The 57,671-nt window shown below is 40.6% G+C and carries 59 protein-coding genes and 1 tRNA gene (1 of these 60 running past the window's edge); 18 read left to right on the forward strand and 42 right to left on the reverse strand.

Features of this window, described 5'->3' with window-relative positions:
• Nucleotides 1-216: 216 nt before the first annotated feature.
• The gene (locus tag RL70_RS03500; RefSeq protein WP_039042041.1) at nucleotides 217-1,077 is read right to left on the reverse strand and encodes an NAD(P)-dependent oxidoreductase; all 861 of its coding nucleotides are present in this window, start codon (nucleotides 1,075-1,077) and stop codon (nucleotides 217-219) included.
• Nucleotides 1,078-1,256: 179 nt separating this feature from the next.
• Nucleotides 1,257-1,466: an aspartyl-phosphate phosphatase Spo0E family protein gene (locus tag RL70_RS03505; protein WP_039042042.1), complete on the reverse strand. Its 210-nt coding sequence runs from the start codon at nucleotides 1,464-1,466 to the stop codon at nucleotides 1,257-1,259.
• Nucleotides 1,467-1,638: 172 nt separating this feature from the next.
• On the opposite strand from RL70_RS03505, the gene RL70_RS03510 reads away from it, so the two are divergent.
• Nucleotides 1,639-1,878, forward strand: coding sequence for a DUF2187 family protein (locus RL70_RS03510; RefSeq protein WP_156137883.1), 240 nt, complete (start codon nucleotides 1,639-1,641; stop codon nucleotides 1,876-1,878).
• A 49-nt stretch (nucleotides 1,879-1,927) separates the two neighbouring features.
• Nucleotides 1,928-2,659, forward strand: coding sequence for a hypothetical protein (locus RL70_RS03515; protein ID WP_039042043.1), 732 nt, complete (start codon nucleotides 1,928-1,930; stop codon nucleotides 2,657-2,659).
• 35 nt (nucleotides 2,660-2,694) lie between these two features.
• Here RL70_RS03515 and RL70_RS03520 read toward each other — a convergent pair whose 3' ends face one another.
• The 8 genes from RL70_RS03520 to RL70_RS03555 all read right to left on the reverse strand — a co-directional run bounded on the left by RL70_RS03520 (nucleotide 2,695) and on the right by RL70_RS03555 (nucleotide 15,556).
• Nucleotides 2,695-3,147, reverse strand: coding sequence for a MarR family winged helix-turn-helix transcriptional regulator (locus tag RL70_RS03520; protein ID WP_039042044.1), 453 nt, complete (start codon nucleotides 3,145-3,147; stop codon nucleotides 2,695-2,697).
• 91 nt (nucleotides 3,148-3,238) lie between these two features.
• Nucleotides 3,239-4,678, reverse strand: coding sequence for an ATP-binding protein (locus tag RL70_RS17195; RefSeq protein WP_052245744.1), 1,440 nt, complete (start codon nucleotides 4,676-4,678; stop codon nucleotides 3,239-3,241).
• Nucleotides 4,679-4,902: 224 nt separating this feature from the next.
• Nucleotides 4,903-6,252 carry a TrkH family potassium uptake protein gene (locus RL70_RS03530; RefSeq protein WP_039042045.1) on the reverse strand — a complete coding sequence of 450 codons (1,350 nt, stop codon included), beginning with the start codon at nucleotides 6,250-6,252 and terminating at the stop codon, nucleotides 4,903-4,905.
• Nucleotides 6,253-6,472: 220 nt separating this feature from the next.
• A complete protein-coding gene (locus tag RL70_RS03535) occupies nucleotides 6,473-7,231 on the reverse strand; it encodes a TerC family protein (RefSeq protein WP_039042046.1) in 759 nt (252 codons plus the stop codon).
• Between the two features lie 461 nt (nucleotides 7,232-7,692).
• Nucleotides 7,693-10,782 carry an efflux RND transporter permease subunit gene (locus RL70_RS03540; RefSeq protein WP_039042047.1) on the reverse strand — a complete coding sequence of 1,030 codons (3,090 nt, stop codon included), beginning with the start codon at nucleotides 10,780-10,782 and terminating at the stop codon, nucleotides 7,693-7,695.
• A 143-nt stretch (nucleotides 10,783-10,925) separates the two neighbouring features.
• Nucleotides 10,926-12,500 (reverse strand): peptide chain release factor 3, encoded by a 1,575-nt coding sequence (locus tag RL70_RS03545; RefSeq protein WP_039042048.1) that lies wholly within the window; start codon nucleotides 12,498-12,500, stop codon nucleotides 10,926-10,928.
• A gap of 33 nt (nucleotides 12,501-12,533) precedes the next feature.
• Complete coding sequence (locus RL70_RS03550) at nucleotides 12,534-14,024, reverse strand: UDP-N-acetylmuramoyl-L-alanyl-D-glutamate--2,6-diaminopimelate ligase (RefSeq protein ID WP_039042049.1); 1,491 nt, start codon at nucleotides 14,022-14,024, stop codon at nucleotides 12,534-12,536.
• 143 nt (nucleotides 14,025-14,167) lie between these two features.
• The gene (locus RL70_RS03555) at nucleotides 14,168-15,556 is read right to left on the reverse strand and encodes an aldehyde dehydrogenase (RefSeq protein WP_039042050.1); all 1,389 of its coding nucleotides are present in this window, start codon (nucleotides 15,554-15,556) and stop codon (nucleotides 14,168-14,170) included.
• Nucleotides 15,557-15,882: 326 nt separating this feature from the next.
• Between RL70_RS03555 and RL70_RS17735 the strand changes: the two genes are divergently transcribed.
• From RL70_RS17735 to qoxD, 5 genes are all read left to right on the forward strand, one after another.
• Entirely contained in the window at nucleotides 15,883-16,026 is a 144-nt protein-coding gene (locus RL70_RS17735; RefSeq protein WP_197054070.1) for a hypothetical protein, read from the forward strand.
• A 448-nt stretch (nucleotides 16,027-16,474) separates the two neighbouring features.
• Complete coding sequence (gene qoxA / locus RL70_RS03560) at nucleotides 16,475-17,410, forward strand: cytochrome aa3 quinol oxidase subunit II (RefSeq protein WP_039042051.1); 936 nt, start codon at nucleotides 16,475-16,477, stop codon at nucleotides 17,408-17,410.
• 63 nt (nucleotides 17,411-17,473) lie between these two features.
• Complete coding sequence (qoxB, locus tag RL70_RS03565) at nucleotides 17,474-19,423, forward strand: cytochrome aa3 quinol oxidase subunit I (protein ID WP_039042052.1); 1,950 nt, start codon at nucleotides 17,474-17,476, stop codon at nucleotides 19,421-19,423.
• Nucleotides 19,413-20,009, forward strand: coding sequence for a cytochrome aa3 quinol oxidase subunit III (gene qoxC / locus RL70_RS03570; protein WP_039042053.1), 597 nt, complete (start codon nucleotides 19,413-19,415; stop codon nucleotides 20,007-20,009). Before qoxB ends, qoxC begins: the two co-directional genes overlap by 11 nt.
• A gap of 1 nt (nucleotide 20,010) precedes the next feature.
• A complete protein-coding gene (gene qoxD / locus RL70_RS03575; RefSeq protein WP_039042054.1) occupies nucleotides 20,011-20,301 on the forward strand; it encodes a cytochrome aa3 quinol oxidase subunit IV in 291 nt (96 codons plus the stop codon).
• Nucleotides 20,302-20,584: 283 nt separating this feature from the next.
• On the opposite strand, the gene RL70_RS03580 is transcribed toward qoxD, so the two are convergent.
• From RL70_RS03580 to RL70_RS03600, 5 genes are all read right to left on the reverse strand, one after another.
• Nucleotides 20,585-21,700: an alpha-hydroxy-acid oxidizing protein gene (locus RL70_RS03580; protein ID WP_052245745.1), complete on the reverse strand. Its 1,116-nt coding sequence runs from the start codon at nucleotides 21,698-21,700 to the stop codon at nucleotides 20,585-20,587.
• Between the two features lie 84 nt (nucleotides 21,701-21,784).
• Nucleotides 21,785-23,155 carry a YjiH family protein gene (locus RL70_RS03585; protein WP_039042055.1) on the reverse strand — a complete coding sequence of 457 codons (1,371 nt, stop codon included), beginning with the start codon at nucleotides 23,153-23,155 and terminating at the stop codon, nucleotides 21,785-21,787.
• Between the two features lie 14 nt (nucleotides 23,156-23,169).
• A complete protein-coding gene (locus RL70_RS03590) occupies nucleotides 23,170-24,489 on the reverse strand; it encodes an aspartate aminotransferase family protein (RefSeq protein WP_052245746.1) in 1,320 nt (439 codons plus the stop codon).
• Between the two features lie 80 nt (nucleotides 24,490-24,569).
• The gene (locus tag RL70_RS03595; RefSeq protein WP_039042056.1) at nucleotides 24,570-25,946 is read right to left on the reverse strand and encodes a sigma 54-interacting transcriptional regulator; all 1,377 of its coding nucleotides are present in this window, start codon (nucleotides 25,944-25,946) and stop codon (nucleotides 24,570-24,572) included.
• Nucleotides 25,947-26,164: 218 nt separating this feature from the next.
• Nucleotides 26,165-27,022: a DNA-3-methyladenine glycosylase gene (locus RL70_RS03600; RefSeq protein ID WP_231567225.1), complete on the reverse strand. Its 858-nt coding sequence runs from the start codon at nucleotides 27,020-27,022 to the stop codon at nucleotides 26,165-26,167.
• A gap of 125 nt (nucleotides 27,023-27,147) precedes the next feature.
• Between RL70_RS03600 and RL70_RS03605 the strand changes: the two genes are divergently transcribed.
• Nucleotides 27,148-27,702 (forward strand): hypothetical protein, encoded by a 555-nt coding sequence (locus RL70_RS03605; protein ID WP_039042057.1) that lies wholly within the window; start codon nucleotides 27,148-27,150, stop codon nucleotides 27,700-27,702.
• Between the two features lie 164 nt (nucleotides 27,703-27,866).
• Here RL70_RS03605 and RL70_RS03610 read toward each other — a convergent pair whose 3' ends face one another.
• Nucleotides 27,867-28,712, reverse strand: a complete 846-nt coding sequence (locus RL70_RS03610) for a DegV family protein (protein ID WP_039042058.1) — start codon at nucleotides 28,710-28,712, stop codon at nucleotides 27,867-27,869.
• A 946-nt stretch (nucleotides 28,713-29,658) separates the two neighbouring features.
• Here RL70_RS03610 and RL70_RS03615 point away from each other — a divergent pair.
• Both RL70_RS03615 and RL70_RS17740 read left to right on the forward strand, forming a co-directional pair.
• Nucleotides 29,659-30,453, forward strand: coding sequence for a DUF2935 domain-containing protein (locus RL70_RS03615; RefSeq protein WP_052245747.1), 795 nt, complete (start codon nucleotides 29,659-29,661; stop codon nucleotides 30,451-30,453).
• Between the two features lie 187 nt (nucleotides 30,454-30,640).
• Nucleotides 30,641-31,156: a hypothetical protein gene (locus RL70_RS17740; RefSeq protein ID WP_156137885.1), complete on the forward strand. Its 516-nt coding sequence runs from the start codon at nucleotides 30,641-30,643 to the stop codon at nucleotides 31,154-31,156.
• Nucleotides 31,157-31,199: 43 nt separating this feature from the next.
• Here RL70_RS17740 and RL70_RS03625 read toward each other — a convergent pair whose 3' ends face one another.
• The 8 genes from RL70_RS03625 to RL70_RS03660 form a co-directional block, all read right to left on the reverse strand.
• Nucleotides 31,200-31,895, reverse strand: coding sequence for a hypothetical protein (locus tag RL70_RS03625; protein ID WP_039042061.1), 696 nt, complete (start codon nucleotides 31,893-31,895; stop codon nucleotides 31,200-31,202).
• Nucleotides 31,896-31,945: 50 nt separating this feature from the next.
• Entirely contained in the window at nucleotides 31,946-35,587 is a 3,642-nt protein-coding gene (locus tag RL70_RS03630; RefSeq protein ID WP_039042062.1) for a multicopper oxidase domain-containing protein, read from the reverse strand.
• A 17-nt stretch (nucleotides 35,588-35,604) separates the two neighbouring features.
• Nucleotides 35,605-35,892 carry a hypothetical protein gene (locus RL70_RS03635; RefSeq protein WP_039042063.1) on the reverse strand — a complete coding sequence of 96 codons (288 nt, stop codon included), beginning with the start codon at nucleotides 35,890-35,892 and terminating at the stop codon, nucleotides 35,605-35,607.
• A gap of 15 nt (nucleotides 35,893-35,907) precedes the next feature.
• Nucleotides 35,908-36,198, reverse strand: coding sequence for a hypothetical protein (locus tag RL70_RS03640; protein ID WP_039042064.1), 291 nt, complete (start codon nucleotides 36,196-36,198; stop codon nucleotides 35,908-35,910).
• Complete coding sequence (locus RL70_RS03645) at nucleotides 36,188-36,931, reverse strand: hypothetical protein (protein WP_156137886.1); 744 nt, start codon at nucleotides 36,929-36,931, stop codon at nucleotides 36,188-36,190. The genes RL70_RS03640 and RL70_RS03645 overlap by 11 nt, the downstream gene beginning before the upstream one ends.
• An 80-nt stretch (nucleotides 36,932-37,011) precedes the next feature.
• Nucleotides 37,012-37,590, reverse strand: coding sequence for an SCO family protein (locus tag RL70_RS03650; RefSeq protein ID WP_039042065.1), 579 nt, complete (start codon nucleotides 37,588-37,590; stop codon nucleotides 37,012-37,014).
• Between the two features lie 32 nt (nucleotides 37,591-37,622).
• Entirely contained in the window at nucleotides 37,623-37,970 is a 348-nt protein-coding gene (locus tag RL70_RS03655) for a hypothetical protein (RefSeq protein ID WP_231567226.1), read from the reverse strand.
• A gap of 121 nt (nucleotides 37,971-38,091) precedes the next feature.
• Nucleotides 38,092-38,511, reverse strand: coding sequence for a hypothetical protein (locus RL70_RS03660; protein ID WP_039042067.1), 420 nt, complete (start codon nucleotides 38,509-38,511; stop codon nucleotides 38,092-38,094).
• A 142-nt stretch (nucleotides 38,512-38,653) separates the two neighbouring features.
• Between RL70_RS03660 and RL70_RS03665 the strand changes: the two genes are divergently transcribed.
• Both RL70_RS03665 and RL70_RS03670 read left to right on the forward strand, forming a co-directional pair.
• On the forward strand, nucleotides 38,654-40,699 hold the full coding sequence (locus RL70_RS03665) for a hypothetical protein (protein ID WP_039042068.1): 2,046 nt from the start codon (nucleotides 38,654-38,656) through the stop codon (nucleotides 40,697-40,699).
• A 63-nt stretch (nucleotides 40,700-40,762) separates the two neighbouring features.
• Nucleotides 40,763-41,416 (forward strand): collagen-like protein, encoded by a 654-nt coding sequence (locus RL70_RS03670; protein WP_039042069.1) that lies wholly within the window; start codon nucleotides 40,763-40,765, stop codon nucleotides 41,414-41,416.
• A 220-nt stretch (nucleotides 41,417-41,636) separates the two neighbouring features.
• Here the strand turns inward: RL70_RS03670 and RL70_RS03675 are convergent.
• Nucleotides 41,637-41,709: transfer RNA gene (locus RL70_RS03675), tRNA-Val, on the reverse strand.
• 202 nt (nucleotides 41,710-41,911) lie between these two features.
• Here RL70_RS03675 and RL70_RS03680 point away from each other — a divergent pair.
• Nucleotides 41,912-42,184, forward strand: a complete 273-nt coding sequence (locus RL70_RS03680; RefSeq protein WP_039042070.1) for a hypothetical protein — start codon at nucleotides 41,912-41,914, stop codon at nucleotides 42,182-42,184.
• A 53-nt stretch (nucleotides 42,185-42,237) separates the two neighbouring features.
• Here RL70_RS03680 and RL70_RS03685 read toward each other — a convergent pair whose 3' ends face one another.
• The 5 genes from RL70_RS03685 to RL70_RS03705 form a co-directional block, all read right to left on the reverse strand.
• On the reverse strand, nucleotides 42,238-42,663 hold the full coding sequence (locus RL70_RS03685) for a hypothetical protein (RefSeq protein ID WP_052245748.1): 426 nt from the start codon (nucleotides 42,661-42,663) through the stop codon (nucleotides 42,238-42,240).
• Nucleotides 42,664-42,763: 100 nt separating this feature from the next.
• Entirely contained in the window at nucleotides 42,764-44,803 is a 2,040-nt protein-coding gene (locus RL70_RS03690; RefSeq protein ID WP_039042071.1) for a TRAP transporter permease, read from the reverse strand.
• A complete protein-coding gene (locus RL70_RS03695) occupies nucleotides 44,751-45,317 on the reverse strand; it encodes a DUF1850 domain-containing protein (protein WP_052245749.1) in 567 nt (188 codons plus the stop codon). Before RL70_RS03695 ends, RL70_RS03690 begins: the two co-directional genes overlap by 53 nt.
• Nucleotides 45,318-45,404: 87 nt before the next feature.
• Nucleotides 45,405-46,400: a TAXI family TRAP transporter solute-binding subunit gene (locus tag RL70_RS03700; RefSeq protein WP_039042072.1), complete on the reverse strand. Its 996-nt coding sequence runs from the start codon at nucleotides 46,398-46,400 to the stop codon at nucleotides 45,405-45,407.
• 174 nt (nucleotides 46,401-46,574) lie between these two features.
• Complete coding sequence (locus RL70_RS03705) at nucleotides 46,575-47,126, reverse strand: phosphatidylglycerophosphatase A (RefSeq protein ID WP_039042073.1); 552 nt, start codon at nucleotides 47,124-47,126, stop codon at nucleotides 46,575-46,577.
• A gap of 116 nt (nucleotides 47,127-47,242) precedes the next feature.
• Here RL70_RS03705 and RL70_RS03710 point away from each other — a divergent pair, with 116 nt between their 5' ends.
• From RL70_RS03710 to RL70_RS03720, 3 genes are all read left to right on the forward strand, one after another.
• Nucleotides 47,243-47,965: an esterase family protein gene (locus RL70_RS03710; RefSeq protein ID WP_039042074.1), complete on the forward strand. Its 723-nt coding sequence runs from the start codon at nucleotides 47,243-47,245 to the stop codon at nucleotides 47,963-47,965.
• A gap of 76 nt (nucleotides 47,966-48,041) precedes the next feature.
• Complete coding sequence (locus RL70_RS03715; protein WP_039042075.1) at nucleotides 48,042-48,560, forward strand: YjcG family protein; 519 nt, start codon at nucleotides 48,042-48,044, stop codon at nucleotides 48,558-48,560.
• Nucleotide 48,561: 1 nt separating this feature from the next.
• Nucleotides 48,562-49,002 carry a GNAT family N-acetyltransferase gene (locus RL70_RS03720; RefSeq protein ID WP_039042076.1) on the forward strand — a complete coding sequence of 147 codons (441 nt, stop codon included), beginning with the start codon at nucleotides 48,562-48,564 and terminating at the stop codon, nucleotides 49,000-49,002.
• Nucleotides 49,003-49,070: 68 nt separating this feature from the next.
• On the opposite strand, the gene RL70_RS03725 is transcribed toward RL70_RS03720, so the two are convergent.
• From RL70_RS03725 to RL70_RS03750, 7 genes are all read right to left on the reverse strand, one after another.
• A complete protein-coding gene (locus tag RL70_RS03725; RefSeq protein WP_039042077.1) occupies nucleotides 49,071-49,382 on the reverse strand; it encodes a hypothetical protein in 312 nt (103 codons plus the stop codon).
• A gap of 73 nt (nucleotides 49,383-49,455) precedes the next feature.
• Nucleotides 49,456-49,707 carry a stage VI sporulation protein F gene (locus RL70_RS03730; protein WP_039042078.1) on the reverse strand — a complete coding sequence of 84 codons (252 nt, stop codon included), beginning with the start codon at nucleotides 49,705-49,707 and terminating at the stop codon, nucleotides 49,456-49,458.
• Between the two features lie 22 nt (nucleotides 49,708-49,729).
• Nucleotides 49,730-49,870, reverse strand: coding sequence for a YjcZ family sporulation protein (locus RL70_RS17455; RefSeq protein WP_082003292.1), 141 nt, complete (start codon nucleotides 49,868-49,870; stop codon nucleotides 49,730-49,732).
• A gap of 88 nt (nucleotides 49,871-49,958) precedes the next feature.
• Nucleotides 49,959-50,321 (reverse strand): stage V sporulation protein AE, encoded by a 363-nt coding sequence (spoVAE, locus tag RL70_RS03735; RefSeq protein ID WP_039042079.1) that lies wholly within the window; start codon nucleotides 50,319-50,321, stop codon nucleotides 49,959-49,961.
• Between the two features lie 10 nt (nucleotides 50,322-50,331).
• A complete protein-coding gene (locus RL70_RS03740; protein WP_052245750.1) occupies nucleotides 50,332-51,339 on the reverse strand; it encodes a SpoVAD in 1,008 nt (335 codons plus the stop codon).
• Entirely contained in the window at nucleotides 51,333-51,788 is a 456-nt protein-coding gene (gene spoVAC / locus RL70_RS03745) for a stage V sporulation protein AC (protein ID WP_039042081.1), read from the reverse strand. The genes RL70_RS03740 and spoVAC overlap by 7 nt, the downstream gene beginning before the upstream one ends.
• Nucleotides 51,788-52,189, reverse strand: coding sequence for a hypothetical protein (locus tag RL70_RS03750; RefSeq protein WP_039042082.1), 402 nt, complete (start codon nucleotides 52,187-52,189; stop codon nucleotides 51,788-51,790). Before RL70_RS03750 ends, spoVAC begins: the two co-directional genes overlap by 1 nt.
• Before the next feature lie 124 nt (nucleotides 52,190-52,313).
• On the opposite strand from RL70_RS03750, the gene RL70_RS03755 reads away from it, so the two are divergent.
• The gene (locus RL70_RS03755; RefSeq protein ID WP_039042083.1) at nucleotides 52,314-52,853 is read left to right on the forward strand and encodes a CotY/CotZ family spore coat protein; all 540 of its coding nucleotides are present in this window, start codon (nucleotides 52,314-52,316) and stop codon (nucleotides 52,851-52,853) included.
• A 101-nt stretch (nucleotides 52,854-52,954) separates the two neighbouring features.
• On the opposite strand, the gene RL70_RS03760 is transcribed toward RL70_RS03755, so the two are convergent.
• Together RL70_RS03760 and mgtE are read right to left on the reverse strand one after the other, a co-directional pair.
• On the reverse strand, nucleotides 52,955-53,392 hold the full coding sequence (locus tag RL70_RS03760) for a hypothetical protein (RefSeq protein WP_039042084.1): 438 nt from the start codon (nucleotides 53,390-53,392) through the stop codon (nucleotides 52,955-52,957).
• Nucleotides 53,393-53,440: 48 nt separating this feature from the next.
• Entirely contained in the window at nucleotides 53,441-54,841 is a 1,401-nt protein-coding gene (mgtE, locus tag RL70_RS03765; RefSeq protein ID WP_369795185.1) for a magnesium transporter, read from the reverse strand.
• Between the two features lie 65 nt (nucleotides 54,842-54,906).
• On the opposite strand from mgtE, the gene prpE reads away from it, so the two are divergent.
• Nucleotides 54,907-55,647: a bis(5'-nucleosyl)-tetraphosphatase PrpE gene (gene prpE / locus RL70_RS03770; RefSeq protein ID WP_039042085.1), complete on the forward strand. Its 741-nt coding sequence runs from the start codon at nucleotides 54,907-54,909 to the stop codon at nucleotides 55,645-55,647.
• On the opposite strand, the gene RL70_RS03775 is transcribed toward prpE, so the two are convergent.
• The 3 genes in view from RL70_RS03775 to RL70_RS03785 are tightly spaced (each overlapping or abutting the next) and all read right to left on the reverse strand, a layout consistent with a single transcriptional unit that may run on beyond the window.
• Nucleotides 55,614-56,576, reverse strand: coding sequence for an RluA family pseudouridine synthase (locus RL70_RS03775; protein ID WP_369795186.1), 963 nt, complete (start codon nucleotides 56,574-56,576; stop codon nucleotides 55,614-55,616). The two genes, prpE and RL70_RS03775, sit on opposite strands and share 34 nt — an antisense overlap.
• Nucleotides 56,551-57,357: an NAD kinase gene (locus RL70_RS03780; RefSeq protein WP_039042252.1), complete on the reverse strand. Its 807-nt coding sequence runs from the start codon at nucleotides 57,355-57,357 to the stop codon at nucleotides 56,551-56,553. Before RL70_RS03780 ends, RL70_RS03775 begins: the two co-directional genes overlap by 26 nt.
• Nucleotides 57,357-57,671: the final stretch of a GTP pyrophosphokinase family protein gene (locus RL70_RS03785; protein WP_025786076.1), read on the reverse strand. Its footprint extends 360 nt past the window's final position; 315 of the gene's 675 nt are visible here — the last part of the coding sequence; the start codon falls outside the window, past its right edge; it ends in the stop codon at nucleotides 57,357-57,359. Before RL70_RS03785 ends, RL70_RS03780 begins: the two co-directional genes overlap by 1 nt.

The following is a 57,671-nucleotide window of genomic DNA, read 5'->3' on the forward strand; positions in this document are numbered from 1 at the left end:
GCCTTAATTTCAGCAAAGTACGCTAAAATACGGCAAATCGAACTCTTCGTTGTTCGATTGGCTGAGAGCAAGCCCCTCGGAAAGCGTCCGCTCGCAGCGAAAATCAACTTTTCATAGTTAATCCTATTGTAAAAGAAAAAGACTGTAGGCAAATCCATGATTTCTGGAGTTTGTCTACAGTCTGAGGGACATGCCTAAATCGGCGTGTCCCTTTTTTCATTGATAATGTTTGTAGAGAACTTGGGTACCTTTGTCACCGTATCCTTTAGCCATAAGGTCCTCATAAAGACGGATTGCTAGCTGTAATCCTGGAAGATCCAGATCCATGGCGCTCGCTTCATCGAGTGCAATACGCAAATCCTTAAGGAAATGCTTCGTGTAAAAACCAGGCTCGAAATTCCCGGCAAGCATACGAGGTCCAAGATTTGAAAGTGACCAAGAACCTGCAGCTCCTGGAGAGATGGACTCTAAAACGCGTTCTGGATTCAGTTCTGCTTTTTCGGCATATACAAGTGCTTCACAAACACCGATCATATTGGTCGCAATAGCAAGCTGATTGCTCATTTTTGTGTGTTGTCCAGCTCCTGCACTGCCTTGAAGTACAATTTGACTTCCAAATTTCATAAAGATCGGTTTGACTTGTTCAAATACGGACTCGTCTCCGCCACACATAATCGAGAGCGTTCCATTTTTAGCTCCTACGTCTCCGCCAGAAACAGGAGCATCGAGTGATGTCATTCCTTTTTCAATAGCTGCTTTTTCAATTTTTTTTGCAAGTGCCGGACTAGAGGTCGTCATATCCACAACAATTTGTCCACTTCTTCCGTTAGCGACGATACCATCAACATTTAGATAGATTTCTTCAACGTCAGTAGGCATGCCAACCATTGTAAAGATGAGATCCGCTTGTTGTACAGCCTCAGCGACAGTAGAAGCCCATTTAGCACCTGCAGCAATAAGTGGGTCTGCTTTTCCCTTCGTACGTGTATGTACAGTTACTGGATATCCAGCTTGAAGCAAATGATTGACGATACTAGCTCCCATTACTCCCGTTCCGATAAATGAAATATTTTTCATGTTCTAAATCCCCCTTAAAAAATAGTGACACTATACTAATAATACTCTAAAATGCACCGCATTTCTTGCTAAGAACAAAAAAGAGACGGCCCTGGGAAAGGACCGTCGTCAAAAGGGGGAAATGAGAATGTAGCTGTGTTCAATTGTAGTATCCCCCTTCGTCAGAGTTCTAAACACATTCAGCCAAATTTTTCACTTTTTATTTTTATTTTTCTGTCTAAACTACTATTTTTAGCAACAGAGCTCTTTTCATCGTATGAATAGTCATTCAATAAGTGATCCAATTCCACGCTCAGTTTGACCGTCTCATTGGAGGATAGCCCTTTTTCCTCTGCAGTCTTCAAGAGTTCCCTGCGAATAAATTCAATTTTGTATTCCAGATTATCCATAGACAGCCCTCCCGACGATTAATTACAAAGCTTAATATATATTATCATATAGCCAATTTTTTTGTGTCAAAACCTTTCGACAATTCGCGACAAATAAATGTCGAAACAATAATAATTTGTACATTCTCTCATTTCGTGATACTTTACCTGTATTGCTTTTGTTAAGTATACTATGATTAATCAGTTACAGAAGGAGTTGAATCAGATGGAAGAAATGGAAGAGTTGAACATCGCAGAAGTTGGGACCATTATTGAGTTTAAAGATGGTTTACAGGGGATTGTAGAAAAAGTGAATGATAACTCGGTTATTGTGAACTTAACGTATATGGAGAACTTCGAGGATCTTGGTCTTGAAGAAAAAACAGTTGTGAACCATAAACGCTACACCATCCTTCATAAAAAAGAAAATTGAAACTTTTATTGTGAATTCGCGTCACATTTAGTAAGGAGGAGTTAACCGTATGAAAAACAAAAAATTACTTTACACAGCATTGTCTGCCTCATTATTATTAGCCGCTTGTGGAACAGATACGAGTGAGGAGGACAACGATAAGCAGTCAATTGAAAATACTGAACAAGCTGCTGATACCGGCACAGAAGAAACTGAATCTACTGATGGTGAATCTGGTGGAGCAGAGGGAACAGATACGACTAATGACGAGAACGCTACAAGCGAAGATGAAGTGACGGAAGAAGATTCAACAAGTGATGATTCAGATTCCGAAGCGGACAGTAGTGAAACAGATGGCTCTGCGACGTTAGCAGATGCTGTAGAAACAGAGAGCGATGAACAACCTTTTAAAATGCAAGTGCTACCTACTTATGAATTGACGAGTGAAGAGCCTGGACGTGACATTCTTTATTTAAAAGAACAAGAAGATAAGTATATGGTTATCAAAACTATGCAAGCTTCTGAAACTGATTTAGACAAAGCTGTCGAAAATATGACAGAAACGCTCGCTGCTACAAGTGCAGATGCGTCTCCTGTTGCATTGACAGACGAAGCACAACTTCCAACTAGTAAAGAACTAGAAAAAGTACAAGCGTATCGTGTAGCTTCAGCTGAAGGTCCCATTACAGCAATGATCTTCCAAAAAGGAGAGCTAATCGTTCAAGTCATGATGTATGATAACAACGATGAAAGCTACTATGAAGAATATTTGAAAATGGCTGAAACGATTCAACCAAAATAAGACCTATAACAAAAAGCTGAACAGCAAATTGCTGTTCAGCTTTTTGTTGAGGACAAATCACGAATGGATACGCCTAACTTTTGAAGCAAACTTGTCGCTTGTTCTTGCTCCTCGTTAGTCAATGATGAGAGTAAATTAGTAATGTTCTCTGCATGCCCTGGAAACAATGCATCCATTAACTGTTCCCCTTGTGTAGTAATTTCTACATACGTTACGCGTTTGTCGATAGAATTGACTTCTCGTTGTAAGTAACCGTTGGACTCCAGTTTATTAATGACATAGGTCATTGAACCGCTACGCATTAAAATCTTTTCCCCAATTTTTTGGATAGGCTGTTTTCCTTTGTGGTATAACAACTCGAGAACCGCAAACTCAGTCGGATTCAACCCTTTAGATGAGATTAGTCGATTCGTCTCTTCATGCAGCACTTTATTTGCCCGTGATAGTACTACAAATAATTTTAGTGCGCGTTCGTTTGCTTTCCCCATAAAATATTCACCTGCTGTTTTCCAATTTAATCTACGAAATTAGTATAATTGGTTGAATACCAATTCGTCAAAACTGACCCAATATAAATTATTAATTAGCCGAGGATTGATCGATTATTACACAACTCTCCAAATAATGCTGTGGAAAAACCAAAGTGAATGTTGTCCCTTTTCCCGCCACACTTGAAACTGCTACTGCTCCACCTAAATCTTCCATTGTCTTTAGTACGAATGGTAGTCCTAGACCGGTCCCTTCTGGTTTAGAGGTGAAAAAAGGCATGAATATATTTTTAATTTGTAAAGGAGTCATCCCTTTTCCTGTATCTGTAACGGAAAGTGTAAATGAGGTCCCTTCTGCCTTTTCAAGTTTCAGGGTCAAAATTCCTCCTGGTTCCATAGCCTCGAAGGCATTTTTGAAAACATTCAAAAGAACTTGTTTGATTTTATCCGCATTTGAATAGATCATCGAGTTGCAAAAAGACGCATCTTGCCAGTCAATGTGAATCGATTCAAACATCGCTTTCGGCTTCATTATCTCCAGCACTTTTGTAATAAGTACTCCTAAAGATACCTCAGAAATTTTTTCTTCCGATGGTTTCGATAACATGAGCATTTCATTCAGAATGGCTTCCATACGTTTTAGCTCGTCGTCCACGACGGACAAATATTTCGCTGTATCTCCTGTTGCAGTCACTTCCATCAACTGCACAAATCCTTTTAACGTCGTCATCGGATTACGGATTTCATGTGCAATACTTGCTGCCATTTGTCCTACTGTTGACAAGGATCCGGAATGATCCAGCTTTCTGCGAAGCATTTCAATCTCGGTACAATCTTGTATTTCCACGATATACAAGTCGCTATCGCTATTATACACGGCATGAATCTCAAAAAATTGAATCGTATTCGGTTCATCTTCAAATCGTTCTTTGATGGTGACTTCTCCAATAGTATGAAGTGTTTTTATATATGCCTCATACTGGGCCTCTGCATTCCTCTTTTGCGTGTTGAACTTTCTATACAACGATTGAGCACGTTTTCCAATAACCGCATTCCTTGTTAGGTTAAATAATTCACTAACTCGATTATTGACATCAATAATGTGCCCTTCACGATTGACAATCATTGTTAACCTTGAGGCATGCGTAAAGCACCCTAAATAATCAGCTATTGGTAGTTCTGTACAAATTGATGGCAACACAAAAGTAACTAAAGCTTGCTGCGTTTGGTTTGAATAAAATATATTTGTTTTACATAAACACTCAACATTTCCTTCAGAAATCAAAGCGAGGTCATCTAATATAATTTCTTTTGTTTCAGTGCATTCTTGCTTGAAGTCATTCCAGCTGCGTAAACCATCTCTTTTAAGTAACGATAAAAAGTTATCGTTTTGTCCCAACGAAAACTTTTTACAAAATAAGAAATTTGCCTCAGCAATGACACCATCCATACTGACCAAAATACAAGGGTGACGATTGTCGGTAACGAAAAGTGATCCATAACTATTCACATTTTCTAATTGTTCAAGCATTCTATACCCTCCCGAGACTGTTTAGACAAGATATGAAATAGCACCAAATGTTATAACTTACATAAATAAACGGTTCAAAGTGTATAATTCAGATTATTCCATATTTCCATAATTCATTATATAGGCCTTAAGAATTATATTGTTCTAATTTTCTTCCATACAAGGTTATTCAAAGAAATGCAGAATCATTTAATTGAACCTTCTGCAAATTCTCTAATTTTCCTTCACCCTATAATTACTCGCTCTTTTGGATATCGGAAAGAAGTTTTATTTACTTTTCCACCTAGTGTGAATAGGAAAGAAATAAGTCCCACTCGCCCAATGAACATAAGTGCCATGATAATAACCTTGCCCGGTACAGATAAATCGGAAGTAATACCAAGAGACATGCCGCACGTTCCGAATGCAGAGGTTATTTCAAACAACAATGAGACCACTGGTACTCCGGGCTCCGTTACTAACATTATGAGAAGGGCAGTCATTACCATGAAGCCCGCTAGCAAAATGACGGCATACGATCTAAAAATGTCGACAAGCTTGATACGTCGTTTGAAAATGTGAATAACATCTTTCCCTTTTGCAAAGTTAATGAGAAATAGTACTGCGATAGCAAATGTCGTAGTTCGAATTCCCCCACCGACTGAACTTGGGGATGCACCGATAAACATCAATGAACTGATTACAATATCCGTCGCATCACTAAAGCTAGTAATATCATATGTTGTTAAACCCGCAGATCGTGCTGAAACAGAGTGAAATAAGGAAGAAAAGATCTTTTCATGCCAAGACATTCCTTTAAAAGAATGAAATGACTCTAAAATATAGATCATTACCGCACCTACTAACAACAGGATTCCGAATGTAGATGTCGTAATTTTGGTAAATAGCGAAAAACGAAAATGAGGAACCTTTTTTGAAAAGAAACTTTTTACTTCTACAAGAACTGGGAATCCGATAGCTCCTAAGATAATTAATACCATAATAACAGTTTGTACAAAATAGTCATTGAAATACGGCAACAAAGAAGCATCTGTAATGTCGAATCCAGCATTCGTTGTAGCAGAAACTGATAAAAACATTCCATTTAATAGTGCGTCAGAAAAACTATCGTAGAGAGGCATAATGTAAATGGTCAGGATAATTCCACCAATTAGCTCAATCAGAAAAATAATCCGTACAATTTGTTTAATCAATTGTACGACTCCAGCTAGTGAGTACTGATTATGATCCACCATAATGAGCTGTCGTTCCCGTAACCCTATACGTTTTTTTACGAGTAACCAGAAAAACGTACCGATTGACATAATCCCGATTCCGCCTATTTGCAGAACGAGCATTAGCATACATAGTCCGAAAACAGTATACGTACCTGCAATACTAATCGGCGTCAGTCCGGTGACGCTGACAGCACTTACAGATGTAAATAAACTATCGATAAAAGAAACCTTCACACCGGGTTTATAAACGCCTGGTAGATTCAACAATAGAAAAGAAAATGCGATTGCTAAAAAATAATAAAACACAATTATTTGAGCTGGTGTGAATCTGTGTAAAGTATCACGATTAAATTTCATTTTTGTATCCGATCCTTTCCTTCAGGAGGACATAATCATACCATATTCGAATTTATCCTGTCAGAAAAATTCGGTACTCTTTTAGCATCGGTTGCAAGTTTCATTTTCAGTCACCTTATTTATCCCCTAAAGTAGCATCTACATAGTTTTATGTACAAGCTAATCAAAAAAAACTGTCTAGCGCGAGAAATATCTCTCGCGTTGGACAGTTTTAGAATCGTTACTTCGAAGTTTTTCGATTACTTGCAACAGCAGTTAAGTATCCGCCTATTGCGATGGCTGCAAGGACAGACCAGAAAATAAGTTTCCACGTAAGAGAGTGTGGAAATTCTGTATCGAGAATCTGAACATTAGGATGCGCAAGTGTCATTACAGCAAGTTTAACACCTACCCAGCCAACAATAAGGAAGGCAGCTGTTTCAAGTGCTGGAAACTTCTCAAGCAATGTTACAAATTGACGAGCTGCAAATCGGATCATGATAAGACCGATAATTCCACCAATTAGCATGACGGTGAATTGTCCACCATTAATGCCACCGATGTGGAAGTTTCCTAGTTCTGGAAGTGTTACTGCAAGTGCTACCGCTGCAAGCATAGAGTCTAGTGCAAATGCGATATCCGCAAGTTCCACTTTCAATACAGTAAACCAGAAACCGGACTCTTTCCTTTTTTTCTTAGTTGGATCGGGATTTTTATGATGTTTTTGGTCGTAAATGTTTTTTGCTGAAATATACAATAGGTAAACTGCACCTAGTGCTTGAATTTCCCAATAATTCACCAGGTACGTGATGAAAAATAGAGCTGTAAATCTGAAAACAAATGCCCCTAATAGTCCGTAGAACAATGCTTTCTGCTGTTGTACTTTTGGAAGGTGTTTCACCATAACCGCCATAACAACAGCGTTATCTGCTGCGAGTAGGCCTTCCAAAACAATTAGTACAAGTAGTACCCACGCGTATTCAAAGAAAATCGTTTCCAACAAAAATTCCTCCTTTTTATTCAATCAAAAAAACCCTCACCTAATAAAAGGCAAAGGTCTCGCTAAGTCGGAATTTGTAAAAAATCCAGCTATCATAACCGATGGTGCACTATCACCATGTATTGACGACTATGAAATAGGTTTCCCTATAGCTACTCCCCTTTGACAAACGTCAAAGACATTCAGTTGTTGGGTACTTTTCTCCCTTTATTATACTAATCATCAGCTGTTCTGTAAACTAAACATCCGCTTTTTCAAATAAGTTTCTTCTCGATGTTTTAGTTTCGACACAATCAATACCAATCAGGAGAATCGAATTTTGTAGCTGCTTTTTTTCAATCAAAACATTCCTTTGCAGATACTCACATTATATGAAACATCGGTACATTCTATGAATGTCTGTCCTATTCATACCATACAAAAAAGCAGAGGGATCTTTTCCTCTGCTTTTAAGTCAACTTCTATAAATCATTTTGGTTATCCACAGATGTTGTAGGTCGTGCACGTCTTCTTGTTTCTTTATCGAAGAGACTATAAATAATCGGAACGATGAAGAGCGTCAAGAACGTGGAACTGATGAGTCCACCAATCACAGCAATTCCCATCGGTTGGTTTATTTCTGTACCTTCACCGATGCCAAGTGCAAGTGGTAACAAGCCAAGAATTGTCGTTAGAGCTGTCATAAGAATCGGACGCACACGGTTTTTAACCGAAATGACGATTGCATCATACGATCTCATACCAGCAGCCTTTTGCTGATTAATGTAGTCCACAAGGACAATCCCGTTGTTCACGACGATTCCTACTAATACAAGGATACCAATAATTGAAGTGACACTTATCGGGGTGTTCGTCACAAACAAACCAATTGCTACACCAATCACCATCAATGGAACAGAGAACATGATAACAAATGGGTATTTAAACGACTCAAATTGAGCTGCCATAACGATGTAGACGAGAACTACTGCAAGTATAAGTGCCAGTAGCATATCATTTGCTGCACTCTCAAAGAGTTCACGGTCTCCACTGTAGGACATCTTCACTTCATCCGGTAACTTGAGTTCATCTATTGCATCGTTCACAGATTTCGTCATATCACCAAGAGATTTATCATTTTCATACTTCACGTCATAAGAAACAGAGTGTGCTTGGTCAACACGTTGAATGGCGACTGGGCCTTCAGCAATATCAATTTTCGCAATCTGCCCTAACTTAACAAACTGCCCTGTTGGCGTACGGAGCTTTATCTTTCTTAAAGCATCGGTATCTTTATAATACTTTTTGTCATATTGGACTTTCACCGTCAACACTTGATCACTTTCATCGACGATTTGAGTCGCAAATGTACCACGAGTAACGTCTGTAATCGTTTGAGCTACTTGATAAGGTGCCAAGCCGAAATTTGCAGCTAACTTTGGATCGACGTTGACTTGGACTTCCTCAACGGTATCCATTAAGTTGTTAGAGACTTCTGTTACACCATCTAACTTTTTGAGAGCATCATCTATTTTTGCAGTTGCCTCATTTAACCGAGATTCGTTTGTATCTTCAATTGCAAATGTCAACGTATTCGGATTTGAACCTGCAGCAGCTTGTACGTTGAAGCTAATCTCAGCAGTATCCCCAATCGCTTTATTTACTTTCGGCTTCACATCATCCATGAATTCGAATACGGAGCGCTCCCGGTCTGCTAGCGGTTTCAGCTTCACATACATTTCAGCTGTATCCGCTTGAGAACCTCCTTGTGCCATGGACTGCTGTGTTCCTCCGACTAGACTGACATATACGTCGACATCTTTTTGTTCTTTCAACACATCTTCTACTTTTTTTACTGCTGCATTCGTTGTTTCAAGTGAAGATCCATTTGGAAGTTCAACATTAATGCTGAAGAAACCTTCATCGGTAGACGGTAAAAATTCCGTCCCTACTTTAAACAATCCAAATGCACTAGCGCCAAGTAAAACTACCGTCATCACCAAAATAAGGAAGCGATGACCTAAAGACCATTTTATAGACTTCTCGAATGTACTGAGTGTTTTCGAGCGACGTCTACGTGCTTCTACATTGCGACGTGGTTTGCGTAACATGCGACTCGCCATCATTGGCACAACGGTTAACGCAACAACCAACGATGCAAATAAACTGAACGAGATAGTCAGGGCAAATTGAGTAAAGATTTGTCCAATTAATCCACTAATGAAGATGACTGGAACAAATACAGCCAGTGTCGTCAAAGTGGATGCAATGATCGCCCCACTGATTTCTTTAGCCCCTTCGCTTGCTGCTACTTTCCGGTCTTTCCCCATAGCAAGGTGCCGTTCAATATTTTCAATGACGACAATGGAGTTGTCCACTAGCATTCCGATACCGAGGGCTAACGCACCTAACGTCATAATGTTGAGCGAGAAGTCCGCAAAGAACATTAAAACGAATGTCACAATAACAGAATACGGAATTGCAACACCAATAATAATCGGACTTCTAATGCCCCGTAGGAAGAAGAAAAGAACGATCATGGCAAAGAGTCCACCAAGTATAAGTGATTGACCTATGTTATTAATGGCTAATTTTACGTAATCACCTTGGTCAAATAATATATCCGCTTCTACGTCTTTAAATTGCTTTTCGTCTAACATCCGATCTAATGATTGTTTGAAAGACTTGGACACTTCTGCAGTATTCGCTCCCGATTCCTGGAGGACTGAGAGTAACACGGCTTGTTGATCATTTGCACGAGTTAACGTGCCACTATTTGCTTCTGTGAGGGTGACAGAAGCGACGTCTTTTACATACAATCGCTTCCCAGTCACAGGATTTGGACCAATAATAACGTTTTTCACGTCATCTGCTGAGTTGAGGGTACTGATGATACGCGTCGTTAGTTGTTTGCCACCTGATGCACTCACGGGCTCACCTGGCATAGTTACATTCGAAGCTTGAACAGCTTGTAACACGTCCGCCTGAGTGAGTCCGTTCTTTTCAAGCTTACTTTCATCTAATACGATTTGAATTTCTTCAACAAGTTTACCGGATACGCTGACACTAGCGACACCTTCAGTTTGACGTAATTCTGTTTCCAATTCTTCTGCAATCTTCCGAATGTCAACATCTTCAGAACCGGTTTTAAGTGCGAGTTGAATAACTGGGAATTGAGAAGGATCAAACTTCATGAAACGAGGTTTGTCCGCACCTTCAGGTATAGGAACCTGGTCAATTCTCTGTAAAATATCGAGCTGAACGTCGTCTATATCAGCAGACCAATCAAACATCATGAAGACTAAGGTAGCACCTTCTTGGGAAGTAGATTGTAAGGACTTTAATCCAGGTGCTGTGGAAAGACTTTCTTCTAAAGGTTTTGTTAGTTTTTCGCTAACTTCTGTTGGAGATGCACCACCATAATTTGCAACGACTACTGCGACAGGTGGATTTAAATCTGGTATGAGCGTAACGGGTATTTTTAGAAAAGATACAGCCCCGAGAATGATAATTAAAAACATCGTGACAAGCGTAAATACCGGGCGTTTAATCGAAAAATCGCTTATTTTCATGTGCGCGTCCCCTTTTTTCTTAAATACAGTACTTTCATCATATGCAATGCATCGCTTGAGTTCAAACAGAACGTTTGAAAATTTTATTATAGTAAAAAAACTCGTACACAAATATGTAACGAGTTTTTAATGTGGACTATTGCTTATAACAAACTATATAAACGAATATCCGGGAATTTGTCCCCGAACCAACGCATAGCAAATTCGTTTTCAAATAGGAAGACTAAGTTATCGTAACGATCTTTTACGAGCATAGAACGTGGTCCCGTCATAGATTCCTTCACGTCTGCTTCGTTTTCAATCCAACGCGCCACTTTAGAGCCAATGTGCTCCATTTGGACTTCGACATTATATTCATTCTTCATCCGGTGCTCGAATACTTCAAATTGAAGCTGACCTACCGCACCAAGTATGACTTCTTCAGTGTGAAGTGTTTTGTAATACTGAATAGCCCCTTCTTGAACGAGCTGTAAAATCCCTTTATGGAAGTGTTTTGACTTCATGACATTCTTGGCTGTAACTTTGACGAATAATTCTGGGTTGAACTGTGGTAATGCTTCGAATTTGTATGTGGACTTACCGCCAACTACAGTATCTCCAATTTGATAGTTCCCTGTGTCGTACAACCCGATAATGTCTCCTGCTACCGCTTCATTCACTGTTTCACGATCATCTGCAAGAAACTGAGTTGTTTGTGATAACTTTACCGTTTTCCCAATACGAGGAATGTTTACAGACATCCCTCTTTCAAACGAACCAGACACAATTCGAACGAAGGCAATCCGATCTCGGTGAGCTGGATTCATATTTGCCTGAATCTTGAAGATGAAGCCTGAGAATTCATCCGTCATTGGGTCTACATATTGCTCGTTCTCTGTTATACGGGGTTGAGGAGAGGGAGCAAAGTTCAAAAAGGTCTCCAAAAAAGTCTGGACGCCAAAGTTTGTCAAGGCACTTCCGAAAAATACAGGTGTAAGCTCGCCCTTGGCAACGCGGGATTCATCAAAAGAATTCCCAGCTTCTTCTAACAAAAGCGCATCTTCCACTGCTTGTTTGTAATAAGAAGTTTCCATCATTGGATGGGGCTTAGCCAGTTGACCTTCGTCGTCTAACTCAAGATACTTATCTTCCCCTTCAACGCGGGCTTGTTCAATGCGATTGTTGTAGCGATCGTAAATCCCTACGAACTCTTTCCCCATACCAATCGGCCAGTTCATTGCGTAGGACTCGATGCCGAGAACTTCTTCTAGCTCTTCCATTAACTCAAGCGGCTCTTTACCTTGTCGATCCATTTTGTTCATGAACGTGAAAATGGGTATACCACGCATACGACAAACTTTGAAGAGCTTGATGGTTTGAGGCTCAATTCCTTTTGCTGAGTCGACCATCATAACGGCTGCATCGACTGCCATAAGTGTCCGATAGGTATCTTCACTAAAGTCTTCGTGTCCTGGTGTATCCAGAATGTTAACTCGTTTTCCATCGTAATCGAACTGTAAAACAGATGAAGTCACAGAAATACCACGTTGTTTTTCAATCTCCATCCAGTCGGACGTTGCGTACTTTCCGCTTTTCTTCCCCTTAACCGTTCCGGCATCTCGAATTGCACCACCGAAGTAGAGCAGTTTTTCTGTCATCGTCGTCTTCCCGGCATCTGGGTGAGAGATGATGGCAAACGTTCGTCTTGAAGCAATTTGATCTTGCATATTTTTAGTCATTTCCTTATTCTCCTTCGTATATGAGCCCGACATTTAGCTGCCGATCAAGCCTTTACCAAATTTCTTTTCCGCCTCTTCAAGTGCAATTGTTGCATCCGAATGCGGATATTTTGTTGAGCCAATAATTTGATAATCTTCATGTCCCTTACCTGCGAAGATAATAATATCGCCTTCATCAGCAATTTCAATCGCATGGCGCACGGCAACTTCGCGATCTCCTACACATGCAAACTGCTGATGGGTCATTCCTGCTGCAAGTTCAGATGTTATAGAGTCATATGGTTCATCTCTCGGATCATCCGTAGTTAAAATCACGTAATCCGCAGCGGAAGCTTTTTCAGCCATCACGGGGCGTTTCTTCCTATCCCTGTTTCCACCTGTGCCGATTACAAAGATCAGTTTTGAAGCGGCTGATTTGTAAGGAAGCACTGCATCGATTGCTTTTTCGATTGCATCTGCAGAATGGGCATAGTCCACGTAGATTGTTAAAGGTAGTTCAGTTTCCACTCGTTCCATTCGACCTTTAATAGGTGCAAGATAACGAAGTGGCGCTAAGATATCGGGTATTGCTAATCCTTTTGCATAGAGCGCAGTAATCGCAGCAAGCGCATTGGATACACTAAACTCACCAATCATTCGCATTTCAACGTCCCATTCACCTTCTGGCGAGTGTAACGTAAATGAGCTTCCATCTGTTCGAAGGTCGATATTTGAGGCTGAGAACATTGCATCCGAATGAATTCCATAAGTTAGCACAGGATAAGATGTCATCTCTTTCATTTTAGTGTGCCACTTATCATCTGCGTTCAGAACCGCAACTTTTTGTTGTTGCAAGTCTTGCCCGAGCTGAGCAAACAGAAGACCTTTTGCATTGCCATAGTTCTCCATCGTCCCATGGAAATCCAAATGATCGTGGGTCAAGTTCGTGAATATGGCAATATCAAATTCTGTCCCAGCTAACCGTCCCTCTATGAGGCCGTGAGAAGAAACTTCCATCGTCATCGTGTCGCAACCTTCTTCTGCTGCACGTGCAATCATCTTTTGTGTGGTCAACACATCTGTCGTTGTATTTTCCGTTTCGTACAATACACCATCCAAGTTGAACCCGATTGTTCCTGAGACAGCTGAACGTTCACCAGCCCCCATTAGGATGCCGTGAATGATATTACTTACACTTGTTTTTCCGTTGGTCCCGGTTACCCCAATCATTTTCATTCTCTTTGATGGATAGCCACACCAAGCAGAAGCAAGTAAGCTAATTGCTCTAGAAGTGTTTTCTACGTACACGACCGCTACTTTTTCAAGATCGACTTCTATTGGTTTGGAAGCGATGATGACCCGTGCACCTGATTCCACTGCTTGACTAACATATTTGTGGCCATCTACTGTAAAGCCTTCGATACAGACAAATAATCCTCCTGCACTGACTGCCCGAGAGTCTGTTGTCAAATCTGTTACTTGTTCAGGTAGTACCCCTACCTCACGTTTAACTGGCAAAACTGCCAATAATTGTTTTGTATTCATTGTACTCCTCCGTTCAGCCATACCTTACAGTGGTCCATTATCGATTTTCGACCATCTGCTTTTTTAGGCAATACATTCATTATACGTTTTTTTTGTGTCTACGTCATGGTTGAATTAACGAATCAAAAGAAAAACCACTGATCTTAACGAATCAGCGGTTTAATGAATTTCAGCTTATTGCCATATGGAGGGAAAGCAGCTCTCATCGGAATAGCAGTACTACGATTCATCATAGCTTTTTCATGGGTGAAGACGTCAAAGCTTGCTTTACCATGATAATTACCTTGTCCCGATGAACCCACTCCACCGAATGGCAAGTGGATGTTGCCAACATGGGAAATCGTATCATTGATACATCCTCCCCCAAACGGTAGTTGTTCTGTGAAGTATGCAGCAGCTTCCTCATTTTCTGTGAACATATAACCAGCAAGTGGTTTTGGCATTTTACGAATTTGATGTAGCAAAGCCCCTAAGTTCTCATACTCAAGTACCGGCAAGATCGGTCCGAACAATTCATCTTCCATAGAGGGGCTGTCAAAATGAATACCTTCTAGGACAGTCGGTTCGATATATAAGTCTGCCCTGTCAGTGTTTCCACCACTACTTACAACAGATTGCTCTTTTACAAGGATAGTTTGAAGACGATCGAATTGTTTCTCATTAATGATCCGACCGTAATCCTTGCTTGAGGAAGCATCTTTTCCATAAAAACGTCGAATGGCCTTTTTAATCTCTTTTAGCAGAGATTCCTTAATAGTTTTATGTGCCACTACATAGTCTGGCGCCACACACGTTTGACCCGCATTCGAGAACTTCCCCCATACAATCCGCTCAGCAGCTATTTTCAAATTGGCAGTCTGATCTACAATTGCAGGACTCTTACCACCTAGTTCAAGTGTTACAGGTGTTAGACGTTCTGATGCCGCCTTCATAACAATTTTCCCCACCGTGACACTGCCAGTAAAGAAAATCGAATCAAACGGTGCATGTATCAAGGCTGAAGTTTCTTCTTTTGCACCTTCTACAACACGAACATACTCTGGTGGAAATTGCTGTTCTAGAATTTTTCTAACAACAGCAGCAGTATGCGGTGCCGCTTCAGATGGTTTTGCGACTACACAGTTTCCAGCAGCTAGTGCACCCACGATTGGTTCCATGACTAGTTGAAACGGATAATTGAACGGTCCAATTACTAAAACCGATCCATACGGCTCTCGGATAACCTGACTTTTCCCCGGCTGTAAATAGATTGGTGTTTTCGCTGTTTCAGGTTCCATCCATTCATCTAAGTGTTTCAATACATGACCAATACTTGAAAGAACAAATCCGATTTCAGTTACATATGATTCAAAAGGATTTTTCCGCAAGTCCCGGTAGAGCGCTTTTTCGATTTCTTGTTCAGATGCTTGAATCGCTTCTTTTAAACGGATTAGCATTTCTTTTCTAAATTCAACAGGACGTGTTGCTCCTGAAAAATAAAAATCATGTTGGCGCTCAATTATTGATTCTACGTCTTTAGTTGTAAAGTTCATGGACGTTCCTCCTCTTAAGCGGTTTCTTCTATCTTAACTGCCTTTAGAGTGTTACGCAAAAATCCAACCTGCTCACTATCAAAAAGCTAAATAAAAGTCAATCATTCAAAAGGATCTGTTTTCGTTATCATTAATTCCGACAAAATACGCAGGTTAGCAACTCCTGTCGATTCATATACTAACCACATCAGGTAGTCCTACAAAATTGGAATTTCGTAGCAGGACTATCGGAGCCTTTTTTCAGAACAACGTTTTGAGCTAAACAGAGTTAGGGTAAAGAGTGTATAACAAGCAACCAACCACATTCTTTAAGGGAGGAAATAATGATGACAACAACTGATACTTGGTGGGAAACAATCTTTGAAGGTAATTTAGCCGCTGGATTGAACAAGGAACGTATGAACGAATTAGATGAAGAGCACTTCCTATATTTTAGAGATGAAGAACTTACTCACGAGGTCGTCAACTAATTTTGAAGACGCAGCTCGCCCAACAGACTTTTCAAGATGACGGTGGTACATAAAACAGCTTTTCTTTTGCGGAACGCGAAAAGAAAAGCTGTTTTTGTTTGCCTAAAAATGGACATCCTTGTCACTTCTATAATCCTCATAACTCTCCGACTTGCCTAAAAAACCCTATATTTCTAATAACTTTATCAAACAAATTATAAACAAGCTTACACCCATTTAATAGGTGATGCAAATTGTTCGCTCATGAATTTGAACAGATAAGAACCTTTTGTGACATACTCTCTTCTCCATTGAATTCTCGTTTATACGGGACTATTATAAAGTTCGCACGGGAGTCTTTTGCATTTAATTGATAAACACATATCGTTTTTAATTATCAAAATATAGTTTAGTGGCAAACTATACAGAGCTCCCCTGTTAACATCACGCTCTTGAGAGGAGTCCTATCATGAAGAAAAAGTGGATAGCGCTTTCGTTATTCTCCATCACAGCCATTCTACTTGCTGGTTGTGAAAACCCGTTGCTCATATTAGACCCAAAAGGACCGCAAGCAAAAATATTATCAGAAACAATCCTGTTTTCAATTGCAATAATGGCAGGCATCCTTTTCGTGGTCTATGTGCTATACACAGTTGTCCTAGTTAAGTATCGTGCCTCGAAACTGGATGACGATTATGAACCGCCTCATGAAGAGGGAAACAAATGGTTAGAAATCATTTGGACAGCCATTCCGGTCATCATCGTAATTGTACTTTCTGTGGTCACAGTATCTTCAACTAGTAAAGTCGAGCAAAAGTCTGTCGCTTATGCAGACGAAAAACCAATGGTAATCTACGCGTCTTCCTCCAACTGGAAATGGCATTTCAGCTATCCAGAAGAAGGGATCGAGACCGTGAACTACGTAAACTTCCCAGCGAATCGCCCAATTGAGTTCCGTCTATATTCTTTCGGACCAATTACAAGTTTTTGGATTCCACAACTAGCTGGTCAAAAGTATGCGATGAGTGACATGGTTAATACCATCCACATGTCTGCAGATGTTCCTGGATCGTTTATAGGTAAAAACTCTAACTTCAGCGGTGAAGGATTTGCCAAAATGGAATTTGAAGCTCAATCACTGTCAGATGCCGATTACAAGGAATGGGTTAACGATGTGAAAACAACTGCCCCTAAGCTAACAGAAGATGAGTTCGACGAGTTGATAGAAGCTGAACACGTCGGTCGTAAGACTTATTCCTCTAACCACCTTGAATTCAAACCCGCTCCTGAAGGGGAAAATAGCGGACATAATCATGGTGGGAATACATCCACTGAAGATCAGCACGAAGACCATGAAGATATGGATATGGATATGGATATGGATATGGATCATGATGCTCACTAAGTGCATTCCTAGCAAATCAAACCTTCCATTCACAACCTTAACAAACGAAAGGAGTTCGACGATATGAAATGGGACGAATTTTTCGTAACCGGGGAACCGATGATTTACGCGGCGATGGTAAGTATTGTTGTTGTATCTCTCGCGATTCCGATTGCGCTCACATACTTTAAAAAGTGGAACTGGCTTTGGACGAACTGGTTAACTACGGTTGACCATAAGAAAATCGGAGTCATGTACATTCTCGCTGCACTCCTCATGTTATTCCGTGGGGGCGTAGATGCAATACTGATGCGTGCTCAGACAGCAGTCCCTGATAACGGATTGTTGGACGGTCAGCATTACAATGAAATCTTTACAACACACGGGGTCGTTATGATCCTGTTTATGGCAATGCCATTCATTATTGGATTAATGAACGTCGTAATTCCACTCCAAATTGGAGCACGCGACGTTGCATTTCCTCGATTGAACGCAGTCAGCTTCTGGTTATTCTTCTCTGGAGCAATGCTATTCAATATTTCGTTTGTCATCGGTGGTTCACCAGATGCTGGATGGTCTGCGTACTTCCCTCTTGCAAGTCTGGAATTCAGTCCGACTGTCGGGAATAACTATTATGCAATTGCACTTCAAATTGCGGGTATAGGTACGCTGTTAACAGGTATTAACTTCTTGGTGACGATTCTGAAAATGCGTGCACCTGGTATGACACTCATGAAAATGCCGATGTTTACATGGTCTGTTTTGATCACTAACGTCATTATCGTGTTTGCATTCCCTGTTTTGACAGTAGCACTTGCATTGATGACACTCGATCGTCAGTTTGGCACACAGTTCTTCGCCATGCAAAGTGGCGGTATGGATATGCTTTGGGCCAACCTGTTCTGGGTTTGGGGCCATCCTGAAGTCTACATTGTTATTTTGCCAGCCTTCGGTATTTACAGTGAAATCATTTCAACATTTGCACGTAAAAACCTCTACGGCTATAAATCGATGGTTGTCAGTATGGTTGCAATTTCGTTACTTTCCTTCGTCGTTTGGGCCCATCACTTCTATACAATGGGTCACGGCGTTATGGTTAATAGTGTGTTCTCAATTACAACGATGGCCATCGCGATTCCAACCGGTGTAAAAATATTCAACTGGTTATTCACGTTACGTAAAGGTAAGATCAGCTTTACGACACCTATGTTGTATTCTCTAGCCTTCATTCCAATCTTCACCATTGGTGGAGTGACAGGTGTCATGCTTGCGATGGCAAGTGCTGACTATCAGTACCACAATACAATGTTCTTAGTTGCCCACTTCCACTATGTACTGATACCAGGTACAGTGTTTGCAGTCATTGCCGGGTTCCATTTCTGGTTCCCTAAAGTGTTTGGTTTCATGTTAAACGAAAAACTTGGAAAACTGTCATTTTGGTTTATCGCAATCAGCTTTAACGTGACGTTCTTCCCTCTCTTCATTCTTGGATTAAACGGAATGACACGTCGGATGTATACGTATTCAGAAAGCACTGGTTACGGTCCACTCAACATGCTGTCAATGGTCGGTGCAGTCGGTCTTACAATCGGTTTCATCATCCTTGTGTACAATATTTACTGGAGCGTTCGTTACAGCCCACGAAATATAAAAAGCGATCCATGGGATGCACGTTCACTTGAATGGAGCACACACAGCCCAGTACCTGAATATAACTTTGCGTTAATCCCTACTGTAAATCGTTTAGATGCTCACTGGTTTGCGAAGAAAGAAGGAAAACCACTCGCAACTGGAAAGTACGAACCAATCCATATGCCGAATAATAGCGGTCTACCTATTATTATGGGTGCAGCGTTCTTCTTCTGGGGCTTCTTCATGGTATTCAGCTGGTGGATTCCTGCTATCGTCTTCGGAGTTGTGATTTTAGGAACGTTAGCTTACCGCACTTTCGAAAAAGATCATGGACACTACATTTCTGTGGAAGAAATCGAACGAACAGAAAAAGCATTGCGAGGTGAACAGCATGAAAATTGATCACTCAGTACCAATGGAATATAGTACCGATGAAAACAAAATGAAAATCCTTGGATTCTGGATCTTCCTGGGGGCGGAAATCGCCCTCTTCTCCACTCTTTTTGCAGTGTATTTTACACTGCAAGGCAATACGAAAGTCGGACCTACCTCTGCTGATTTGTTCCATCTGACTCCGGTCATGATTGAAACAATTCTTCTGTTATCAAGTAGTTTCACAATCGGATTAGGCATACATGCCATGCGCCTTGGTTTGAAAAAACCGATGATGACGTTCTTCGGCATCACACTAGCGCTTGGTGCTGCTTTCCTTGGTGTCGAAGTCTATGAATTCGTGACATACGTCGGCGAAGGCGCCACGATTCAGACGAGCGGATTCCTGTCTGCCCTCTTCACACTACTTGGAACACACGGTTTGCACGTAACATTCGGTCTCCTCTGGGGTGGCGCGATTTTACTACAAATCAAGAAGCGCGGCTTTACACCGGAAACAACTAATAAGTCGTTCATCTTCTCTTTGTATTGGCACTTTCTTGACGTTGTTTGGATCTTCATCTTCAGCTTCGTCTACTTGAAAGGACTGATGTAAGATGAAACAACTTTTTCCAGCACAGCACGTCATGGGATTCCTATTCTCCCTGTTACTATCACTAGTAGCACTTGTTGCAGTACTTTTTGACTTATCATTTGCTGCAGGGATGACGATTCTCGTTGTTACAGCTCTGGTACAAGCAGGATTGCAACTGTTCCTGTTCATGCACGTGAAAGAAAATGCAGAGAGCAAGACGCTGTATTTAAATATCCTCTACGCCTTGTTTGTAGGACTAGTCACGATTTTCGGGACATTGTTCGCAATGCGTTGGGGCTATATGGTGAAATAAGGTTAATATAAAAAAAGAAGCTGTCTCAAAAGGTCATAAATTGACTTTTTGGGACAGCTTTTTAAATTGGTTAATTATAATGGGAGATTATACGGTGTTGATTTACGTTTCAAATGGACGCGGGCCTACAGGATATAGGCCATGCAACCGTCGCCGCACGATGCGGCGACCTTAGGTTGTTTCCATTTGTATCCCTCCTGAGTCGCCATCCACCACTTCTCTCAACGGATCTTCTATTATTTAGCGACTTCGTTTATCTTTCATCGTTAAAAAGACTTCTCATCTAACCCTTAAAGAGAAAATCAGAATCGATTTCTGAAATTGTTCGGACTCCTGCTAATGCCATGGAGATTTCGAGTTCGTGCAGAATTTTCTGGACTACCTGTTTTACTCCTTCTTCTCCACTAATAGCAAGTCCATAGATGAGTGGGCGACCTAATAAGACTGCGTCTGCACCTAGTGCGAGTGCTTTGAATACATCGACCCCTGTTCGGATTCCACTATCTAGTAAAATTGGAATACGGTCCTGTACGATTGGTTTTATATCGGATAAGGCATCTAATGAAGCAATGCAGTGGTCTAACTGTCTTCCGCCATGATTAGAGACGATAATACCATCTATATTGTGCTCAAGGGCTAACTTTGCATCTTCAGGATGTAAAATCCCTTTCAGCAAAATCGGTAAATTCGTCATCTCTCGAACTTTCTTGAGTTCATTCCAATCGAGTCCTGGCTGATCGATGATGTCAATTTGTTTTTGTAAAGCCGCTGGCATATCTTCATCAGGCGATCGATCTAGTAATGCGCAGAATGCAGGGTCATTTAGATAATTTCCACACCCGTCTCCTTCTTCTAATGGTGAATATTGATTGTAAGCATCCGTTTCACGAATACCCAATACCGGGGTGTCTACAGTGACGACAATTGCAGAATAGCCATTCGCTTCAGCTCGCTGCACGAGACTCCTTGTTACCGAATCCTCAAGCGAACAATAGAGCTGAAACCAACGTGAACCATCCCCTAACTCATTCGCAATCTCTTCCATCGAAAAAGATGATGCACTGCTGACGACAAATGGGATATTTACTGCTTTAGCTGCTCTTGCTGAGGCTAATTCTCCTTCTGGGTGAGCAATACGCTGTACTCCAATAGGCGCGAATAGAATCGGCGAAGACAGCTTTTTATTGAAAACAGTACACGACAGATCAATTTTGGAAACATTTCGCAAAACGCGCGGCTTGATTTTCCACTTCGAAAAGACTTGAAGGTTCTCTTTCATTGTTGCTTCACTGCCCGCACCTCTAGATATGTAGTCGAATGCTTCTCTGCGAATTTTTTCGTATGCTTTTCGTTCTAACACATTTTCAAACACTGGTTGTATTTCTGCTGCAGTGATCATTTTACCACTCCTCTTTTTAAATGAAGATTAAAAGCTTTATCGCCCACAGTTCAACTTTCAACCGGACCGATAAAGCTCATTTTATTAGTTAAAAACAAATAGGTGTGCAATCAGCACAATAATCGGCAACGTAATAATTGTGCGCTCTATAAAGATAATAAACAGATCAACAATTGAAACTGGTATATTTGAACGTAAAATTAGAATTCCGATTTCTGACATATAGACTAATTGTGTTAACGAAAGTGCTGCTACAACGAATCGTGTAATTTCTGCGTCAATCGATCCTCCGATTACTGCTGGTAAGAACATGTCTGCAAATCCAACTAACATCGTTGGTGCCGCTTCAGCTGCTTGCGGTAGTTGCATAAGTTCCAATATCGGAACAAGAGGGTACGAAATGATGCTAAAAACTGGTGTAAATTCAGCAACAATTAGGGCAAGTGCACCAAGACTCATTACAAGTGGAATCAAGCCTAACCAGATATCTAATACTGTCTGGATACCATCTTTCGCTAATCCCATTGGGCTTTTTGCTGTACTTGCCTTATCCAATGCCTGTCTCCATCCCCATTGGATATTAGAAACACCTTCAGGCTGGGACTCATCGATTCTTTGTCCAACCGGTTCATAATACGTATCTGCTTTTCTTGAAAGTGGCGGAATCCTAGGCATAATGATAGCAGCGATCACACTTGCTATGGAAACGGTAATATAAAATGGAATGAACAAATGATCGATATTCGCAACTTTTGCTACAACTAGAGAAAACGCAACCGAAGCAATAGAAAACGTAGTAGCAATAACTGCTGCTTCACGTTTTGTATAATAGCCTTCATCATATTGCTTCATTGTAACTAACACACCAACAGTCCCCGCTCCCATCCATGATGCCATGGTATCTATTGAGGAGCGACCAGGAAGAGTAAATAACGGCCGCATAATTTTCTTCAGCAAAGCCCCGACAAACTCCATGAGACCAAATTCAACTAAGAGTGGAAGTAAAATCCCTGCGAATAAGAACCATGTCAATAAAACTGGTGCTAAGTCATATAACACGACCCCACCCGTGTTACGAGAAGCAATGAACTCTGGCCCGATCTCGAAGAAAGCCATAACTCCAACCGCCAGACCGAATACTCGAGTTGTAATACCGAACCAACCTACTAGGAATACGTTTTTAAAAAATGGTCGATTGACAATCACTGACGGCTTAAATGCGACTGTTAAAAGTGTGAATGCAACTGTAAAACCTAACAGTATCAATATGAAGTGAGGAATATAATCCCCAGCTCCTTTAAGAAGCATCGATGCGAGGACCCCAACCCCGATTGTAACTTCCCCATTCATTTTGATCGGTACTAAAAATAGTAATATACCAATAAGTGATGGAACCAGAAACTTCCAAACAGCACTTTTAGAGCTAGTGCTCTCCCCTTTGAACGCAACAGACATGGCTTTTCCCCCTTTTAGTTTGAAACTGATTGAATGGCAGTCTTCAACACATCAATACCTTTATCAATTTGATCCTTTGTGATTGTAAGTGGCGGAATCATTCGAATTACTTCACCCGAATTCCCACAAAGATAGAACAAAACACCGTCAGCCAAACACTTGTCGAGAACTTCCATAACTACATCCCCAGAGGCTTCACCAGTTTTCGGATCACCTAATTCGATGCCTATCATTAGTCCGACTCCCCGTACATCCCGGACGATAGGTGATTCCTCCTTCATCTTGAGTAGCTTTGCCATTGCATAGGCGCCCATTTCTTGTGCGTTCTCCAGTAATTTCTCTTCTTTAATGATTTCTAATGAAGCAAGTGCTGCAGAACATGCAATTGGATTTCCACCAAACGTTGTACCATGTGCTCCTAGTGGCCATTGATCCATCAATTCTTTTGAAGCAATCGTTGCACTGAGTGGTAACCCTGCACCAATCCCTTTCGCCACCGCCATTATATCCGGTGTTACGTCGAACGTTTGAGCCGCAAACCAATTTCCGGTACGCCCGAATCCAGTTTGAACTTCATCAAAGATTAGTAAAATCCCGTGACGATCACAGATTTCCCTAATTTTTTTCAGCCACGATGCTGGAGGGATGATATAACCACCTTCACCGAGAATCGGTTCGATTATCATGCAAGCCACTTCTTCTGGATCGACTTGATGACTAAAGAGTTCCTTCACATCTCGTTCCAGCTTTTCAGCATAGAATACATCCGGGTTCTCGCCTTCAGGCAGATATTCCGGGAGGGCATAGGGCAGCTGGTAAGCCAGCCATGATGGTTGAAGATGCTTACGATATTTACTTTTTGAAGTCGTTACACTGAGCGCTCCAATCGAACGGCCATGGAAACAGCCTGTAAAGGAAACTAAATAAGGACGTTTCGTCACATATTTCGCAAGCTTAAGTGCTCCTTCGATTGCTTCTGTTCCACTGTTTGCAAAAAAGAAGTTATCAAGGTTTGGAGGCAATACTTTTTGCAGCTCCGCAGCCAATTTTAAAATCGATTCATATATAATGACGCCTGACGGTCCGTGAACTAAATGATCCGCACTATCTTTAATGGCTTGCACAACTTTCGGATGACGGTGGCCAACGTTTTCAACTGCAATCCCTGATGTGAAATCTAAATACTCTCTACCATCCACACCGTAGTAATAGCACCCTTCTGCACTTTTCACTGGCAAATTCGGATGATCTTTTGCCATACTAGGTGCTAAAAAGTTACCGATTGAGTCAACCATTTGAACCCAGTCTTGCTGGTCGTTAGTTTGTTTTTGCATAAAATGACCTCCTTAATACTATCTGTTATACACCCTATTGAATAAATATAGATTAAAATGAATTTTTATTCAATATGTTTTTATATATTTTCTTCTGTCTGTGTATATTTCTTCAGCTTTCGAACCACAGAGGGCTGACTTATTCCTAGAATTCTTGCCATTTCAGTCGTTGTTTTGTATCTTTTCTTCGCCCTATTAAGTATTTGCATTTCTACTTGTTCAAGAATGACAGGCAGTGTTTCACCGTCCAAAGTGAAGTCTGAAAAGTCGTCTTCAGGCAATCTATATTCATGCGGTAAATCATGAGCATCGATAACCTCGCCAACACTATGAACAACTAATCGTTCAATGACATGACGAAGTTCTTGAATATTGCCTCTCCACTCAAGTTGCAATAGTTGAGTAAAGACGAGGTCAGTCATCATTTTTTCCGTCTTATATTTTGCCGAGAAGGTTTGAAGAAAATAAGAAATAAGAGCGCTTACATCTTCAATACGTTCTCGCAAGGGTTTTAAGGTAATGGGAACGATATTGAGTAAGTAATATAACTCTCCCAAAAACTTTTTTTCACTAACTGCTTGCTGTAAATCCGTCTCCGCGGAACATATTATTCTTACATGTAATGGGCGAGAGAATTCACACCCAAGAGGTTGAAAACGTTCCTCTTTAAAAATTTTGGCAACTTTTGCTTGCAAATGAAGCGACATTCTATTGATATTTTTCAGAAAGAAGGTACCTCCCTCCGCGATGCTTAAAAGGCCAGGCACTGTGATAGTGTCACTTGATTGTTCACCTACGAGTTCTTTTAAGAATATGGATTCAGGAATGGTTGCACAATCGAGTTCGATGAATGGTCCATTACTTCGCATACTCTCTTTATGCATTTCTTTCGCAATCGTTGTCTTTCCTGTTCCTAATTCTCCATATATGACGACAGGTACATCAAGAGAAGCAACACGTCGTGCAGTTGAAAAGGCTTCCTGCGTACACTTACTGCGCATTATATATTCCGATGCAGTAAACATTTGTCTACGCAAATGCTGTACTTCTTCTTGCACTTTCGCCATTTCATATTCAATTTCTTTCATATAATCCTGGATTACGAGTAACTCAGACACATCATAGGAATAGCTAATGACATAATCGACATCCCCGTTGTAATTAAAAAACGGCATTCCTGTGATCAAAATTTTTGAACCCGATGCTGTTTTCTGAATTGTGACGATTTTCTTCTTCTGTTTTAAAACTAATGGTGTAACTGCAGGAGTAAATATTCCTTCCTTTTCCAATTCATAGACTGACTTCCCTATTAAATCTTCTGCTTCTAATCCATATCTGTGACCGCTAATCCGTGTAGCTTTCATGATAATTCCCTCGTGATTTGTAACAATAACATCCTCATCATGAGTTTCCAGAACTTCTTGAATAGAATTCGGTGTTAAATGAAATTGTGCCATACCTTCTCCTTTCTTTTTGAATAGAATTTTCAGATATTATCAAGTTATGAATCAACTATACAGTAATGAATAAGTTGTATGCAATAGGATATTTGAATTTTCAATAATTTATTCATATAATTTAGATTGACTTGTTTGAAGTGGCTAGTCGCGGACCTCTTTGAATGCAACGCAAAAAGAGAGACGATTGAGTTCAATCATCTCTCTTTTTTCTCCTACTATATAGGCCTTACTTCTATACTTCTCCAAAGGTATAACGCCGCGTAACTTAAATAGGGTGACCAGTCCGAAAAATGATCACGTATTTCATCCTGAGTAGGTTTGCGATCTAACTTCCATAACGTCTTGAGTGCATTTTGGAGCCCGATATCTGCAGTCGGAAACAGGTTCGGTCTTCCTAGACCAAACATCAGAAAACCTTGCGCGGTCCATGGTCCAACACCACGGTAGGCAATGAGTTCCGCAGTCACTTCTTCGTCGTCTTTCATTCGCAACGATTCAAGATCTAACGCTCCTGCAGTTATCTCTTGTGAAAGACCAATAACATACTCTGCTTTCCTAGTACTGAACTGCATTTCTCGAAGCTCTTCAACTGTGACAGCCGCAATCCGTTCCGGTTTTGGATACCGCCAGACCCCATCTTGTTGGGAACCGTATTTTTCCACAAAACGCATGAGCAGCGTGTTTGCAAATGACAGATTTAATTGTTGATGAATAATGCTCTTCATAAGCTCGCCATAAAGTGAAAAACTTCTGACCAGTGGTGTGCCCATATGTTCTTGAAAGATCGGAGCTAGGTCTGTTTGAGCAAAATGAGCAGCAATCCCGTCCAGAGATTCTTCAAAGTGGAAAAGCCATTTGATATGAGCAAGTTGTTCCTCGTCTTCCAAGCCTTCAATGAGAAAAGCCGGCTCTTGTATAGTCCCTGCCGCTTGAATCTTGACCAGATTACCTTCTTCCATCGGAACACGCACGAAGCGTTGTTGAAGATCCACATAATTCACGGGTGTCCCGGATAATCTCTCAAGCGCTCGATCGAAATCATATGGGAATGATAGTTTTAAATCAATGTTCAAAAGAATAACCTCCTTGCAAGATAATGAACGATTTCCACGGAATTTACTTGTCATAGTTGTAAGAATATTATAAAATTAACGAATGGATACATATCCTACATTTTTTCAACTATTGGAGGAAACGAATGAGTCTATTTATACTAGGTATATTGTTTGTATTTGCTAAATTCAATTTGCAATTCCTCGAAACCGGAGTACTCTATTACGTTACAAATAGCATCGGGTACATTTTAATCTATGTCGGATTAAGGAGTATAAGTAGTGGCATAGACTCCATTCGACGTATTCAACCAGTTGTTCTGTTCATGATTTTGCATAGCATTGCATTCTCAGTATTAAATGGATCTGGACATTCGATTACAACCATTCCGCTTTCCACAGGAATCGATACTGTTATTGCTTTGAGTCTTACGTCATTAGCGGTGGCTGGCATGATTATGATATTTTATATTATCCACCAACTCATTCTTGCTGTTCGTAACAACACCGATGACTTCACCTCTTATTCTAACATAACCATGCTCGAAAAATTTCCTAGCCTATTGGTAGTATTGCTAATCATAACGGCTGTCCTCTTCTTTACAATGCCTTCTGTCGCTCCTATTTCAATGATTTTGTTACTGGTTGCAGAAGCTTTCTTCATCCTCAACTTTTCAACAAAAGTGCAACAAGCCGGTTAACCACAAAAAGGTTATTTCATCAAACCCGTGTACAGCAACAAATAAAAAGGGGTCGAAACCATTACGGATTCGTCCCCCTTTTCATATGTTTTCGTTTAGCACCTCTCACGAGAATCCATTAACGTAATACAGCTTCTCAGCTAACTGAAGTTTATAATAAAAAATTAATAAGTAACCCAACTTAATCCTGTAGTTCCTTCACCCGCATGTACGCCCACGCAAATACTAAGTGGAACAACTTGTACTTTTAAAGTAGGAAACTCTTGCAATAACTCGTTCTTCCATATTTCTGCGTCAGGAGCATTATTGCAATTAATAACAGCAACTTCTGGAACATTACCATTATTCATGTCCGCACGAAGTAAAGAAGTCACGTAATTTTTTGCTCGCTTATTTGAACGGATCTTTTCTTTCATGACTGGTTTTCCACTCTCAAAACTAATGACTACTTTAATGTCCAGCAAATTACTTAAGAAGTTCTGAGTTCCAGAAACACGTCCGCTTTTATGTAATTGGTTCAGACTGGATGGAATAAAGGACAACTTCGATTTAGATGTTATTTCATTGATGGATGCAACAACTTCTACTACATCTTTCCCCTTCGCAAATAGATCATTGCCGATTTCAATCATTTTAACCATCGGAAAAGAACCGATTTTCGAATCAATAGGATACACGTTGAAGTCTGTCATTTCAGAAGCCGCCTGTGCGCTTTCAAATGTCCCCGAAAGTCCACTTGATAAGTGTAAAGCAATGGCAAAATCGTATCCTTCTAACTGCAGTTTTTCGTATAAAGAAAGCATCTCTCCGATTGCGGGCTGCGAGGTTTTAGGTGAAACTTTCGATAGGCGTAATTTATCGTAAAACTCTTCCTGTGTAAGATCGATGGATTCCCTATACGACCCATCGGAAAAAACAACACCAAGAGGCAGTACATGTACATGATGTTTTTGGATGAAAGCATCCTCTAGTTGCGCAGCTGTATCCGTAATCCAAGCTATTTTCTTCATTAAACCTTCTCCTCTAAATATAAATTTCATATTGAAATCACCTATCTACTCCCCATAACTTACACTACATATTCTTATAGGTACTAGTGATAGTTGTCATATCAAGAAGAAATTTAGAATTAGCTGTCATAATTTGAACATATGTAGCATCTTTCTTTCTATCTTTAATTTACGTTGCCGCGAAGTAGGTGCTCAAAACATTGCTATTTCACTAGGATGCCAAAACAATAAACAAAAAAAAGAAGTCACTCTATAGTATCTAACGGATCCTCTTCAGTTGTACAAACAAGACTTGTTATAACTAGATAAATCCGAGACTAATTGTTTTAACGCAAATGGATATTAGGGTGTTTTCACCAATATCCCCCCCGCGCTTAGGAGTTACTGAAGAGGAGTGGCTTACCTCAAATTAGACTTGAAAGAGAAAAACGTTTTTTGAAAACGCCTCTTTCAACTCTAATTCCCGAGACCTTTTACAAACGAAAAAAACACAAAAAAACAGACCTTAGGCATCCGGCCTAATAGGTCTGTCTTGGAGAAGTATCGTTGTTCCGACGATACTTCCCCAACCGTATGGATAAATAATCATGAAATTTAGAAGTCTAATTTCCCAGCTATTGCTTCAAAATTTGTACTTATATTAAATCGCTAATCTTATCCGCAAATGCAGTGGAAAACTGTTTGGAAAGTGAAAGAAGATATTCAGAGCATGGCAAGAATAGAGTTAAGATTTTTTCTTGAGTTAACGGAAGAGTACACTCTACAGATTCACTATTAAGAATGAGGATTACTTCAAGCCAAAAGGTAGAATTGAAAACGGTAATAAACTTCTTTGAAAGACCGCACCAAAATTTTATGTAGGCGTGAAACTTGTCAATTCGCAATCATTAATACTATACATCTTTCATAGAATGCTCTGAACAAACAACTGAAAAGGAGCGGGTGTATGACGACTACATTCGTAACACAGTCATTATATGAAATACGTTTTTGGGCGAGAATTATGAAAGAACATGCTTTCTTTTTAAGTTTGGGATTTACAGCGGATCAAACCGAACTCATTCAAGAAGCAAGACAGTTCATCGATGTATTTGAAAAAATCGAAGAACAATTGAATGAGTATAATGAAAGGACAGATCCCGAAGTCATTAAGCGCTTCAATATTCAAGTCTTCCAAGCTACAGTATCCATTTGGGCATACAAAAGAAAAGTACTGGGATTAATTTTAAGTTGTAAAATCGTATCTAATAATATCCCATTGCTCGTTGACCATACCAGTCGAGAAGCTGCTTACTTCGCCAAGCGTTTAAAAGAATTAAATGAAGGCAAATTAAAACCATTACCAGAAGCTATTATTAAAGAAAACGTATTTTTCTTAAAAATCATGGCAGATCATTCAAAATTTATTGGTCACCTATTAGATCCCTCTGAAAGAAAACTTGTTGATCAAGCAAGAGAGTTCAGTAACGATTTTGATCAGCTTCTTTTCCAAGCACAAGATTTGGATCACATGCGTCCTCAATCCGAAACCACGCCTTTATTAGATCAGTTACTCGACCAAAACCGCGTTTCTGTAGTATCGCTCCGTGATTTTAAGAAAACTGCTAGAGATTTAATCGAAGCTTGTAAAATTAAAAGTACCATGCCTGCACTTCTTGCAGATCATGTGTACCGTGAAGCAGATCACTTCCTGGAAATTATCGATGCATTTGATGAACATCTCACTACATTAAAAAATTAAACTCAGGACTGTCACAAGTGTCGTAAAAAACGACGTTCTGACAGTCTTTTTTATGTACCTATTCGCACTTATACTACCTCCTTAATCGTTTCATTAGATTTCAACTTTCGCTCATTTTATAGGTTTCCCCTTCATCTTCCCTTATTACAAACTTCATATAATAGAGAAAGAGGAGGTGGAAAAATTTATGGCAAAGCATTTATATCCCACTTGCACATGTTATGAAAAGAGCCATCATGATGATTGCTGTCATCATCATGATTATAGATGTTGCAACCATAACCACTATAAGCATGGATGTTGCTGTTCATCTCATCATTTTAGTTGTCGAAATGATTTATGTAGTCCTTGTTTTAGAATCCGATTGGGTGGCTTGCAAGACGGACTTAGCTTTCGCTTACGCCAAATGATCTGCTGTGAAGTGGAGTTTACTTTAGAGAACGACAAAAATGTAATAGGAACTATCGTTTTTGTAGGATCTAACTTTGTTGAGCTATTTGTCAAAGATAAGTTGCCAATAGATTGTGAGGAAGGTACTGATTTGGACAGAGAATCAAAAAAGGAAAGTAAAGAGGATTCTACAAACGAAGGATATCATGACTGTAGAGAACATCCAATTGGTACAACATTGATTTTTTCTTTTGATAAGATTTCACATATGACAGTCATTAGTCCCTGTCATTCAAAAAATCCATGCAATTAATCAATTATAAAAACCAGTCCCTTGCTTTTAAGGGACTGGTTTTTTATGCGTCCAAGATTATTCTTCCAATTTTTTCAATAGGAATAACTTTTTTCTCTTCTTCTGATTTCAAAACAATTGATTCTTTATTCACATCCATAAGAATTCCTTCAATCAACGTTTCCTCAATGACAATTTTAACTAATTTCCCCTCAAAAAGTAGAAGATAGACTGCTAATGGAATTCTAAAGAACAACTGAATAAGCTCTGGTGAGGAGGCAACGACTTTACCAAATTGAAAAGTTAACTTTCGCCGTAAATAAGGGTCGATATATACTAAATCTGCATCAGGAAATGGCTCTGCATAACGCCCAGAAGGTTTGACCAAGTTAATTTGGTTATGTGGCACAACCATGTTATGTTTGTCATGACGTAAAAGAACAAAGTCGAATGCAGAGATTACTACTCTTCCAACCATGATTTCACCTTCGGTATTCATTAGTTCCACATCCAAACCGATTAATCCGTCAAATACTTTTTGATAAGTTTCTTGTACGGATCGATCATCTTCAAGAGCGAGATCTAGCAATAATAGATTTGCTTCTACTATTTTCTCTTCCACTTTCTCCATCATATCAGGCGGAAGACAGCTTTCAGGTGAAGGGAATTGGGGTGTCTTTAATCTTTCAGGGCAACAACTCTTTGGAACAAAAAAATCAATGCTTTGGTCATTTTCGGGGAGGTCTTCACTATTTGCCATTTATACACCACCTTTCTTTAAGAGAAAAAATCATCTCTCTTTTTTTGCACCTAATTGTCCAACTTAGGAAGATGTTTTTTCAGTTCGTCAAATACTCTCATGATCCCCCACATTCCTTGCTCTATATCCCATCTAATATTTCCAGAGCGATACATAAAGTCTCCAGCAAACCCACTATAAGCCCCTGCTCCGCCTAACAATTGCAAATTGCTCGTAGCCCCCGCCACGTTAAAACCAACAAATGACTCCGTTCGCGAAAAAATATCTTTTGTATCAAACTTCCATCGGTGACCATGCAAATGAAACGTATGGGATCTGCGTCTTTCCGCTGGTGTTACTAATCGTATGGTTATAGGATCCCCTACATAGCTTTCAAATAACGGGGTGGACGGATCACCGAACGCTTTAGAGCTGAACAAATCATGGAGCACAGGATGTTCCTCATAGCGGTTGATTAATCGTTCGCTTCGGTAGTTAAAACCGCGCGATCCTTGATCATACGTATCAAGTAAATCTTCATCGACTTCTGGCGGAGCTAGCAAAATACCATCTACCGGATCGAAAATGACCTGGTTATTTTTGTCCAACAGCCGCACACCATCATGCATGATCAAAACGAATTCTCTTATATCTGGCAACAACGGATTACGCAATATTACGTTTGCTCCCGTTATGACTGGTTTCAGCGTATACGGGTCCAAGTATTCTGTCCCCCTTGCCTCTGCGATAAAAGCCCCAAATGCGCCTTGCGATTTATGGTTGCGGATATCCGCCATATCCCATAGGCCACACGCACCTACTTGGGAGTCTACAAACCAGCGATACGTTCTGGATTCACCCGGTCCGACGGTTTGATCGCCGTTGAACCCGACTGTTTCACCTGCAGATGTTTTCACGTCATAATCAATCAATTGCGGGTGTAAAGAAATTCGAAGTGAGGGCGGGTAAAAAGCTTGTTCTTTAACAATGGGGTAAGGGTAGATACCGTCTTGGAACGGGAATAGTTCCTGCTTTAAAAAGCTGGTTAATGTTACATCTACGGTATCTCCTACATTAGATCGAAGGATTAGCGGCTCTGGTTTTTTTCTTCCCTCTTTGATTGCCTGCATATCTTCGCGAAGTGCAAATATAACAGCATGAGGATCATGATCACCGAAAGAATTGTAAACAATCGATGTCTGAAAAGCGACCACGTCATAACACCGATGTGGCCCTTTTACCTCAATTACAGTAGGGTCTTCTGCTGGGGGCGGCTTCATCCCCTTACATTCTGGCAATGGTTTAGATCGTTTTAAGGGATCAGCGCGGTCTGGTAATTTAATAAGTTCTGGCACTTTTTCATCATATGCTCGTATTAACCCCCATAATCCGTTCCATAAATCTTCTTCAGTTTCAAATGTCCACAAATAATCACCTGATCGCGGAACGTGCATCTCCATCGTAAAGGATTCCGAAATGCCAATATGCTGCTGGTTGTCTAATTTAGAATTTAGATCCCCGCGTTCCTTTAACCACTTCAAACCGTGCACATTAAAGCTATGCGACTCTTCCTGTGCGCCTTGCAGGAGTCGAATTCGGATGGAATCTCCTTCATACGCCTTAAATATAGGAGTAACAGGATCCCCCTTTACAAAAGAGCTAAAACTATATGCAGGATCACACTCTTTGTCTAAACGGAATTGCAATGGTTCGTTTTTATAATTCACCCCAAATAATCCCGGATCATCCGGTGACCCTGGAAAAGGCGGCGGGGCTAACGGCTTTCCATTTTTATCGAACAAATGAGTGAAATCTTGAACAAATAATGCAAAGTCACGATAGTCTGGAATTAGTGGATTACTGACTGTAATTTGTGATCCATAGTCCACTTCATCCCCTGTTGCTGAGTCTAGGTAATTAGAAAAACGCGGGTGGACGACTCCTGTTCCGAAAACGCCATGCTGCTGATGTGTGCCGGGGAATAGATGATCGTGGAAAAACCATGCTTTTAATTCTACATCTGCGTAATACGAATATTGAATCGTTTCTCCTGGTAAAACAGAAGAATCATAGTTCCAGCCTACATTCGCACCATCGTTTACAAGTACATCAAATTTCACAAAATGAATATGCATACCCACTTCATATGTCCGCGTTACAAGTTGGAATGCATCTCCATCAAGAATATGCGGCAGTCGGTTTGTAAAATTAATTTTATAACAAGTATTAGCCGATGCATGGATAACTAGAGGTTCTGGCGCTTTCTTTCCTGAACAAACATCTTCTATATCCTCATCTAGTACATACATGCGGCCTGTTGGATCGTGCCAGCCTTCTCGATTATAAATAAGAGGGATTTCAATTAATGAGATGTTAAATTCCTTAATAGGAGCATAGGCAGGACAAGGATCTGTAAAAACAGCTCCTGGTCGAGGATGATCAATAGCTGCATGCCGCTCCAATTCTGTTAACCCTCTTCCCCCAACGATTCCAAGTGGCGGGCGGGGTGCTTTCAAACCGACTTTACCTGGGATAAAATTCGGAAATCCAGGTTTTAATTTTGTTGGTTTTGGAGGAGAGGCCCTGTCTGGCAGAGGCTTCAGCGCTTTAATAGGAACCCCGTTCGGATAACATTGACTCCCATCTTGAAGTGTATCAAATACTCGGTTCATCCCCCACATCCCTGCTACAAAGTGAGGATATAAATGACAGTGAATTACCGCATCTCCAAATGAGCCCTGCAAACTGCCTAAACCGTACAGCGGCTGAATCGTGTAATGGGATTGTGGACTTATTGCCTGTGCATCTAAGATCTCAGAAGCAAGATCACTCGGATCACTAAACCATTGATGGACATGATAATGGAAGACATGCGTTTCTTTCACACCACCATGAAAAAGCCTTATTTTTGCTGGATCTCCGACATAACCTCTCAGAATCGGCGTCGATGGATCTCCAAACACCCAAGAATCATGATGAACTTCTTCCCCTTCACAATTCGGACAGACCACCCCTTCAGAGATGAGCTGCTGGCGTCTATTTTCCGGTTCATACCGGTAATTGGCCCCATGAAAGGATTCCTCTTCTTGATTTGAAAAATGATTAATCGGACGGTTTCCTGTTAAATCATCGACTTCCATTTCATCGTTGAACATCCAAACATATTCACGAAAGGAAGGTAAAATTGGATGATGGATATCCGCATATTGACCGCTATTTATAACCTTTCCTGTTTCTGGATCGGTCCACCAGGAAAAACGGCTCTGTACACATAATCCACCAACCAACCCATTTGAATTGGAACCTTCTTCTCCACTTGATACATTTCCTAAATCCGAAAAAAAATAGTTTCCTTCTTTTAAAACATGTAGCCGATATAAAATCTTGTTGTAAGGTGCTACGGTACTATCTTCATTAAGCCCCACGTTCGCCCCATCAGATTGACAGACGTCATATTCAGCTTCTTGAAAGTGCATACCGGTATGAAATGGTAGCTTATTTTCAAATATAATTTCCACGGTATCGCCTTCATTTGCTCTTATAAACAGTGGCTGTACGAGATCTACAGGAGTGAATGGGTTCTTTTTCACCAATTTCTTTACCTTTTCTTCATTTTCTTTTAACACATACATCATCCCGTTTGGGTCATGATCGCCGAACGTGTTCAAAACGATTCGAATGGGAATCGCTACCACGTGATAAACTCTTTTCATTTGCATCACCCCTTTTTCTAATCTTTCAAATCGGGAATTTTAGCACCTACCCCTGTTTCTATATAGAACACTTCAATGGCATCAATATGCACGAACCATGTTTTTCCTTCCAATGCAGGAACAGATGTTGTTTGGACATACAATTCGATGGAGTCATCGACTACCTTTATAATTTTTCCGATAAACATAAAAGGAAAGGACTCCGTCAAAATAAACACTCTTCTCCCAACTTTTTTGCTGAAATGCTCCACCAGTGCTTGCTGCCTAACACCATTAATTGTCTGAGAATCGTTTTGCTGTGCCATTCACGCACTCCTTTATTAAGTTAATGGAAATACTAAATCACAAGGTACTTCTGTCGAATAGGAAACAATTTGCTCATGGGGGATGCTCAGAGGGAATGGACATTTGTAAAACGGAGCATTTACCATTTTGATGATCACTGGTGATAATGTCAGATGTCCTTGTTGTACTTCTGAAACGGTCCCGCAGAAAATAGGACGAAATACTTGACCTAATAAGTTAAGCTGTACAGCTTGCGTAATAATCAGCACATCCTCACCTAATAAACTATTAAAATCCCGAAACAGAGTTTCTTTGTTATCCTCCATCTTTTCTGCCTCCCTTTATTTTTTTATAAAGAGCATAAAACGTAATAAGCACTATTTTTTTCAACAATGGGAAAACTCGTAATGTAGATACATACTGTATAGTCTCTAGTCGTATAGAAATTGATGTACTGAACCTTTTAAGGAGTATATTGTCATTCGTTGTTTTAACAATACTTCCCACAAATCTTTCTTGACTAGTAACTATCTCCACCCACGTTCCTTCCCACGAATTCATGTTAGTTCGAAGTGTTTCTTCAAAAAACTGTTGCACTAATGTCTCTCGCTTCGTCACAGTTTCACCAAATTTAAGCATGAGTTTTCTCTGTAGCTGATTATCATATATATGATGTTGATGTGTATTTGAATAAGTGGGAAAACCAAAGGGAATATTTGCTGTTTCGATGAAGACATATGGAATCCAGATTCTTCTCTGTAAATCTGTCAGCATTACAAAGTCCCTGCCAATTGCTGCTACTTTCCCTTCAGTTTTAAGAGTTTGGTCGTTTTCTACGAAGGAGGAAATCACAACTTGTTGATTTCGTTTGCTCTTTAAAAATTTCTTTAACGTCAAAGTTTTTCGAAGAGGTTCGTGGAATTCTGCTATCTTAAACATATTTTTCTGGCCAATATAATCTGTCAGAATCCTCGTTTCTTCCTCAGAACCAACACTTGTCGGTGATGAAAACGAAGGATTTTCATTCTGACGTTTTACTATTTCCCTTTTGTCATTCACACCTTCAGACTCTTTCTTTATTAGGATCATCTCCCTGCAATTGTTTTCACATCCTATTGACTAAAGAAAGTACCGACAGGTTATTTAATCAATTGCTGTAAATGGTCTGCAATTTCTTCAATAGCTACTCGCTTATCCACTGTTGCCATATCATGATGTGCACGTATTTGATTTTTTGAATCAACAATATACATAGACGTTGTATGCGTTAGAAACCCATCTTCGTTTTTTTCATAAAAAAAGTTGAAATATCGAGAAAACTGATAGGTCTGTTCATCAGTACCACGGAAAAACAACCAATTTTTCTCATGAATATCAAACATTTCTTTATATTGTTGAAGGATTTCATTCGTATCATATTCAGGATCCACGGTCACTGCAATAATGTAATACTTCTCTTGAGATATGCCCCTTTCATCCATAATCTGTTTTAAATCAATGAGATCCAACATCGTAGTCGGACAAACATCAGGACATTGTGTATAGATGAAAGTAACAAGCTTAGGTCTGTCTTGAAAAGCAGCTTCATTTCCACTCACTTCAGCTAATTGCCACTCCTTAACTGACCCGATATATGGCAATTCAATCGCTCGAGGCCATAGCAAATACAAAACAAAAAACCCAATTAAAAAGACAGACAAATAAATTATTTTCTTCAATCACCTTCTCCTTTCTGGAAAACATCAAAATTTTATACTTTGATGGAGTAACGTATTAAGAAACTAACTATGGCATGTAAACAAGCGACGAATATGGTCAGAACGTACATATTGGTAGCAATTAATGCAGTTGTGTCAAGCGGAATATTACATAAAGCTGGATTTTTCAGCACAGTGCCTAACATCATGCCCATCACGCCGCCAATCGCGCCGTTATAAATACCGTTTAGCAGTGCTGGTGCTTTTATGAGAGAACCAAATCTCCAGCCGATCAAAATTCCTATTACAACAGGAAGCAAATACATCACCAGATGATCTCCAGGCAGCAACATTTCCAAATAGAGAGCTAAAGTAAATGAAGAAATTGATGTAATGGCCATGCACATCGTCTTTGTAAACCGATCATCAAATAATAAATTTTTATATTTAAAGAGTCGATAATTGAATTCCATTTCACAAAAATTCCATATGCACAACAGTGTAATAAGCAGCACTTTTCTTTCACGACCTTTTAATTGAAATGAAGATCACAAATATACAACATGCAAATAGCACGTGAATAAATGTTATAAACAAAATTGGAATTTCAATAACAGTACCAATCATCGGTGCCATTAATCCTACGATTATTCCATTGGTGATACCTGTGACAAATGTTTGATAGTCAATCAATAACCCGAATGCCGCACCGACGAGTAATCCTATAACCGTTGAAATTAGTGTAATAAATGTAAAATGAAATGGAAATTGCAAGATAAGCAAAACTCCAAAAAGTAAAGCTGCCATCCCCCCCATTACCATGCTTATATTCATACCTAGATGAAAACCGATTAGTTTCTTAACTTTCCTGCTATACATATAAAATCCGAGTATTATGCAAATATCGATATACGATAGCAACAATATGATTGTCTGGTTCATATTTCACCTCCGTATATACTATGGAACAAATCCACAATTGGAACTTTTATTCAAGTTACTATGGACATAAAAGTGATTTAGGTTACCACTTTCTTTTTTGTTTCATAAACTGGTATGACGTTTATTAATGAGGAGGAATTTAATGGAACTTGGACCCATTTCTGCATTCGATGGTTTTCCAGTTTGGTATAAGGACTTAAATGGATTACGTCTTCAACTGAATGTCAATCCTGCCGATCCATTCTCTGGCATCACTCCTGCAGACTTGCCCAATCCGGCAGAGCCCGTTTCGTTTCCCGATAATTATCCGGAAGAAGCCTTCTACATGTCAGCAGAAGCTGAAATGACAACTGGCACACAAGAAAGAGCGCGTTTAGTTTTAGCTTTAGAAGCTGCTTTTGTGAATGAAGTCCCTCGGGAAAATGAACAAATTGTATTTGGCAGAGTTCGTATCCGCGTGGCTGGCTTGCGAGCAAATGAAACTTATACAGTTACGCATCCATATGGTATAGACACATTTATTGCAGAGCCAGATGGAAATGATCCTACAGTCGGGGAAATAAACTTTACTGAAGATATTGGCGGTGTAAATGGGGGAGATTTTGACCTTGCACTAAATAGCCGTGTGGATCCATTTTTACAATGGAATCCAACGGTAGCGCCTACTGCTCCAGCAGGTTATATTGGCGATCCGGCTGTCGAACATCAAATAATAGGAAGTCTATTAGAAGATCAGTTTGGAGAACTTCAAAACATTTTCAGAGTCGAAGGTCCAGGAATTGGTATAGGTTCACCAGACCGCTCAACAACGCCTGGCTTGAATCCTGACAATTGTATTGAAACAAAAATTTTTTCAGTTCTAGGGAAAATTTCCACAATAGCTGGTGTCGATGTCACAAGGGCAACTTATACACAAAACGAGATTGATAATGGTGTGATAGATGTATTCGCTGTGTCTGATGATGAACCACAAATTATAAATGTTAGAGGTCCAGGCATCGAAACTGCATCGTTACAGAGGTTTAACAATCAATTCTTTGCTCGTGTTTCTTTTACAGGAGGTCGACCTCCTAATATCATTACGGTCACAAATTTAAGTGATAATCCGCCAAGCATTAAGAACATCACACCGATAGACTTTATTATAGCTACCGCTGCATTTAACACAGATACGCAAGAACTGACAATTGATGCTGCATCGAGTGATACGATAGGAAGTCCGTCTTTAACAATCGAAAACTTCGGCATCGGTGAACTAGAAATCTTACCAGGTGAAACGTTTACGACAAGCGTACTAATTCCTCCACTCCAACTAACTATTCATTCAAGCGCAGGAGGAAAAATAACGATTCCAGTATCTGTCACAGGATCTTCGACAAGTCCTGGCAGTGTCAATGCAAATGCTGGAGAAGATACAACAGTACTTTTCGGCTCAACAGTTACATTGGATGGAAGCAACTCTACAGGTTCAATTGCTTCATTTAACTGGTCACAATTATCTGGTTCTGATGTTATTTTAATTAACCCTGATACTGCTACGCCATCTTTTGCCGCACCTAATGAAATTGATACGCTCATTTTTGAATTAACTGTGGACGGAGATGGAGGTCCATCAACTGATACGGTCAACGTTTCAGTGATATCGTCTGCGGATGCGCCGATTGCAAATGCCGGACCTGACCAAATAGTTCAACAAGGAGCCGCTGTCACTTTGGCCGGGAGCGCTACAGGAATTGTAACAAGCTACCAATGGGAACAAATCGCTGGAAATCTAGTTGAATTAACGAATGCCAATGCAGCGAATGCTTCGTTTACATTTCCAACACAAGCAGGGACTGTTTCTTTTCGTCTAACCGTCACAGGACCAGGCGGGAATTCATCCGATGAGGTCACTGTAACATCTATCCCACAAAATCTAACCATTACGCGTGCAGAATTCCGTACAAGAGATGCCGAGTGGCGAATTACTGGCACTTCAGATACAGTCGGACCAAACGCTTCAATATCAATTTTCGTAGGAAACGACTTAAGTGGCCCTCTTCTTGCACAAGTACCCGTAGATGCACTTGGGGATTGGCAATTTAGAGTTGAAAATTCTTCACTTCAACCAGATGAAACAAGAGCGATTTCAGTTCAATCAAGCTCAGGTGAGTCATTGATCAATGTTTTACTTACAGTTCGAAGTTAACCATAAAAAAACTGAATGAAAATTCCCCACAAATTTCAACTATAAAATAAAGGAGAGAATTGAATGGACCGTTGTCCAAAATGTAATGAAACCATTTTTTGCACATGCAAAAATATACCAAAAAGCGGAAGGGGCCCGCGAGGTTATCAAGGGCCAAGAGGAGAAAACGGATGTCCAGGTTCCCCTGGGGAGCAAGGACCAAGAGGTGAACGAGGACCACGCGGCTATACAGGAGCGCAAGGAACGCCTGGAGAACAAGGAGATGAAGGTCCAAAAGGTGATACAGGCTCTAAAGGAGAACAAGGACCGCCGGGACCACAGGGTAAACCTGGAACATTAAGTTCTGCTTATGGATTTACCTATACCGAAACGAAAAGGACTACTTCAGGTATTGTTAACTTCAATATTGCTAACCCTCTTCAGGACGTAGAACTTTTACCTGAAGGACTTCGCATCATGACAGATGGTATATTTCAAATCAGCTATAAAGTCATTTTTGAAACAAATGTCATTTGCTGCACTCCTTCTACATTCCACATCCAAGTTAACAACGCCATCAAAGTAAATGCATCTATGACAGAATCGGCTACTTCCACCTCTCTTACATCGACCCTATTATTATCTTTACTAGAAGGTGACGTTGTAAAATTATTTGCAACCTTACAAGAAGGTGGAAGTTACAAGTTAGCGTCCTTACAAATTATCCAAGTTGGATGATTTCAGCTATCAATTAATTTTATTCCAAACAAAAAAGCTTCTCAAATGCTTTACTAAGCGCATGAGAAGCTTTTTTGTGAAGAATTCAAAGTTATCATTTGAAACTTTAGCTAACTTAATAATCAACGACAAAAAAACAGACCCTAGGCATCCGGCCTAATAGGTCTGTCTTGGAGAAGTATCGTTGTTCCGACGATACTTCCGAGGGTTTGGCACCCAATGATTCCTACTGGGCTCGAACCAGCGACCTCTACCCTGTCAAGGTAGCGCTCTCCCAGCTGAGCTAAGGAATCGGGAATGTTTCAATCGACTTTAATGACAAGCACTCGTTTAAAATAAACGATTTGTCACTAAGCACATCTATGATAATACCATGAACTCCATCTTTGCGCAATACGATTTTGTAAAATAGTTTTAGTAACTATTTGCCCCATTCACCTATCACCGCCCAATGCATACATTGAAGTAGGGAGTTTTCGGATAGGAGGGTACGCGGTGGTAAATCCTGATAGTCTGGATTTCATAGACATTGATGTCGGCGGGCAAGCCGCCAAAATAGATGTGATTGGAAGTGTCATCACCATTATCGGAGAATCCATCTCAACCTATGCTGCTGTGCTCGCAATTGAAGAAGAAAAAAAGAATTCTCCAAACAATGAGGATTTAGTGAATGAGTTAAAAGAGATGAAAGAGCAAATCCTGTACTTAACGAATGAAATTCAATCACTTAAGAAAAACCAAAGCAGGGATAGTCCATGGCGCCTTTGAAAAGGCGATGGTGCTGTCCCTGCTTTAATTGTTTTATAGTAGCAAAGTACTTTTTACTTTGAAAGTTCATCCAGAGCTAAAACCTTCAACGAAAGCAGTTCTTCTTCAGTGAGACGGCCTTCAACTTGTTGCAATAATTGCTGTTGCTCTTGTGCAGTCATCCCAGACTGTGCTTTTTTCTGTATATCTTGCAACTCGCTAATACTGAACTTCTTGAGTACAACTCGAGTGGCCTGTTCTTTAGTTTGAATAGGTAATTTACTGCGATCCGCTGTTTTTGCGTCTTGCAAATATGCCTGAACTTCTGGATTGCTATTGATTTCTTGTTTGACTGAATCCAATTGTCCACTACTTTCCAACTGAGTAGTGACTTGATCCATTGCTTTGTCAGCTATCCAATTCGTTCCGAAATAATATGCAGCTCCGACTAGTAGTGCAACTACAATTACTGTCATAATAAGTTTTTTGATAAATCTCACGTTCGTCTTCCCCCTTCATTTCACTATTCATTAGACGTTCATCACATTACAATGTTTCAAAAAACAAGCCCGCCTGCATAGTATGACAGACGGGCTGGAATTATACAGTTGCGGTTTCTTCTTCTTTGTTTTTGTCTTTAGTGACTAGTTGAATTGCAAACAGAATAACAAACAATCCTAGTCCGATAAAATCTGTTTTCGTTTCTGGATAGATTAACATCATTCCAGTCGCAACCGTAATGATCCGTTCAATCCAGTTGATTCTTCTATACCAGAAGCCAATCAGACCTGCTCCTATCGCTATCATTCCAATAATCGCCGTGACGGTCACCCAGATAATTTCACCAACACTCGAGTCAATCATGAGCATCGCAGGGTTAAATACAAACATATACGGAATAATAAATGCCGCGATGGCAAGTTTGGCCGATGTGACACCGGTCTTAATTGGATCTCCACCTGAGATTCCAGAAGCTGCAAAAGCTGCCAGCGCAACTGGAGGTGTGATATCTGCAATAATGCCAAAGTAAAACACGAACAAGTGAGCAGAAATTGCAACGACCACTGGTACTGTTGCGTCAGGTGTATCCAACATCAGCAACGTAATGATTGCTGGTGCTGCAATCGTAGAAGTGATGACATAGTTCGCTGTAGTTGGTGAACCCATACCAAGTACGATTGCAGCAAACATTGTAAAGATAAGCGTCAGCAAGATGTTTCCACCTGCAGCCGATACAAGTCCATTTGCTAAACTTAGTCCAAGACCTGTTTTTACAACTACCCCTACTATAATACCTGCACAAGCTGTCGCTGCAGCTACAGCGAGTGCTGTACGTGCACCGTCAACGAGTGCTTGAATAATATCTTTAAATCCGAGACGTGTCTCTTTGTTAAACGAACTCACAACAAGGGTTAGCACAATACCAAGTAACGCTGCTTTCATCGTAGGAATTCCAAGTAATAAGAATACGATGATTCCGATGATAGGGAGTAGTAAGTAAATTTTCTTTAATGTTTCTTTACGGTTCGGAATCTCTTCAGGCTTCATCCCCTGTAGTCCGACCCGCTTTGCTTCGAAGTGTGTCATAATCCAAATACCTGTGAAATACAGCAATGCTGGAATTGTAGCAGCTTTGGCAATTTCCCAATAAGTCACTCCGCCAATGAATTCAACCATCAGGAATGCAGCAGCTCCCATGATTGGTGGCATAATCTGTCCACCAGTTGACGCAGCAGCTTCAACCCCGCCAGCGAACTCTTTTCGATAGCCTAGTTTTTTCATCATAGGAATCGTATAAGAACCAGATCCAACAACGTTTGCTACAGAACTACCGGAAATTGTTCCTTGCAGAGCACTTGAGAAGATTGCAACTTTTGCAGGTCCACCTGTCAATTTACCTGCTAGGACAACCGCTAAATCATTGAAGTAGTTGCCTACGCCCGTTTTCACAAGGAATGCTCCGAACAACAGGAACACGAAAATGAAAGTGGCAGATACACTAATCGGTGTCCCTAGGATTCCGTCTGTTGTAAAGAACATCAACTGGACAAGATTATCTAAATTCTGCCCTCTGTGTGCTAGGAATCCTGGGAAATAAGGTCCGAAAAATGCATAAACTAAGAACACAGCTGAAATAATAGTAATTGGTAAACCTACTGCACGACGAGCAGCTTCCATCGTTAATAGGACAGCCAATATCCCAACGATCAAGTCTAAATCAGACACACGACCTACTCTTAATACGAGTTCGTTCATATTGAGTGGCCAGTACAATCCGACACCAATAGAAAGAAGGGATAAGATCATATCATAAAATGGAACTTTGTTGCGTTTCTCCCCTGGCTTTTTACGTGCCGGAAACAGGAGGAAAATCAGAGATAGCGCAAATCCTAAGTGAATCGATCGCTGAATATAGGCTGTGAACGGTGTTCCGATTGAGGTATACAATTGAAAAATTGAAAATGCCAACAGACCAAAAAACACAATCTTGCCAAGTATACCTGCTAAATCCCTCGTGTTGGATTCAGGATCGTATTTTTGAAGGAGCTCCAACTGTTCCTTTTCGGAAAGTGTTTCGAACCGCTCGTCATTTGGATCCGTTATCGGAACCACTTTCTGTTCTTTCTTTCGCTTTGCCATTCAAGTTGACTCCTTTCATTATTTCATATAGGGTTAATTTTTTCACACGAAATTCGTATGAATGACCACGTTCCAAATAAGCTTTTAAATCCGTTTCTTTCCCTTTATATCGAAATGCTAATTGTGCATCTACATCTCCAATATAAAGTACAAAAGAATCGACTACTTTATCCTCATATGTAAGTGTATAAATGCCATCTTCCGTCACAGATAATGTTTCTCCTTCTTCTGCATATCCCGGAAGACCAATTCCAACATCTTCATAACGCATCGTTAAGAATTTTAACGAACTGTCCGTCTGTACTTGATAGGTTTCTAGTACATCTGTTAAAAAAATCGAATGGACATATCTGATTTGAAATTCCGAGTCATCCGATAAAAGTCGATACGTCATCTCAGGATCTTCCGTCCTCGTTTCTGTAAAGGTATACGCTCTTTTTAAAGGAATCGTTAGACCCCCGACAATCAGAAAAACTACAATGAGTAATCCAAGCGGAATCCCCCATCGTTTCATCCGCTCACCTCTTTATACAGTTCTATGAATGCAGAAGGGACGGATGAAGCATCGATCGCCTCACCGCCCCATTCTATCATTCAACTCTTATTTGTTTACTTCGTCAAAGTACTTTTGAGCACCTGGGTGAACTGGAATACCAATTCCGTCAAGCCCAGTTTCAGCTTTGATCAGTTTACCCTTTGCGTGTTGTAGTTTTGGTGCGTTGTCGTAAATTGCTTTTGTAATTTCATAAGCAAGTTCTTCAGGAACTTCGTTTTGGATAACAAGCATAGCTCCTACTGAAACAGTAGGTGTATCTTCAGCCAAACCATAAGTTCCAGCTGGAATAACTTCCTTAGCATAGTACTTATACTTGCTGATGAGCTCATCTGCTTTGTCATCTTCAACAGGTACTACGAATACTTTTGCTACTGCGTTTAGGCCTTCAACAGCACCAGTTGGTGTTCCTGCAGTGATGAATGCTGCATCGATCTGACCCGCTTGCAAACTTTCTTGAGACTCCCCAAAGTCCAAGTTTTGTGGCTTAATGTCATCCATAGACAATCCGTGGATTTCAAGAAGCTGCTCTGCGTTCGCATACGTACCAGAACCAGGAGCACCGACAGAAACTTTCTTACCTTTCAAATCATCAAATGTTTTAATCCCCGTCTTGTCCAGTGTTACAAGTTGTACAGTTTCAGGATAAAGTGCACCAATTGCAGAAACTGTATCGACTTTATCGTCTTTAAACATCATTTCGCCTTCTTGTGCATAATACGCGATATCCGTTTGTACGAAAGCGATTTCAGCGTCTCCATCTTTCAGTGCTGTCATGTTAGCTGCAGATGCTTGAGATACTTCAGCTGATGTTTTCACACCTGTATCCGATTCGATGAACTCTGCAATGGCGCCACCAAGAGCGTAGTACGTACCTTGCGTTCCGCCAGTTAAAACACTGAGGAACTTGTATTCTTTATCACTGCTATTTGAATCCCCTTTTGCTCCATCATCCTTCGCTGCATCGTCTGATGTACCACACGCTGCAAGTGCAAGCACTGCAATGAGTAGCATCGAGATGAGCCCTAAAAGTTTCTTATTCATTCAATGACCCCCTATTTATCTATTCATCTAGTAATGTATATTCTACCATGTAAGCGGGTTCAATTGTCAATCTTTTTCAGAAAACAAAATCATTTGAAACCGTTTTCATTATGTATACATAAAAAAGAAAAGAGCGATTTACACTCTTTTCATCTGTAGTTTTTGGTCATTTCCTTACTTCGCAGCATCCTTTACATCGTCGAATGTCAATCCGGCTTCCTCCAGATCTCGGGACCGATGGGCAATTCGAGCTGCCGCACATGATGCAACACTGGCAACTAGATCATCTAAAAATGTATGGACTTTATTTCCTTTTTTAGTATCTAAATCATTTATAATACCGACTTTGTTTTTATCTAAGTGACCAAACGTCGTCACTGCAATCGAACCATACGTAAATACGGCTCCTAGAGCAATTGTTTCATCCACTCCGAAAAGACCTTCATCCGATTCGACGATATCTTGTAACGGTTTAGATAATTTGCCTTGTTCACAAAGCTCGTCCAGCTCGATACCAACTAAAATTGCATGTTGAAGTTCGCGCTTTTTCAATACATTCACAACAGAGTCCACACACTGTTCAAGCTGCAGTTCTTCATTATAAGGCGCTTGCATTTCATAGACGATTTTCGCGATATCTAACAGCTCTACACCTCGGCGCTGCAACGCTTCTTTTGTTGCAACTGCAATTACTTCTGACCGTACTTTGCTTTTCCCGTCAAACATGCTACCATCTCCTTCTAATTTCTAGCTGTCCCCACTGTCCACCAATCGTGCACATTATACCCTCTAACCATCCTATGTTACAATCTCCTTGAATAGACTTGTGAGGGGGTTACTTTATGAACAACGGAAAGATTCATGATATTCAATTTTATAGCAAAGAACTTCAGGAGGAAATGGAGCTCCTTATTTACCTTCCGTATAATTATTCTCCACTATATAAATACTCTATCCTTTTCGCATCAGATGGGAAAGACTATTTTCAGTATGGTAGAATCGGGAAAGTTATAGATGAATATTTAGATAAGGAAGAGATTGAAAATGTAATCGTTGTCGGCATTCCATACAAATCTGTTGCTGAACGTCGTAGAATGTATCATCCAGACGGAGATCGTCAAAAAGACTACATCCGTTTCCTCGTGCATGAACTCGTTCCTTATATAGACGAGCATTATCCCACTTACCAAATTGGTGGAGGGCGTGGACTTATTGGTGATTCTCTTGCTGCCACAGTTTCTTTACAGGCTGCATTACAATACCCAAATTGTTTTGGCAAAGTAATACTCCAATCACCTTATGTGGACGAAAAAGTACTTGAAGCCGTAAATTCAGCTAAGAACCCATCAGGTCTATCGGTTTATCACGTCATTGGAACTGGAGAAACTCAAGTTTCTACGACTGTCGATGGAAAACAAGACTTTTTGACTCCAAACCGTGAGCTCAACAAATTATTTGGAAATAAAGGATTTCCGTACTTCTATGAAGAATTTAATGGAGAGCATACCTGGAAATATTGGCAACCAGATGTGCGTCGTGCTGTCCAAATGGTATACGGACAATAACCAATCGGACAATTCCAAACAATTCTGCTATACTTGAATGAAGAATTGTATTCACTTTCCTAAGGAGGTTTTTCACATGAAATACGGCGTTGTAGCATTTCCATCAAAAAAATTGCAAGATCTAGCAAATGGATATCGCAAACGGTATGATCCTCACTACTCTCAGATCACTCCTCATATGACGGTAAAAGGTGTTTTCGATGCAGATGAAACTGAAATTAGAAAAGTGGCTGAAGCATTGCGTAACGTAGCAATGAAAAACAAGCCATTCGAACTGAACGTTTCAAAAGTAAGCTCTTTTGCGCCAATAACAAATACTATATATTTTAAAGTTGCCCCAAATGAGGAGTTACTTGCTTTGCACAAAGCTCTCAATAATGAGGATTTTTTCGGTCCACAACCACAATATGCTTTCGTACCTCACATCACAATTGCTCAAAGTCTAACTTCCGGTGAGCATGATGACATTATCGGTCAATTGAAGATGCTTGGTGCAGATCACTCAGAAATCATCGATCGCATCCATCTTCTGTACCAACTAGAGGACGGCTCGTGGACAGTATACGAAACGTTCCGTCTACAAGAGGAAAACTGATTTGTACGAGGTAAAGATTGCCGCGTCTGAACAAGAACGTGAAGCTGCATTTACTGTACGGAAGAAAGTATTTGTAGAAGAACAAGGTGTTCCCCTAACGATGGAAATTGACGAACACGACACGTCTGCATCCCATTTTGTCGTCTATGATGGGCCGAAAGCAATTGCTGCTGGCCGCATCAGAAGTATCGCAAATGAAGTGGGTAAAGTGGAACGTGTCTGTGTATTAAAAGAATATCGTGGTCAACATCTTGGTGTCCTAATTATGAACGCTCTTGAGGAACATGCAAAAAAGACTGGCATCCACAAAATCTTGTTGAATGCCCAGTCTTATGCAATTCCTTTTTACGAGAAACTTGGGTATGGAGTCACTTCTCCCGAATTCATGGATGCGGATATTCCCCATCGCGCCATGGAAAAACAAATGGACCCAGCACTTTAGAATATTAAAAAGCATATTTAAAAGCCCCATTCCAATTTTAGGAATGGGGCTTTTTTTGAGGGTGCTTATTATGCGTATTCGTTTACAGCCAGACCTTTTCCTACCACCGCTGCAACTTGTTTTGACAGAATTGTAGGGTCCGGTTGGATAAAACCTTTTTTAGCTGGAGACAATGGACGTTGCTGATTCGCACTTTTACCAAACTCCCCTTCAGAATTCCTTTCCCGCTCACGTCGAAGAACTCGTTGCCATTCTTCGTAATCTGCCTGTGATTTAATAGATTGGACTCTGTCAATATAAGAAATAGCAGGCGAAGCTTCCTCCAAGCGGTTTGCATACATTTGTGATTGGATATTCTGAATCGGCAGCAGGTAACCCATTGCCTCCACCTTCTTTCTCGTTTAAGTTGTTAGTTCACTATACCCGGTTGCTAGGGAAGCTAAACCTATTTCTTTATTTCCCTAACATCCTTTGAATATCTGCAATATTTACAGGCTGACCACTAGAAACAAGTGAATTGACTAGTTCATCTTCTAAATGTTGGGGTACATTTTTATTCGCAAGCATCCCGACATTTTGAATAATCCGTCTCACTTGTCGTTCATCTTTAAAATCAGCATGTTGTATGGCATTCGCGAGTGCAAATACTTCTGTCATCGGCACACCAGTTTTAGATTCTATTTTCTTGAAGAAGGAGTCATTCATACTCCCAGTTCCCCCCTCTCATTTAGCAGAACGTACTTCCAACAATAATCAGCAAAATGAACAAAACAACTAACAAGACGAACGTAGAGCCGCCTCCTTGATTACAACCACGGTCATATCCACCTTCATAGCGCGGTTCTCCGTAACAATAGTTTCCGTACATAAGAAAATCCCCCCTCTCTTCCCTGTATCCTATGCAAAGACACAGCGAAGCGGGCGGGACATTCGCATATTTATTTTTAGTTGGTGATTTAGATGGTTCCTTTTGACTTAAATACGAGAGAAGCGACGAAACCGAAAATGATGGCTGCACTGATACCCGAACTTGTCACTTCAAACATTCCCGTCAGAACACCTATGATGCCATGCTTCTCAGCCTCAGCGAGGGCTCCGTGTGTAAGTGCATTCCCAAAAGATGTGATTGGAATCGTTGCACCTGTACCAGCAAAATCGATCAGCGGTTCATACAGTCCGAAGCCATCCAAAATGGAGCCTGCAACCACTAATGTACACAATGTGTGTGCCGGGGTGAGTTTGCCTACGTCCATCATCAACTGCCCGATGACACAAATGAGTCCCCCTACTATAAAACTTGTTATAAAAATGGATAGCAATTTAAACCACTCATTTCATTTGGATTTCCACTGCATGCGCAATACAGGGAATCGTATCGCCTTGCTGATAAGATAGAGGGGACATTAAGGATCCGGTAGCAATCAATAACACACGCTTGTATGTTCCGGACAGCAGCTTATCATACACTTCCGAGAAATAAGCAGATGCCGAGCATCCCGAACCACTTGCTCCTGCAAGAAATTCTGGATGTTTGCCATAATACTCTGCTCCCGCATCCCGAAAAGTACTTGAAACATCATATTCCCAACGGTCAAGTAACGTTTTAAATAGCTCGAATCCGATTTTCCCTAAGTCCCCAGTCATGATCAAATCATAATCTTCAACTGTCGAACCGTGACCTTCCAAATGACGTTTAAACGTATCTGCAGCAGCAGGTGCCATAGCTGCCCCCATATTTAACGGATCTGTCAATCCTAAATCCGTAACTATTCCAATCGTTCCGCACGTAATAATCGGCGCTCCTTCTATATGAGGGATAATCGTAGCTACTCCAGCTGCACTTACGGTCCATTGAGCTGTAGCTCCTTTTTGACTTCCGTATTGAAGAGGATAACGAAATTGACGTTCAATAGCATTGTGCTGACTGGAGGACCCCGCTACTACTAATTCAGCCATTCCAGATTCCGTTAACAATGCAGCCATTAATAGAGAGGAAACAGAAGTTGCACAAGCTGAAAACATTCCAAGATAAGGAACCCCTATTGTGCTTGCCGCAAAGTTGGAAGGAGTCATTTCATTCACTAAATCGCCCATCAAAACAAACTCGGCATCTGTGGGGGTCTTGTCCAGCTTACTCAATGCAATCATGCAAGCATCTTCCATCATTTTCGCATGGCCTTGCTCATTCGTCTTTAATCCGCAACGCTCGTCATCATAATTCTTGTCGGCATACTTGGAAAAGGGACTCTTCTTCGTTTCCAAAGGCCCTACCGTGACACCAGTTGATGCAATCACTGGATTAGATGCAAATGTCAATAATCCTCGTTTGTTTACCAAGATACCACTCCTAATCCAACGAGTATCGTTTTAATGAGAGCAACTACAAATGCCGAAAAGACACCATATAAAATGACGGAACCTGCCAGTTTAAACATATTGCCTCCAACACCTAATACGTAGCCCTCGGATCTGTGTTCGATTGCCGCGGATATCATGGCATTTCCAAATCCCGTAATCGGTACGGCGCTTCCTGCTCCACCGACCTGTGCGATTTTTTTATAGTACCCGAACCCTGTTAATAACATGGAGATAAAGATCATCGTGGCCACTGTCGGATTACTTGCCGTTCGTTCAGTAAAATCAAAAAAACTAATATAGAAAAGAGCAACGAATTGACCAATAAAGCAAATGAAACCTCCAACAACAAATGCTAATATACAATTTTTTAAATACCTCGGTTTGGGTGTAATCTGTTGTTCAAGTTGCTGATATTTTTTTTCATCCATTAGGTCTCTTCCTTTACCAATGCACTAATTTTTTTCATCTTTTTTAAATAGTTCTGTTCATTCTCTTTTTCGATTAACTTGTTTGTTTCCAACAACACTTTGCTATCTGCGGATACCGTAATTTTCAGTTCCGGATACATTTTCTCCAGCTCTTTCGTAAGTTCCTTGGCAATCTTACGCTTTTTAAATCTTTCAAAGGTATTAACGCGTAACCCCGCAATCAACCGATCATCATGGATCAGCATGACTGCATTTTTAAGACGCTTATCTTCTTTCAACAACGTTTCCGCTTGTTGTTCATCTATATCTGTTGTATTAACGGTTTTAAAACCAATCGAAGTCGAGCAACCCGCCAGCAGAACTAGGATGAAAACAAGGAGCAGTATTTTACGAATCGCCATCCCCTCCTTTTTTAACCAGTATGCCTTTTTTGTATGCATTTTATTCATAACGGTTCAAGCGCCCTGCCAATAGGTAGCTGAATGCCATAAGGTATAGAGAACAAACGAGAGGAGGAAATGATCAATGAGTTGTGGATGTGGAAAGAACGAAAATACGGGGGATAAGGTGAATCCGATTCAAGGACACTGTGTTTGTGAGGCAGTTCGCTTCATTAAACGCCTTCAAGATACGCACACAGATGAAGATTGCTTCGACTGTGATACAGACTGCTTTATGAGACCGCTTGGCAGTTTAGTAAGTCCTGCAAGCGAACGTTTCAATACACGGGTGTTTTCTTTACTAACAGAGGACGGTGACTTCTTTAAAGCGATGTATCGTCCTAAGAGCCATACACATCATCATGGCATCAATTGTTTCTCTGTATTCTTCAGAGTCCAAAACATTTTTGACAATTGCTGCGCAACATTGATGGTGCTTGAGCCTCTAGACAAAGACGGAAAACCAGTCGATATTACTGACTGTGGTAAAATTTGCCTTGACAAACTTTGCAAAGTCGAGCGCTTCAGAGCAACAAAGTCTTGTATCACGGTTGACTTGAATTGTTTCTGTGCAATCCAATGTATCACAGATACATTTGTTACACAGTGCAACACACCAGCATAAGCATCATCCCCGCGATGCACGAAAGGAGACTCCCCACTTGGGTAGTCTCCTTTTTATTCGTATTAAAAAGCGTCTCAGACTAGTTAGCCTGAGACGCTTTTTCATGTGAACGGTGTTCCTTTCCAGAACACTTCCTCGATTTCCTGTAAGTCCAGCGTCCGTATTTCATCCATATCTTTGCTTTCTTGCTTCACTTCAATCGCAATCTGCGAATCGGTCATAGCGGAGATACCGCCTGTCAGTAATTGACCGTTCACCAAGAATTGGAGAGGACGATAAGCATTGCGAGGAAACGGTTCAGCTAAGTAACGTAACCTTTTGACGACTGGAGACTCTACCGTTGCTTCAATCACTTGTTGAAGTACTATGTCTTCTTGAGGCACTGTTTCTTCTTGAGAATGTTCGTTTTGTTCCATTAGTTCAGGGTCATTACCTGACCAATAAATAGACGTACTCTCTTCTTTAACAACCTCGACAATCGTTACCATAGGGGGGCCGTCGATAAAAAGCAAAGGAACTTGAAGTGAAATATGCGCCACATCCTTTTTACTGCATTATATGCAACATCTGCCCATGCGTGACTGACGTTATAGAAGGTTGATGAATGTAGTCGCTAATCCTAAGTAAATTAAAATACTGATCAAGTCATTCAATGTGGTGATGAACGGACCTGAAGCGACAGCTGGGTCAATCTTCATTTTGTGCATAAACAAAGGGATGAACGATCCAGAAATAGTTGCCGCAAAAATCGAAACGAAAATCGCTGCTCCTACTAGCATTCCGATTACCAATTCGTGTTTCCAAAAAAAGATCAAACCGATTACAAAGACTCCACATATGAATCCGGTAATTAATCCGGTTCCCGCTTCTCTTATTAATAATTTGAGTTTACTTTCATCTTCGATATCCCGTGTTGCAATTCCTCGGACCGCAACTGCGAGAGCTTGTGTACCACTGTTACCAGCAGTTCCTGCAATTAAAGGAATAAATGCCGCTAGCAATGCAACTTGTGAAATCGTATCTGTAAACATATCAATCAAGTTTGCTGTGATCATTCCAAGTATTAGCAAAATAATAAGCCATGGAACTCGCTTCTTCGCTGCAGATAATGAATTTTTGTCAAATGTATCCATATTTGATACACCGGCTAATTTCGAGTAGTCATCCGATGCCTCTTCTTCAAGGACATCGAGCACGTCATCGACTGTAACAATTCCGAGTATATGTTGCTGAAAATCTACGACTGGTACAGCAAGCAAGTTATAGTCTTGTGTTGTACGGGCAACGTCTTCCTGATCGTCTGACACGAGTACGCTGACAACACGTTCATTCATAATGGTGTTAATCAGGACATCCTCTTCAGAGGTAATCAAGTCACGTAACGATACAACCCCGGTTAGCCGGTTGTCATCATCCACAACAAAGACGTAGTAAATTGTTTCAGCACTTGGAGCCTGAATGCGAAGGATATTCATGGCAGATCGAACAGTGGAATTCTCGGGAACTGTGACATACTCAGTCGTCATGATCGATCCAGCTGTGTGTTCTTCGTAGTGCAATAGCTCCTTGATTTGAGCAGCTGCTTCTTTGTCCATGAGTGTCAAATAGCTGACACTTTGGGACTTATCGAGTTCTTTCAGGACATCGACCGCGTTATCCACAAACATGTAAGAAATCATCTCTGCGGCATACGTCGCCTCCATCTCCTGAAGGAACTCTTCGTATTCATCTTCATCAATTTCACTTGTTTCAAAAATCTCCGCCATTTCTTTAGGAGATAAGAAGTAGTACATCGTTTTCCGAAGTTCAGCTCCAGCCTCTTCATAGAAGATTGCGCGATCATAAGGATGGAGTAGCAAATACTCATCACGGAACGCTTTGATATCTTGCCGTTCTAAATCTTCTCGTAGCTTCTCTTCGTTAAAATCCACTTCTTCATTGCGGTCCTCTGTTGTTTCCATGGCTACACCTTCCTTTCTTTTCGCCATTTGGCACTACTCCTGTATACTACTTGTGTACTTTACAAATACTTCGTAAAAGGGAGTGTATTTATATGTTCGATATTATCGGTGACATACATGGTTGTTATGATGAACTGCTTGATTTACTAAACACTCTTGGCTATTCCCTAAAGTCCGGAATTCCAATCCACCCCTCTGGCAGAGAGATTGCATTTGTCGGAGATGGCATGGATCGGGGACCTTCGTCCTTACAAGTGATGCAACTTTTGTTTGCGATGCAAGACAAAGGTCAACTCATTTATTCCCCGGGAAATCATTGTAACAAATTATATCGTTTTGCTAAGGGCAATGATGTGCAGCAAATGCACGGGCTAGAGACTACGGTTGCAGAGCTTGACTCTTTGCCCAAAGAAAAACGAGCGCAAACGCTAAAACGATATCGACAGTTCTACGAAGAGCTGCCTCTTTATCACCAGTTAGACAGCGAAAAACTTATCATCGCACATGCTGGGCTACCTGAGCAATTGATTGGCGCTCCTCCGTCAAGAACCGTACGCACATTTGTCCTCTATGGAGATATCTCAGGAAAAACATTATCAGACGGACGCCCTGAACGCCGTGATTGGGCGAAGTCTTATCATGGAACCCCATGGATTGTTTATGGACATACCCCGGTTAAAGAGCCCCGTTTTAAACATCACACGGTAAATATTGATACAGGATGTGTGTTTGGAGGTAAATTGACAGCGCTCCGATGGCCAGAACTTGAAACCGTTTCGGTAGCTTCAAAACAACCGTTTCAACCTGAGAAGTTTACCGTGTATTCTTCTTGAGATTTCGGTTCCATCGGCATAAGCCTTAACAGATCACCTGGAAGTTCACTCGCATACGTAACGTTTTCGTTTGTAGAAGGATGCTTAAACCATATCGATGCACAATGAAGAGCTTGCCGTGTGATTAAGTCACATGGACCTCCATACAAGTCATCCCCAAGCAAAGGATGTCCGACGTGCGCCATATGTACGCGGATTTGATGGGTTCTCCCTGTATGTAGTTGGAGCTCAACAGCCGTATATCGATTGTTGCACATTTCAAAACGACCCGTAACACGTACATCGGTACGCGCATATTGCCCATCTGGCCGAACCATTCGTTCAATAATACTGCCGTCTTTCCTACCAATCGGCGACTCTATCGTAAACGCTTCTTCAATTACCCAACCACTTACGAACGCAATATATCGTCTACCAAACCCTGTTTGCTGCATTTGCGTGCTCATGAGGTGATGGATATGACGATTTTTTGCGATACAGACAACACCGGATGTGTCTGTGTCCAAGCGGGTTACTACGTGAACTGTCGCAGGATGGTGTTCAACTGAGTATTTCCCATAAATTGTATTTGCGAGAGTTCCATTTGGATGATTCCTTGATGGAATAGTTCCTTGTCCAGCAGGTTTTTCCACAATTAGAATCGAATCGTCTTCGTCTAAAATAGAAAGTTCTCCATGCTCCGGCTTCAACCCATTACCTATCTCTTCAGGAGGAAATTCAATAATTACGTGATCCCCCAGTTCAAGCATCCACCGGACAGTTCGTTCTTCTCCGTTCACTAAAATCCGACCACCGTCAAATTTAACGGCAGTCAATGCTCTTTTGGATATACCTTTCTTCTTAAGAAAGTCTCTTAGAAGGATCCGCTCTTCTGTGATAAATTTTAGTAACAGCGTCGAAACGTTACTTTTCTTCATCGCTGGCAACAAACGATTCGGACACCCGTTTCCAAAATGGGAAAGGTCTAAAACGAGCGAACGAAATTCGTTCCTTCGATACTTTGTATTCGATGGACTTCACATCTTTTTGAAGCAACTGCAGGTGGTCAACAGTTACCATAAAATCAGGTCCCTTTACTGGTTTTAATAGACATGAATGATGTGATGGAAGGACTAACGGTGAGCCTACAGTCCGGAATACCCGGTTATTTATGGACGCCATCTCAGTCAGTTGCATGCATGACAAAGAAGGATGCAAAATCGCACCATTCAATGACTTACTATATGCAGTTGAACCGGATGGTGTGGACATGCATAAACCATCACCTCGGAATCGTTCAAAATGTTCTCCGTTCAGTTCCACATCCATAACAAGAGTGACTTCCGGAGATTTAATCGTCGATTCGTTCAAGGCAAGATACGTAGATTTTTCTTCGGAATGCGTATATGAAATTTCCACTTCTAGGAGTGGATATTGCACGACATGATAGTCCTTTCGTGCAATCATGATGACTAATTTCTCGATTTCTTCAGGCTTCCAATCTGCATAAAACCCAAGATGGCCTGTGTGGATTCCGACAAATGCAGTTTCGTTCAGTCGATGCACATACTTATGAAAACCATGCAATAACGTTCCATCTCCACCGATTGAAAGGACGATATCTGGCTCAACCTCGTCATATTCCAAACCAAACTCCACCAAATATTCTTTTGCCTCCGCCATCAAACGGTTAGATAACTCATCACCGCGTGATTGGATCACAAACTTCATCATTCTGGTTCCCCCTTCCATGAGGTATCTTGAATATCTCGTTTTTCCGTTTCTTTAAACGAACTGAAGTACGATTGTGCTTCATGAATTTCATCTCGGATTAATGACATTTCTTCATCTAATCGAAAAGCGGCTTCAGCAGCTCCTTCAAGTCTTTGTCGAATCACATCCGGGAGCTCGCCTTGGTACTTATAATTTAAAGAATGCTCAATTGAGGCCCAAAAATTCATCGCAAGTGTCCTTATTTGAATTTCAGCAAGAATCGTCTTTTCACCATGAATCGTCTCGACAGGATATTCAATAATAATATGGAA

It is taken from the genome of Sporosarcina sp. ZBG7A, assembly GCF_000813425.1.
Lineage (GTDB): Bacteria > Bacillota > Bacilli > Bacillales_A > Planococcaceae > Sporosarcina.

Bases quoted from the DNA above. Each gene is read 5' to 3' on its own strand.
- RL70_RS03700 (WP_039042072.1), bottom strand. From the start codon at position 46,400: ATGAATAAGAAACTTTTAGGGCTCATCTCGATGCTACTCATTGCAGTG.
- RL70_RS03715 (WP_039042075.1), top strand. From the start codon at position 48,042: ATGAAATACGGCGTTGTAGCATTTCCATCAAAAAAATTGCAAGATCTA.
- RL70_RS03655 (WP_231567226.1), bottom strand. From the start codon at position 37,970: ATGGCCATTACATCAATTTCTTCATTTACTTTAGCTCTCTATTTGGAA.
- RL70_RS03510 (WP_156137883.1), top strand. From the start codon at position 1,639: ATGATTAATCAGTTACAGAAGGAGTTGAATCAGATGGAAGAAATGGAA.
- RL70_RS17455 (WP_082003292.1), bottom strand. From the start codon at position 49,870: ATGTACGGAAACTATTGTTACGGAGAACCGCGCTATGAAGGTGGATAT.
- RL70_RS03640 (WP_039042064.1), bottom strand. From the start codon at position 36,198: ATGGAGGATAACAAAGAAACTCTGTTTCGGGATTTTAATAGTTTATTA.
- RL70_RS17195 (WP_052245744.1), bottom strand. From the start codon at position 4,678: ATGCTTGAACAATTAGAAAATGTGAATAGTTATGGATCACTTTTCGTT.
- qoxD (WP_039042054.1), top strand. From the start codon at position 20,011: ATGAAACAACTTTTTCCAGCACAGCACGTCATGGGATTCCTATTCTCC.
- RL70_RS03615 (WP_052245747.1), top strand. From the start codon at position 29,659: ATGACGACTACATTCGTAACACAGTCATTATATGAAATACGTTTTTGG.
- RL70_RS03505 (WP_039042042.1), bottom strand. From the start codon at position 1,466: ATGGATAATCTGGAATACAAAATTGAATTTATTCGCAGGGAACTCTTG.
- RL70_RS03780 (WP_039042252.1), bottom strand. From the start codon at position 57,357: ATGAAGTTTGTGATCCAATCACGCGGTGATGAGTTATCTAACCGTTTG.
- RL70_RS03635 (WP_039042063.1), bottom strand. From the start codon at position 35,892: ATGGCACAGCAAAACGATTCTCAGACAATTAATGGTGTTAGGCAGCAA.
- RL70_RS03660 (WP_039042067.1), bottom strand. From the start codon at position 38,511: ATGAACCAGACAATCATATTGTTGCTATCGTATATCGATATTTGCATA.
- spoVAC (WP_039042081.1), bottom strand. From the start codon at position 51,788: ATGGATGAAAAAAAATATCAGCAACTTGAACAACAGATTACACCCAAA.
- RL70_RS03625 (WP_039042061.1), bottom strand. From the start codon at position 31,895: ATGGCAAATAGTGAAGACCTCCCCGAAAATGACCAAAGCATTGATTTT.
- RL70_RS03610 (WP_039042058.1), bottom strand. From the start codon at position 28,712: ATGAAGAAAATAGCTTGGATTACGGATACAGCTGCGCAACTAGAGGAT.
- RL70_RS03730 (WP_039042078.1), bottom strand. From the start codon at position 49,707: ATGAATGACTCCTTCTTCAAGAAAATAGAATCTAAAACTGGTGTGCCG.
- RL70_RS03710 (WP_039042074.1), top strand. From the start codon at position 47,243: ATGAACAACGGAAAGATTCATGATATTCAATTTTATAGCAAAGAACTT.
- RL70_RS03690 (WP_039042071.1), bottom strand. From the start codon at position 44,803: ATGGCAAAGCGAAAGAAAGAACAGAAAGTGGTTCCGATAACGGATCCA.
- RL70_RS03750 (WP_039042082.1), bottom strand. From the start codon at position 52,189: ATGGCGATTCGTAAAATACTGCTCCTTGTTTTCATCCTAGTTCTGCTG.
- RL70_RS03500 (WP_039042041.1), bottom strand. From the start codon at position 1,077: ATGAAAAATATTTCATTTATCGGAACGGGAGTAATGGGAGCTAGTATC.
- qoxA (WP_039042051.1), top strand. From the start codon at position 16,475: ATGAAGAAAAAGTGGATAGCGCTTTCGTTATTCTCCATCACAGCCATT.
- RL70_RS03595 (WP_039042056.1), bottom strand. From the start codon at position 25,946: ATGGCACAATTTCATTTAACACCGAATTCTATTCAAGAAGTTCTGGAA.
- RL70_RS03585 (WP_039042055.1), bottom strand. From the start codon at position 23,155: ATGTCTGTTGCGTTCAAAGGGGAGAGCACTAGCTCTAAAAGTGCTGTT.
- RL70_RS03550 (WP_039042049.1), bottom strand. From the start codon at position 14,024: ATGAATACAAAACAATTATTGGCAGTTTTGCCAGTTAAACGTGAGGTA.
- RL70_RS03665 (WP_039042068.1), top strand. From the start codon at position 38,654: ATGGAACTTGGACCCATTTCTGCATTCGATGGTTTTCCAGTTTGGTAT.
- qoxB (WP_039042052.1), top strand. From the start codon at position 17,474: ATGAAATGGGACGAATTTTTCGTAACCGGGGAACCGATGATTTACGCG.
- RL70_RS03540 (WP_039042047.1), bottom strand. From the start codon at position 10,782: ATGAAAATAAGCGATTTTTCGATTAAACGCCCGGTATTTACGCTTGTC.
- RL70_RS03590 (WP_052245746.1), bottom strand. From the start codon at position 24,489: ATGCAAAAACAAACTAACGACCAGCAAGACTGGGTTCAAATGGTTGAC.
- RL70_RS17740 (WP_156137885.1), top strand. From the start codon at position 30,641: ATGGCAAAGCATTTATATCCCACTTGCACATGTTATGAAAAGAGCCAT.
- RL70_RS03630 (WP_039042062.1), bottom strand. From the start codon at position 35,587: ATGAAAAGAGTTTATCACGTGGTAGCGATTCCCATTCGAATCGTTTTG.
- prpE (WP_039042085.1), top strand. From the start codon at position 54,907: ATGTTCGATATTATCGGTGACATACATGGTTGTTATGATGAACTGCTT.
- RL70_RS03755 (WP_039042083.1), top strand. From the start codon at position 52,314: ATGAGTTGTGGATGTGGAAAGAACGAAAATACGGGGGATAAGGTGAAT.
- qoxC (WP_039042053.1), top strand. From the start codon at position 19,413: ATGAAAATTGATCACTCAGTACCAATGGAATATAGTACCGATGAAAAC.
- RL70_RS03545 (WP_039042048.1), bottom strand. From the start codon at position 12,500: ATGACTAAAAATATGCAAGATCAAATTGCTTCAAGACGAACGTTTGCC.
- mgtE (WP_369795185.1), bottom strand. From the start codon at position 54,841: ATGGCGAAAAGAAAGGAAGGTGTAGCCATGGAAACAACAGAGGACCGC.
- RL70_RS03580 (WP_052245745.1), bottom strand. From the start codon at position 21,700: ATGATCACTGCAGCAGAAATACAACCAGTGTTTGAAAATGTGTTAGAA.
- RL70_RS03725 (WP_039042077.1), bottom strand. From the start codon at position 49,382: ATGGGTTACCTGCTGCCGATTCAGAATATCCAATCACAAATGTATGCA.
- RL70_RS03530 (WP_039042045.1), bottom strand. From the start codon at position 6,252: ATGAAATTTAATCGTGATACTTTACACAGATTCACACCAGCTCAAATA.
- RL70_RS03520 (WP_039042044.1), bottom strand. From the start codon at position 3,147: ATGGGGAAAGCAAACGAACGCGCACTAAAATTATTTGTAGTACTATCA.
- RL70_RS03670 (WP_039042069.1), top strand. From the start codon at position 40,763: ATGGACCGTTGTCCAAAATGTAATGAAACCATTTTTTGCACATGCAAA.
- RL70_RS03555 (WP_039042050.1), bottom strand. From the start codon at position 15,556: ATGAACTTTACAACTAAAGACGTAGAATCAATAATTGAGCGCCAACAT.
- RL70_RS03515 (WP_039042043.1), top strand. From the start codon at position 1,928: ATGAAAAACAAAAAATTACTTTACACAGCATTGTCTGCCTCATTATTA.
- RL70_RS03605 (WP_039042057.1), top strand. From the start codon at position 27,148: ATGAGTCTATTTATACTAGGTATATTGTTTGTATTTGCTAAATTCAAT.
- RL70_RS03695 (WP_052245749.1), bottom strand. From the start codon at position 45,317: ATGAAACGATGGGGGATTCCGCTTGGATTACTCATTGTAGTTTTTCTG.
- RL70_RS17735 (WP_197054070.1), top strand. From the start codon at position 15,883: ATGACAACAACTGATACTTGGTGGGAAACAATCTTTGAAGGTAATTTA.
- RL70_RS03705 (WP_039042073.1), bottom strand. From the start codon at position 47,126: ATGTTTGACGGGAAAAGCAAAGTACGGTCAGAAGTAATTGCAGTTGCA.